The organism is Paenibacillus germinis (assembly GCF_013141785.1).
In the GTDB taxonomy this organism is placed as follows: Bacteria; Bacillota; Bacilli; order Paenibacillales; family NBRC-103111; genus Paenibacillus_E; species Paenibacillus_E phytorum.
The window spans coordinates 1-57,671 of sequence record NZ_WHOC01000164.1; the positions used below are offsets into that span (position 1 = coordinate 1).

The window sequence follows — 57,671 nt, forward strand, 5'->3', positions numbered from 1 at the left end:
TGAAAGTTTTTTTGTTATAAAAACTTATAACCAACGGGGCGACTAATGAATCATGACATGACTCTATGTAGCTTCGCGTCTATCACCTTGGCTACATGAGTTAGTATACGTGACTGTTTGCATAATTTCATTGATAAGTATTTTCCAATTCAATTAATCTCTACTAGTAAAGACACTATCACCTCTTGAACACATTTTGCCTACTTGATAAACTTACTTTTTAATTGTGAAGTAAATAAGTAGTGAAGCTGAACACTAGCTAAAAATTAGCTTAAAATGACCTGAACAGTTTTCCTCTTAAATTCCATCACCATAATAAAAATAAAAGACTGCATCCGATAAATCGGACACAGTCTTTATTTCATTACTATTTATTTAGGAATCTTCTTTTGCTGTTTAAGCACTCGAATCACAATTGCAGCAGCTTGCGCTCTAGTCAGATTACCTTTCGGATCGAAGCTAAATGTAGGTTTCTTTTGCCCTTCTACAAGAGCATTCTCGATACCGTCAATAAAACCTGCCTTCATAACAGCCTCTACTGAAGGTTGTGCGTAGACACTAATATTACCTGCATCTGTAAACTCTTTTTTCAACGTCAGCAAACTTTTTGCAGGGTCTGAGTTAACTTTCATATTGGCAGCTCGTTCGATCATGACAGAGGCATCTTCGCGGCTAATAGAATTACCAGGAGCGAACAGTCCGGCCGAGTTCCCTCTGACGATACCTGCTCTGGCTCCTGCCTCAATATGCATAAAGTCATATAAGCTGCTGCTGTTGGATAATCCTAAGCCTCTTCTAACATCCGCGAATGTACCTTGGAAATTAGGATCTGTTGGATCATTGGTGTGATGCGTTGTATCTTCATTAATTAAAGGAATTTCAAAGATTTTTACTAGTAGGGTAACGAATTCACCACGAGTGATTGCATCATTCGGTAAAAATTGCCCAGCAGACTTATTATTCATAATACCTTTGGAATAAAGGATATCTAAATAATCTCGTGCCCAATCATGTAGGGTAACATCGTTAAAGCTGTTATCCATGTACATGACTTGGAAATATCCAAAAGTATCTACTGGCACTTCAATAGTATGTGTCTTAGGATCTACAACGCCGCCGATGTTTTTCCAACCAACAAACTGGTTACCAGTTCCACTAGGATCAAGGAAAGTTCCGAATTGGTAAACAGATAGATATTTCCATGAGTCATTGCGAATTTCTGCATCGTATTTCATTGTCAGTGTTCCACGTTGAGTTGGAACAACTAAACTTTTGATATTACGTGTATAGAATGCTGTTTCTCCTGGTCCTAGCAAGGTTGGAGACGGCAGATTACCACTTCCTTGTAGTGCAGCTTTCAGAGAGTCTGGTGTACTCGCCGCGCTCATGTCTATCGTACCTGCATCTACCCAGAAACGTTTACTTGCTGGTCTGAAACGTCCAGTAGGCTCAATCAAGAATCGAGTTCCCGCAGGAGTTTCGGATGCCTTTTCTACTCGACCATCGTCCTGATTCGCGATCCCGAATACAATTTTACGATCGACTGTGATAAATTGCTCCGACTGTGTTCGGTCATTTCTCATTAGTTTCGTATCTTTAGGGAAGTTTAATAGGAAGTCTCCATTAAAAATACTCATTTTCGAAGCAAGTGTCGTTTTGTACTGTGCTCCCTCAATTGGAGTGTTTACGTTGAATAGAACAAAGGACCCATTTGATTTCGTCTTTCCACGATTTACTGTGAAGGTGACTGTGTTCTTTCCAGCCTTAAGGGTCGTAACTTCATAACGGAAAACACCAGGAGTTGTTTGTGTAGCTTCACTTTTACCGAATAAAACACTATCCGCACCATCTGCTTGTATGACGATTGTCTCTGAGTTGGTATTCACATTAGCTTGGTCTACTTTATCCACATTCTTCACAAAGTTTGTCGGTTGAAGCAATACGTATGTAACTGGTTGTTTGGTGATGGTAATCATTTTGCTAGTGGTACGACCTGATGCATTGGTAGCGACCAATTCGAAAATATAATCACCGTACGCATCCATATTAAGCACACTGCTTAAATTGAAAGTCGTTGTTGAACGTTTATTATCTAGAGGATCAATTACTGCACTGATTGGATTCAAAGTAAGTGGGCCAACCGGAACGGCTGAACCTACAGGAGGCTTTCGTAAGTAAAGTATAGCCTGCGTGTTTAAAGTCGCATTCAGCACCGTACCTGTAAGTTGTATCTTATTAGAGGTCGTTTGATAAACACCCGGCAAAGTACCGACCGTATATGGTGTTACAGCAACATCTGGAATCAAGCTTTCAACTAGGGGTGCATAATCACTGAGCACGAATACTTCATAGTTCGTTTGTGTGACAAGCACTTTCGGTTGCGCAGGATTAGGTTTTAAATATAACGAGAAACGAATTGCTTTTTTACCGTCAGAGTCAAACAGCCCACTGAATGTAGTACCGGAGCCGCCGGTCACAGCATTTAAGCTAGCTTCATTAATTATGAACTCTCCAGTGGTCGAATTAATAACGGAAGCAAGACCATTTGTTAGCGGTACATTGTTATCATTTATTGATAATTCAACAAGCGGATAGTTGGCAGCTGGCAAATTAACAATCTTACCGGCAATACAAGGCGCACCAACTGCCCCGCAAGTAAACTGAGCTTTGCTGGTAACCACTTTACCGTTGTATAAGTTAGTTACAATTACATATGGTGCGCTTGAAATATTTAAGTTATAAACCTTTTTGCCAGCAGGGTTTGAAGTTACAGGAGCACCACCCGATGGTGTAACTGTTAAGGTTGTTGGTCCATCTGGGATGTCATGTAAGGAAACCGTTGCTTTTCTTAATGCACCCGCTGCCACAGTAGGGTATGAACCATTTCCTGCAAATCCAGGAATGAATACATCCACTGAAGTAGTCAAAGCATTCGTATATATATCAATTGCCGCAGGGAAATCATTGATTTGATTAGACCCTTGCTCAGTCAACACAATTGGAGAACCCCCTAGATCTTGTGCAACATGATCTAAATAAGGCAAGGTTGGGTTGGTAAAATTAAACGTGTATCTGGTAGGCTGTGTAGCAGCCCCTAGTGAGCTCGAAAGTGTGACATCAATTTCTTGCGCAGTTGTTGTAGCACTCAAAGGTAAGCTAGCGCTAATATTATGCGTTTGATACTTGGTGCCCACACCAATAGCAGCAGGTGTAATAGTAGGAGTACCTATAAGCGTTGGCGATCCTCCACCCCATAGTGTTCCAGTCACATTGCTAATTGATTGGTTCGCGAAGGTATAGCGAAAACCAGCTCCGCTACCTACTACTTTAATGTCTGCATACACATAGTCTGCAACACCAGGTGTGATGTTTCCGATACTATTTTTAATGTCAGTGGTGAAGATCACATCTTTAGAAGTACCGCTAGATAAAGTAGGTACAGTAACGAGAGGGTAAACAGGTTGCGCAGTGGCTTCCTTCATGGAGATGGTACCATTGTAACCAAAACCTAAGCCGTTGTCGTATTTGAATGTTCTAGTAGTCGTATAATAGTTCGTCGGATTCTTGGCGATAAATTGAATTTTATTATCCCCAGGATTCAAAACGATATCTGAGACTCGACCTGTATTCGTCAAGAACGTAAATACACCGCCAGCGAAGTTGGATGCTTCAAACGTAGTCCCATTCACAATAGCATCCACTTTCAATGCATTATTGGCAGAACCTGTGATCGTCGCATTCGAAAAAGGGCCTTGGGATGGCAGCATTGCGCCGTCAGCAAAAGCATCATCATTAAACATTAATCCTGTAATATTCGAAACAGGCGTAAAATAAGCCCAACCCGGTATGGAATCCACGTTGGATGTACTGTTGAACTTAACAGTAAACCGATTAAGCCCTTCAGTTAATTGGACATTTTCAAAAGTAATCTGATTCGTACTATTTGCAACTCTTGTAGGACGATTTGTTTTATTCGTAGAGGAGAGTCCCGTATTGACGTTATAAATCTCATAGTAAATGTCGGTTATTTGCTCTTCAGCAATACCACCGATATCTACGCTAACTGTAATCGGGTTTGCTGTAAACCGTTGAATAGAAGCGTCAACTAATGGGTCCGCAGCCGTAGGTATCGTGTGTACATATAAATTAGTAATATTCAAAACCGGCGCAGCCGAAGCTGTCATTGGGGGCAGCAGAGCGAGTAGCATAGTGATCAACAGGCTTATGCTAATCCACTTATTTCTTAATTGCTTGGTTTTCAAAACTAGTTCCTCCTTATGTAATCTAAATGTTATTATTTTCGCCATGGTATAAGTATTATCTTAATTTCATATGCTAGATTTCGACAATCCCTCCCATATTCTTCTATCATTCCACATGATTAGACGCGGCTAATAGACAAAAGTTCTCGTACTTTACTTATCGGTCGAAACAAAGGAAATGTTTAGAGAAAGAAAAAAAATCCTTAAATGCAAAAAAAATCCAACCCGAAGATTGGATTCCGATTTTATAGCTTATTTGCCCATACGGTCGCTCTGAACTTGCTTGCCTACAAGCCTCTGAAGGAAGTTCAGCACCGGCTTACGACTCTTACTGATGATACCAATAGCTTCTGCTCCGACTAGCATAACTAGGAAGAGGGCTACGATGATCATGATAAGACCCCAAGTGGAATCTTGGGAGATAAAGACTGAGCAAATGACCGCGCTGCCGCCGAAAATGGAGGCAATTCCGTAGATGATCAGTACGCTTGTACGATGACTGAATCCGAGTTGCAGCAAACAATGGTGCAGATGGCTTTTGTCCGGTGCAGAGATTGGTAATTTATTAACGTAGCGACGCATGATCGCAAAGAAGGTATCAGATAAGGGCACGCCTAGAATCATAATAGGAATTAAAAGTGAAACAACAGCTGCTTGCTTAAAGCCAAGAATCGATAGTGTTGCTAGAGCAAAGCCTAGGAACAAGGCGCCGGAGTCGCCCATGAAGATTTTGGCCGGATGGAAGTTATAGAACATGAAGCCTATGATACTACCTAGTAAAATGACGCAAAGTAAAATAACGGTAACATTACCCATCATAAGAGCAAGAATTAGAATAGTAGTTGTAGCAATACCCGACACGCCCGCTGACAAGCCGTCTAGGCCGTCAATCAAGTTAATCGCATTGGAAACACCGACGATCCATAATATTGTAATCGGAATACTTAACCAGCCAATTGGCAGGTTGGTCGTTCCGAAAGGAATGTTAACGAGGTCGATCTTAAGACCAAAGGAGACAACGATGCAAGCGGCAATCAGTTGCCCGAGCAGTTTCCATTTGGGAGATAGTTGAAAACGATCATCCAAGGCACCCGTGACGACAATCACAAAGCCTCCGATTAGCAACCCAAATGCAGCATTGGAGTTAACGGCATCAAGTGCTGGAGAGACGACAAAATAAGCTCCGACGAATGCAAGGAATATCGCTAATCCTCCGAGACGCGGCATTATTCGGGTATGTACCTTACGATGGTTAGGGGCATCAACGGCTCCAACCCAGAAGGCAAATTTTTTGACTAGGGGTGTCAGCAGCAGCGCCATTAAGCACGCAGCGATAAACCCAATCGCATATAATCCATACATGTCTTCTTCACAGCTCCTCTTGTCTTGGGTGGCAAGTATTCCGCCGAAATGAATTATACTCCCATTTGCCCACAAATACCACTGCTAAATTCATCTGAAATGACCGTTTTCAGCCAATTTTCATAAATATTCTCATGGTTTGGTGACTTTCTCTTTATCACGCATTACTTTCAATGCAAATTGTGGGAGTAGAAGCATTCGTTTGTAACGCCAAGGCTCCTGCATCAGGCGGTAGAACCATTCAAGACGTAGTTTTTGAAATAAAACGGGTGCTCGTTTTAGCTTGCCCGAAAGAACATCAAAACTTCCCCCAACACCCATCATGACGGGGACACCAATTTGTTGTTTGTATTTCCCAATCCAAGGCTCTTGATTCGCAGCAGATCTTCCTACGAGAAGAATATCCGGAGCTGCATCCACGATATCTTGAATCACTTCAGCATCCTGCTCGTCTTTAAAATATCCATCACGTACGCCTACAAGCTTTATACTCGGATAGGCAGTACGAAGCTTCTCAGCTGCAGCATGGATAACCTCATTGGAAGCTCCAAGTAAGTATACTTTCCAGCTTTTCGACTCTCCAACTTTCATCAGCTCATGGATCAAATCATAGCCGGGAACCCGCTCTACAACAGGCTCACCTACATATTTAGCTGCCCAGACGACACCTGTTCCATCAGGAACGATGAGTTCAGCGCATTGCATCATGCTCAGATAAGCAGGATCATCTTGCGCGGCCATGACCATAATGGGATTTGCGGTAATGACTTGATGGGGTTGTCTTTGTTCAATAGCGTTCGTAAGGTAAGCTACGGTTTGGTCCATACTCATTTTGGAGATGGGCACTCCGTAGATGCGAACTTTTGGTATTGCATTCGCAGATGCGACCTTAGACTGGATCGTTGTTGATGTTGAACTCATAGATATCTCTTCCTTTAATTGACGTTGGAAATCGGATTTTGGTTGCTTTTTTTACCACATAAGAAAGTATAAGTTTTCGGTACCCGAAAACCGCTTTCTTATTGGCGATAAAACCTACATCTAAACGCGGTCGCTCATCTTTGATTGGCCTCGAAAGAGGTTTTCTCATTATTCCCTATTTGTTAGTTCTTTGTTTGTAAAAAGAAATGATGCGCTGCGCAGGAAGCTGCGCCTGCGCTTTGAGCTCTTCGATGGCGGCGCGGCTGGACGCCACCCAAGCCTCTCGGCCGCCGAGCAGGCGCTGCGCCTCGGCCGCAAAGGCATCCACATCGAAGCGAGCAGTCGATGCGGCGGCTTTCATGCCAAGCCTATGGAGGAACTGGTCGATCTTCGGATCGTACGAGATACCTACCATAGGCACGAACTGCGAGGCTGCATAAATCAAAGAATGCAGCCTCATCCCGATCAGCAGGTCGCATTCCGCGACCTGCGCGAGCATATCCTGCGGATGGGTGATGCCTCGCACCATCTCTACCCTAGACCCGTGATCGCCGAGACGGTCGATCACGAACTGCGATGCCACCTCGTCCGAGGGGAGGTGGAAGGGCAAGAACCGCAGCCGCACGTTCGCATCGGCTGCGAGTAGCACTTGCAGGGACCGCGAGAGAGCTTCCAGCTCCGAGCGGTCCTCATTCCAGATGCGGACGGACACGCCGACCGTCCGCACTAAACCATCCGGCGCGAGGTCCGACGCGCCGCCAACAGAACCGCGCATCGGCAGCCCCATGACCGGGTCAGGCACTACCGTGATGCGCTCCCGCGGGAGCCGCATCTTCCCTAGCAGCTCCGCGGACTCCGTATCGCGGACCGACACATACGCGCAGCGCTGGAACACGCTGCGGATCCAGCCATAAAACATAGGGCGGCTAACCGGCCCGATGCCTTGCGAGTAAATAAAAGTGGGCTTGCCCAGCCACTGCGCTATTTTCAAAACAGCCAAATAATACGGGATCGTCTTCGAGCTTGTAGCATCCTGCAATAAACTGCCACCGCCACTAATCAAACCATCGGCTTCACGCAATGCTCGGAACAGTGAACCAGGTTTCATTCGATGATAAGCCTTCACACCGTACATAGCTGACGTTTTCTCCGGATTAGCAGAAAGAACGATAGGCTCAATTTGTAATCCTTGCTCTCGACCTTGCTCCTGCAAAGCAAACAAAATCGACTGCAGCACAGCTTCATCTCCGCTATTATCGAAGCCATAGTAGCCGGATAGCGCTATTTTGACAACTGTGGCACCCATCGTTTCCAACTCCTAATGATTATTTCCCAAGCTGCAATCAGAACGAGGCCAATCAAAGCGCCAAACACAAGGCCGTAGCTTATACGGATCAGAGATATATGAAGCGGCGTATGCAAGTGAGCGAATGTATCTACAATAGAAAGCTGCCCAATTACACCGATGAAAATCAAATAGACAGCATGTCTATAACGAACGGACAAATATGCACCTAGCAGGAATAACGGATGTGCGAACAAAAATTCTTTGGTACGAGGGCGCACGCCCAATGTATTTTCCAAGAAGGAACGGAATAATTTCTCCAAGGTAGAAGCCTGTCCTTCATTTCCTGTACGTGACAAGTAATAATAAACGGCGGCTAGAGCTACGCCAGCGACTACAATCCATAGCACACTAATAAAGGAAGAAAGGATACTGCGAATATTCGCAATCTTATCTCTGTACGTGTTGTTTTCGCTAAAGAATAGTAAATACACACCTGCGATAGCAATAGGAAGCAAATGCAGCACGCCAACGCCGCGGAACTGCTGAAGCACAAGTAAATACGTAACGTGATTGAGAAGTGCCACTTCGTAAACGACACCAATCAGCGAAATCGCTGATGTTTTGATTAGTGTCCATAAGGCGTAAGCAAGACCTGACTTCCATTTCGCTGCGGCTCCTGAACGAACGGAACGAATAGCCAGCATGATCGCAATGCTCGGTGCACTAATGGCTGTACTTAAGGCAAGACCTTGCGCGTATAGATTAGCCGAAAGTGTATGCAAAGCAGCAAGACCAAGTATCCCTAAGACAAAGAGGAGCAGCGTGGCTTCCGGTACGAAGAAGGACACCATCAGCACGATTAAACTAACACCGCCAAGCAGTATGAAGATACGGGCGATTTTCTGCCATCCTGTCGTTTTGACATCAAATGGCTCTGCTGGTCCAAGCTTAAACCCGACTTCTTGGATGCGTGGAATAGCGCCGTCTTTTCCTTGCAAACTTTCATAGTAAGCTGCTAGCGGATCGACTAATTTTCCTTTATCCAAGCTTTTTACTGGCCTTGCATTCAAGAAAACCATGCGGATATTGCGGTCTTTCACTGCAAGGACTAAACGATCCGCAACGCCTTGAATACGATCCTGCAGTTCCGATTTTTTGAGTGGCTCTGTTAACTTTTCCCCGTCTTTCTCTGTGAACGAATGCAATCGAACGACGTTATAATTCGTTTGCTTCGATAACGTACTAAACCCTTTTTGCGGCTCTTTTAATAACTCAATAGCAGCTAGGCCAATGCCGTTTTTATTAAGAAGATCTGCCATTTTATTTAGGTTAATTTCCGTATTTTCTTCTGTGTAACCCGGAACTTCATTGCCATCGACAATGATGCGCTTCACGCCGATATCATGGAGCTGTTTCAACAAGCGATCCATTTCATTGGTTACAAAGGGTCTACGATTCGATAGACGAACCACGATTTGGAAACCTTGATCTTTGAGCATTTGTAATGTCATCGGGTCTGGGTCCATACCCTTGATCGATGCATCGTCCATGCTCATTTGGATGATGAGTCCGTTTCTATTTTTGAAACTCCACGGCTTCGTGCCAACCTTCAGATCTGCGAACGTTTTTTGAATTAAAGGCTCCAGCTTCTGCTGTGTGGCACTATCGGCGAACAGCACGTAAGTAAAATTCTCATTAGGATCACCCAAGGTCTGGGTAAGTGCGGCAGCGTCTCGAGAGTTATATACCTCGATGCGTCGGCTCTCTTTAAGCTCCGCTAGTGTACTCTCATACACGGCCATTGAGCTAATGCCCGCTGCTTTCATATTCTTCAGCTGCTCAGCGACAAAAGTCCGCGGATTCGTCTGAATATCCGAAATATCCAACAAATCACGATAATCGAAAACAAATTCGACTTGATTGGCCGAAGTTTCCGTTTGGTGACGCGTGTAGGCAAGCGGCAGGGAGACTACCATTCCAATAATGACGAGCCACCATAGGATATTTTTGAGAGGTTTATTCCATGTTTGATACCATTGTGCCAAGTTGTCCACTCCTTAGAGCTTTCCGATAGAAAGCTTTCTTCGTAAAGCATGTACTTACATTGGAAAACCCCTTCAGGTCCTACCTCGGGTAATAGGCCAAATGAATGCGGATTTAATTTCCATCTATTAAACTTATCGCAGTGCGATAGTTCAACCGTGGCTTTGCCACGTTAATTGTACCATCTCAATAATAATTTACTCTCACTAAAGCATGTGATAAGTTTAATTTACTGAGAAGCGAGGTGAGTATTATGCAGATAACCATAACCGCTAAAATACAGATTAAGCCTACAGAAGAACAGATTGCTTTGTTGAATGAAACCGTATCCGCCTATAAGCAGGGAAGCAATCATGTGTCTGGTATTGTATTTGAAACTAAAAATTTAAATCAAATTTCTTTACATAAGCTGACTTATGAAAATTTGCGAACGCAATATGACTTGCGTTCGCAAATGGCACAGTCTGTGATGAAAACGGTCATAGCTAAATATAAAACTAATAAAAGTAATGGACACGATTGGTCGCTTGTAACGTTTAAGAAGCCCGAATATGACTTAGTTTGGAATCGTGACTATTCATTAAGCAAAGGCTTGTTCTCTTTAAACACGCTGAAAGGTCGTGTGAAAGTTCCATTCGAAACAAAAGGCATGGAACCATATTTTGATGGCGGTTGGTCTTTTGGTACGGCGAAACTTGTAAATAAACATGGTAAGTGGTTTTTACATATCCCTGTGACCAAAGAAGTGGAAGTTACTTCTGACCTCGATTTCAAGCAAGTTGTCGGTATTGACTTGGGTATTAATTTTGTCGCCACGACCTACGATTCACAGGGACATACAACTTTTTTTAACGGTAGGCCGATTAAACACAGACGTGCTAAGTACAAGCATCTTCGGAAGCAACTACAGATGAAACAAACACCTTCTTCACGCAAGCGCCTCAAGGCAGTCGGAAGTCGAGAAAACCGTTGGATGACTGACGTAAACCATACGATCAGCAAGGCACTCGTAAACCGATACGGAAGTCGAACGTTGTTTGTAGTTGAAGATTTGACAGGTATTCGAAATGCCACTGAAAAAGTAAAAGTGAATGATCGTTACGTATCTGTATCTTGGTCTTTCTTGCAGTTTCGTCAAATGCTTGCGTACAAGGCTGTTATGAATGGTGCTAAAATCGTGGCTGTAAGTCCCAAATACACCTCTCAAACTTGCCCTAAGTGTGGTCACACTGAAAAGACAAATCGCAATAAGAAAAAACACATCTTTTGCTGTAAAACATGTACATACACATCGAACGATGATCGTATAGGTGCAATGAATCTTCAACGAAAAGGAATTGAGTACATCGTTGAAGTAACCAAAGGAGCATGACTCCTTTGGTTGGGTAGCTGTCAACCTGCCCTAATGTAACACCATTACTTAAGGAAGGAGGTTCGCAAGAACCGTTTGTACTTCTGGGTAGTTACAAGCTCGTGACTTCAGTCATGAGTTGTTGACTAGACGACCTATCCCGTCATTATCCGTCTACACGGTTAAGCACATATTGAATGATGCCATCCAATTGCTGTGCGGCTGCTGGACCTGTAGATCCTTGTACCGCAAAATAGAACTTAATTTTCGGTTCCGTTCCAGAAGGACGCAAGCAGAACCATGAACCATCCTCTAGCTTAAATTTCAGCACATTTTCACGAGGAAGTCCATTTATGCCTTCTGCATAATCTTCCACTTGGCTTACACGAGTGCCACTGATCTCGGTTGGCGGATTCGTTCTCCAAGCTTCCATGATGCGCCCAATTTGTTCTACGCCGTCTTTCCCTTTCAGCGTCCTTGATTCAAGCTTTTCCAAAAAGTAGCCAAAGGATTCGTATAGTTCCTGAAGGACTTCATATAAAGTCTTGCCTTGCTTCTTATAATAGGCTGCCGCTTCAGCGATCAGCATCGCTGCAATAACTGCATCCTTATCTCGGGCATAGTCACCGGCCAAGTAGCCATAGCTTTCTTCGTATCCAAATAAGAACGTATACTCACCATTTTGTTCGAACTGGGACATTTTCTCCCCGATATATTTAAAGCCGGTTAATGTATTTAATGTAGGAACACCATAATGATTGGCGATAACTGCGCCCATTTCACTTGTAACGATCGTTTTGACGACAACGCCGTTCGCAGGCAGTGTTCCGCGCTCTTTCAAGCTTGATAATAAATAATTTACAATGATGGCACCAGACTGATTACCTGATAAAACGACATACTCGCCGTTTGGATCCTTCACAACTGCCCCCATGCGATCAGCATCAGGGTCGGTTCCGATGATGATATCGGCATCCCAATCTTTCGCTTGTGCAATGGCGAGTGTAAATGCTTCCCGCTCCTCCGGATTTGGAGACTTAACTGTCGAGAACTGTGCATCCGGCAGCTCTTGCTCGGCTACAACACGTACTTGTCCGAAGCCAACTGCTTTCAGCACTTCGCGTACCGGCACATTACCCGCTCCATGCAAAGGAGTGAAGATAATGCGGAAATCGCCTTCAATCTGCTTAATCACATCTGGATTCTGGCTAATCGCAGTTACTGCTTCGATGTACGCTTGATCAACCTCTTCACCTAACCAAGAAAGCAGCCCTTGTGCTTCCGCTTCTTGCTGGGTTATTTTCTTGACCTTGTTGAAGGAATCGATGCTCTGTACTTGTGCAATGACTTGCTCCGCAAACTCAGGAACGAGCTGTCCCCCGTCTGCTCCATATACTTTATATCCATTATATTCAGGTGGGTTGTGACTAGCTGTAACGACAACCCCTGCGGACGCGCCTAAGTATCTCACAGCAAAAGATAGCTGTGGAGTCGCGTGCAGTGTTTTAAAGAGATAAGCCTTAATTCCATTCCCTGCGAACACGAGAGCAGATTCTAAAGCGAACTCGGGCGACATATGACGTGAATCATAAGCTAGAACAATGGAAGGACTTGTAGCGCCTGTCCCATTCACATATTGTGCCAAGCCTTGGCTTGCGCGTCCAACGGTATACACGTTGATTCGATTCGTTCCAGCGCCAATCACGCCGCGAAGTCCTCCTGTGCCAAATTCAAGATCTTTATAAAAGCGATCCTCAATTTCTCTTTCATCTTCCCGAATAGCACGCAGTTCTTTCTTCGTTTCGGCATCCACTGCTGGATCCTCTAACCATAATTGATACTCTGTTTGTACACGCGTCATAGTAGTCAGGTTCATCTCCTTTTTATCTATGGGTTATTTATTAGCAAGGGCGAACATAAGCTCGCCTTCGACTACCACTTTGTCGCCTACCTTAGCCACAGCTTGGCCTTTGACAATGGTTCCTTTTACACGTGTAATTGTCATTTCTAAAGTAAGTGTATCACCAGGTACAACCTGCTGGCGCCAACGAATACCATCTGCGCCAGCAAATAAACCAATTTTACCTTTGTATTCAGGCATCGACAGAACAGCCACAGCACCTACTTGTGCCAAAGCTTCCACAATCAGCACACCGGGCATAACCGGATAGCCAGGAAAGTGTCCTGCGAAGAACGGTTCATTGATCGTAACATTCTTTATACCTACAGCTCTAACACCTTCTTCGACCTCCAAAATACGGTCAACAAGCAAGAAGGGAGGGCGATGAGGAATGATCTCTTGAATCTGGTTAATATCTAGCATAGCGGTTTAAAAACTCCTTTCAAAATGCTTGTATAAAATACAAGGTAATCACTTACAATAGGGATGTCCCTTCATTAACTGCAGAAGTGAAGGTTCATATAGGGGAGCTTATGTACAGGGCTGTGTTGCAGTCTTATACATAGGCTCTTTTTTCGTAGTATACATTATTTCAATTTGGCTCCTCGATTTAATACTAGGAACTGAATAATATAAATGAAGGAAGTTAAGAATGAGACCCCAATTACAAACCATAAATAGGTAATGGCAAAGTTTAAATGAAAAACGATGAAGAGGATAGCAAAATAGTACAGAACCGTCGTTAACTTGCCCATCACATTGGCGGGAACCGTTAACTTGCCCCTGAAGTGAAAGAAAGCAGATCCCATAATCATACCTAAATCACGAATGAACATCGCCGCAGCCGCCTGCCAAGGAATCAACCCCGAAATGAGCAGGGATAAGATCACCGCAATCATCATACTCTTATCAGCGAGTGGGTCCAGCATGACACCAACGGGTGTGATAAGCCCGCGAGTTCTTGCGATATAGCCATCTAGGATATCCGTAAGTCCGGCTGCCAGTAAAATAAAAAAGGCAACTTGGATATGGCCATTAAAAAAAATCACGAGGTACACAGGGATTAGAACAAACCTGCTGATGGTGAGCATGTTCGGTATATTCAAAGTACCCCTCCTGCGCGTTAGTATCCGATACTGGTACATTTAACCTTCATTCATTATACCGCTGCTTACACAAAAATAAAACTCCCATGCGGGAGTTAGAGTTAATTCGCAAATACCAGATCGTATAAATGCCGCCAAGTACTCATATGAAAGATTTCCCCCGCTGGCTGATGACCAAGCTTGGTGTAACCTACCCATAGGCCGATAAAAACAGCCAGCACGCATAGCACAGGAATACGAATGATTTTGAAAATAAGCCATATTATATTCAGCCATTTCGGCCTTGGTTTCTTCTTTGGTGGAGCAGGCTTGTCTGACATCGAGCCCTATCCCTCCCTTTCTAAGATCAGGCGCGCAAATTATTAGCGATATTCATCATCTGATCCGAAGATGTAATAGCTCGGGAATTGAGTTGAAGCGCTCTTTGCACGATAACCAGATCTGTCATTTCATCCGAAAGCGTAACGTTAGATTGCTCCAGAAAACCCTGCATAAGACTAACACGGTTAGCTGGGTTATCAACTAAGGGGTTCACATCTTGTAAGATATTCGCCTTCTCAGCAGCCGTTATGCCATTAGGAATAGCATAAAGGTTATCTCCAACGTCTTGGAGCAGCTGTGGACGTACAACGCGAACTAGCTTGATCTGTCCCAAATTAATGGGTGCTGCACTTGGGTCCTGTTCATTGTATCCTTTGATCGTACCGTTCGGTTCAACGACAGGTCGGAAACCAGCCGGCACACGAATCGGGTTGCCATCCACACCAGTGATGAAATGACCTTCTTTGGTCGTAAGTACAGTTCCGCCAGTCGCATCCGGACTTAAACTGAAAGCACCATTACGAGTCCAAGCAGGCTGGAACACGGGGTTGCCGTTCTCATCAGCCTTACTAACGGATACTTCAAATAATCCGTCACCTTGAATAGCAAAATCCGTCACATTCCCCGTGGACTGAATCGGTCCTTGGGTCAAATTCGTCTGGATTTGCACCAGCTTGGAGCCCCATCCTTGGTTAAAACCAAGAGGTGAGAAGCGACCTTGCTGACGGAATCCTTCTGGCTGCGATTTGACGTTAGTCAAAACGTCCTCGAAGGAGGCTTCCTTCTTTTTAAAACCGTTCGTATTCACATTCGCGATATTATTGGAGAGAATATCCAGCTTTTGCTGTAAGCTATGCATGGATACCGATGAGTTAATCATGGAATTGTTCATGGTCCTGCCCCTTCGCAAGCTAGATTAGACGCGCCCAACTTCATTCGCGGCTTTTTCCATACTTTTATCATAAGATTGGATGACTTTTTGGTTTGCTTCATAAGCGCGAAGCGCTGACATCATATCGACCATCGATTGCGCAGAATCAACATTAGAGCGTTCTATGAAACCTTGACGAACCTCTACTTGGTCACCTACAGCAACCTGCGTTATAGTCGCTTCGTCGCCTGGATTAATGCGCAGCAGACCGTTACCTTCACGCAGTAATAGATTCGGATTCTCTGCACGCGAGAGCATCAATCCTACGGGTTGGCCAGTCGGCCCCAGAAGGGGAAGACCATTCCCATCAAGGAACTCACCCTTGTCTGTCACCTTGAAGGAATGAATTGGTTGACCCGCTCCATCAATCAACAACATGGGTTGTCCATCTCGACCTAGCACAAGGTTCCCGTTGGCATTAACTAGCTGGCCTGCAGTATCAACGGTGAACTTCCCGTTCAAGGAATACCGCTGCTCACCATCAGCGTTCAACACCGTAAACAGGGCCTGTGGCTGAAACGTGCGTTCTCCGTCCGCATTCACGAACTTACCTGAAGCATCAAAGTTCATACCAGGCACTTGTATTTTCGAAACAAGAGCAAAATCGAAAGGGTTTTGCGTTTCCTGCAAATCACCCTGTGCATGAATGGAGATACTCTCCTCGGAGAATACGCCTAAACTCATCTTCCCAAGGGGAGCTGTCGAGGCACCTTGTCCACCGCGAATCGTCGATATCAGCATCTCCGGGAACGATCGAGACAAAGCATTGCCTTGTTTAAATCCAGGGGAATTAATGTTGGCAATATTATTCGTAATGGTGTCGTGTCTGCGCTGTTCGGAGATCATGCCTGCCGCCGCGGTATACAGTCCTCTTAACATCTCTTCACCTCTTGGGTAGTATGTCTAATTAAAATTTACGTTTGGTAACCTTATCTAAGTTATCGAGCATAATGCCTGTTCCTTTAACGACACAGGACATTGGATCTTCCGCAATTAATACAGGTACTTTCAGTTCGTCCGCCAGCAGTTGATCGAGCCCATGCAGCAATGCTCCGCCACCTGTCAAAATAACACCGCGGTCAATAATGTCTGCCGATAGCTCTGGAGGTGTTCGCTCCAATACACTCTTCGCCGCAGTCACGATGGAGGATACTGGATCCCACAGCGCTTCCTGAACTTCACTGGAGTGAATCGTGATCGTAAGTGGTAAACCGGATACCATATCTCTACCGCGAATATCCATCTCTTGATCTCTACCGTGTGGATATACCGTTCCGATTTTCAGCTTAATATCTTCGCTCGTCCGTTCACCAATCAGCAGCTTGTACTTATTTTTGATATATTTCGTGATGGCAATATCGAATTTGTCGCCAGCAATCTTAATGGAGGAGGAGGTGACGATGTCACCCATGGATAACACGGCCACATCCGTCGTCCCTCCACCGATATCTACAACCATATTGCCGCTAGGCTGGAAGATGTCCATACCGGCACCAATTGCTGCTGCCTTCGGTTCTTCTTCCATGAATACCTCTCGGGCACCGCTGCGCTCAGCTGCTTCGCGGATCGCCTTCTGCTCAACCGAGGTGATGTTGGTAGGGGCGCAGATCAGTATTCTCGGATGAGAATACCAATTCTTGCCCCCTACTTTTGCGATAAAATGCTTCAACATCATTTCCGTAATATCAAAGTCCGCAATAACGCCATCTTTCAATGGACGAATCGCGATAATGTTGCCTGGAGTTCTACCCACCATGCGGAAAGCTTCTTCTCCTACAGCCAGCACGCGTTTCGTATCGCTTTCAATCGCTACTACGGAAGGCTCATCGAGCACGACACCGCGTCCTTTTACATGAATAAGCACATTCGCCGTGCCGAGATCTATTCCAATATCCTTGCTTAACATTTCTAGTTAATCCTCCCTAAACCTACCGTCCATCCCGTGAAGAATCGGCGCTCTTATATATAGTTCTAATTATAAGCTAAATTCGCTATAAATGCATTAATTCCTCTTTTTGCGTGAAATTTCGACACGGGAAGTATGAAGGAAACCTTTCGGGATGAAGGATACTTTTAGGACTTGACCGTGACCAGGTTTTCGGAAAGCTTCGGATTTCGAGTTTTTCGGTACTTAATTTTCGTCGCTTCTCCTCCTCTTAGGTGCCTGATGGACTTGTGATACTCCAGAATGTGCTTCACCTGATTGGCCAGGTCCGGGTTGATTTCCGGTAGTCTTTCCGTCAAATCCTTGTGCACCGTGCTTTTGGAAACGCCGAATTCCTTAGCAATGGTGCGAACCGTATTCTTGGTCTCGACGATACAGGTACCAATCTTAATGGTTCGCTCTTTGATGTAATCGTGCACTCCCCTCGCCTCCCTACTCGAGATAGTTTGGTAAAGTATATGAGGGGCATGACTAGATATTCTACGTAGCCAAGCCTGACAAGCCCATTTCCCATATTTATTTTCAAAATAATCAAGAATAATCGATTCTGGCGTCCTTCGGACAAGCATTTTTGGTAAAAGTGAAACGAAGCAAAGTAAAAACTACTCCTTGTATCCATGCAAAAAAGCAGCAGGATGTACCCGCTGCCCTTATTTTATGTAGGCGGTAGCCTATACGTGGAAACTGATTACTGCTTAGCGTTTAAAAGCGTTTCTGGATTAACCGCTGCATTATCACTAACTTGGCGGACTTCAAAGTGCAGATGCACGCCGTCCTCTTTTTCGAACTCGTTGCGTCCTGCTTTGGCAATGATGTCGCCTTTTTTCACTTCAGCGCCTTTGGCTACTTTCACCTCAGACAAGCTTTGGTAAACACTGATCAAGCCGTTGCTGTGTGTAATTTCGACGAGACTGCCAACAACCGGATTCTGTTCAACCGCAGTCACCTTGCCACTCAGAGCAGCTAATACTTCGAAGGCTGCGCCATCTTTGGCTTTCAAGTCAATAGCAGTATGAGGCGTCAATTGATCGTTATATTGGATCATTGCCGTCTGCTTCACTTCATTCGTTGCATTCGTGTCATAGAAGGGGATGGAGACATCGACCAGTGTTCTGTCTTTAACAGGCCACTGTATCGTTTCGGTTTGCGCGTTGACCGCGACCGCCCCGTCCGGTGCTTTGGTAGTATCTGTCGCTTTGTCGCTGCTGCTAACCTTAATGCCCAGATCTGCTTCGCTGACTGTCTTCTTCCCGGCGTCCTGGTACACCCACATTAAGGTTAAGATAATTGCTGCTGCTGCCATATACGTTGCTGGGAATACCCACTTCTTAGCAAGCAACTTCTTCCATGTGGATGTCGTACTTTGCGCTCCTTGTGCAGTTTTAGGAGCTTCTTCTTTTTGAAAACCTTTGTTTTGATCATTCATGGTTATCACCTCATCAACCATTCTTGACACATTTAAAGGTTTTATACTTGAAGAAAGATATTTTTATAGAAACGTTAAAGGATTACGATTTTTGGATAAAAGGTGTCGCTTTTTCGATAGAGATGCCTGTGTAATAGTAGGTTACGATTTGCTCCGCGGTTTTACCTTCCTTCGCCATTCCATTGGCGCCCCATTGACTTAAGCCAACACCGTGGCCATATCCGTAGGTGGTAATCGTGATTTTGGAGCCTGACCATTTCCATGTAAATTGAGAGGATGCTAGTCCTAGCTTCTCTCGTACTTCACGACCTGAAAATATTTTACCGCCAATGGTTATGGATTTAATCCGGTGACCGGTCGACCATGCTAGTACTTTCATATTTTTGGCGCTTGTACCTGTTGTTGCTATACTCGTAACGCCTAGCTTCTGAAGCATACTCTTGTAACTGAGATCAACGGTTTCTTGATAGCGAGATGATAGCTTTATATCCCAGGGGCTTGGCACACTGCGCAGGTAGGGACTCTTGAATGGCCAGTAATCTTCTGAGTTTTCGGTGTATCCATTACTTGTCGAGAAAAAGGTGGCGTTGATAGGTTTATGCTCATAAGTGAGGATTAGATCTTTGGTTTCATTCACGGCTCTATCGATTTTGGCCATATTCGACTCGTAACGCTTGTCCCATCTGTCTCTTAGCTCTTGTTCCGTGATATAAGCTTGATGCGCAGTTGTGTCTGTCACAAGTGCATCGCTAACCGGCATATTGCTGTAATCCTTCTCTAGCACTCTACGCACGACATAAGTCCTAGCCGCCATAGCCTGCGCTTTAAGCGCCTCCAGTTCGAATTCGACCGGCATTTCGGCGGCGAGCACACCTTTCACATACTGTTCCAGCGGTACCGTCTCAATCGACGCTTTCTTGGTCAGATACACGGGAATCATTAGGCCTTGTTCGGTGATTGTTTCCTCGGTCAATCCGTTTTTCGCAATTTGGATGGGAGGTGGCGCGCCGCCATCCGGAATCTTTTTAACTAGCAAACCTGGAACGATAATAGTCACACATAGCATGGAAGATAAGCAAACAGCCATCCAAAGGATGACCCTGTGGTTAATCACGCGTTTCTTCTTCAACATCATCTAAGCAGCCTCCATAAGCGCGTTTACTAGTAGGTAGTTGATATGACTTAGCTTATGAGAGGGATTGCTAGAATAGAACAATGGACTATCTTGTAAAATGCGTGAGATTACGGATGCTAGAGCATCCGGGGAACTTCAACTGTTGCTTGTAAGTGTGGAGCCACCTGCTTTTCCCATCCCTACGAGATGCTTTTGAGCAGGGTTGTATTTCGTCAACGTTGTTAGACAACATTCCAATCTCCCCAAGGAAACCGCCCTAATGTTCACAAAATAGAGCGCCGATTCATTCATCCAATCTAGTTCTACATGGAGGTATTTTAAAACAGAATCCATGACCATATATGCTCTCTTAAGGTTGCTGGATGAATGAATTTATATGCTCGGTTGAATGATGTTGTACAAAGTGCAACAATTACTGCCTAGATCCCGCCTCACACCCTTCGTTGTTGCATAATGTACAACATTTGGACGCTACACAGGCCATTTCGTAACAAATAGGTTCGAATTGTTGTACAAACTACAACATCAACTTGCAAAATAGCCTTTTGGCATGTGACTTGTTGTAGATAGTACAACATTGGTAACCACTATATCCCATCTACCTTCATGAAGCTGCTCTAAGACTCTAAAATCGTAATTTTGAGTTTTGCCTACCAGTTGTGAGGAGGCATAAACAGCATAGCGTGTTGATGGGCATCCACTAGATATGCAACAATCTGCATATTCTCCGCCTGCTCTAAAGCAAAAAAAGAACCATCGGAGTAACCCCCCGATGGTTCTTCAAACACAATTCTAAGCAAGCGTCGGCTGGATGTTGAAAAAACCCAACTCCGCAGCTTCCTGCTCCACTTCTTGCGGCACCGATCTGTGAATATCGGCACCTAGCTCACGCAGTACGTCAGTAATATCGACATACCCGCGATCAATATGGTGAACGCCGGTAATCTCGGTTTCACCTTCTGCAGCTAGCGCCGCTAGAATGAGGGCCGCCCCTGCCCGCAGGTCTGTTGCGCATACTTTCGCGCCCTGCAGCTTGGCATTGCCGCTCACGATAGCTGTACGGCCATCGACTTTGATATGAGCGTTCATGTTCGAGAACTCCTCGACATGCATGAACCGATTCTCGAACACGGTCTCGGTCACGAGGCTCGTGCCGTCCGCCACCATCAGCAGCGCCATCATTTGCGACTGCATATCGGTTGGGAAGCCCGGATACGGCAGCGTCTTCACATCAACCGCACGAAGCGGCCCCGAAGCGCGGACACGAATACCGTTCTCATCTTCTTCGATGATAACGCCCATTTCTTGCATTTTAGAAATAACAGGTCGGAGATGGTCACCAATGGCGCCCTCCATATACAGTTCACTACCAGTAATAGCTGCGGCAATCATATATGTACCCGCTTCTACGCGATCCGGAATAACCGTATGTACAACTCCACGAAGTTTCTCTACGCCTTCTATGCGAATAACACCTGTTCCTGCCCCGCGAATCGTCGCGCCCATGGCATTCAAGTAATTCGCCAAATCGACAATTTCCGGCTCTTTAGCAGCATTCTCAATGATGGTCGTACCCTCAGCGAGCGTAGCTGCCATCATGATGTTCTCGGTTGCGCCTACACTGGCTACATCGAGATAAATTTTGGCACCCTTCAGGCGCCCTTTCACTTTGGCTTCGATATACCCTTGACCCAGTTCAATATCGGCACCCATCGCTTCAAAGCCTTTGAGATGCTGATCAATTGGCCTTGTGCCAATCGCACAGCCGCCTGGGAGCGAAATTCTCGCTTGACCAAGCCTTGCTAACAAAGGACCCATCACTAGGAAAGAGGCTCTCATTTTACGGACTAGATCATACGATGCTTCACATGTGTTAATGTTATGAGCACGAACACGAATAACCTGACGGTTATATTCCACTTCAATACCTAAGCTTTGCAATACTTTATTAATGACTAGTACATCGTCAAGGGGAGGCGCATCATGGATGACGCTTTCACCTTCCGAACCCAGAATGGAAGCTGCAATAATCGGTAGAACCGCATTCTTTGCTCCGTTGATTTTCACATTGCCAGCTAACTTTCGGCCACCGCGGACGATAATTTTGCTCATCATGGTCCCTCCGCGCACTTATTTTAAATTACAAGGTTTTGCACATTTCCTAAGTTTATCATTTCAACCCGTACAGTTACAACTGTGTTCTTTTGGTATTCCGACTGACCTACATAGAGTTCGGAGAAGGTTTCATTTTTCGATCCGTTCTATTATCCATTGTTGACAACAAACTTGCGCATTATTCGAAAAATATGATTAAAACATCTTACCGAAGCCCATGGAAAGGCCTAAATACTGGATAAAAAAACTAGCAACCAAGTGTCCGAGGGCAATAGAAAGCAAAATTTGCAGCATAATCGCTTGAGCAGCTTTAGGCCTTTTGAGCAGGACATCGAAGCGGAACGCTTGCAGCGCCCACCACGATAGGCCAATACACATGATGTAGACAGCAATATCCACCATATTCATCATCGAAGCATATTTCGCCGCTTCATTCCATTTGTCTGTATCTGCCATAAGTCACTCCTCTTCGGTTTTACCGATTCATTACTTTAGCGAGCAGTGTTACGAATTCAGCTCGTGTTGCTTGCTCATCAGGCCGGAAGGTGCCGTCCGAATAGCCGCTTATCCAACCATCCGCCGACATTTGTTTCAGGATTCCCACACCCCAATACGTATCATTCACATCGCTAAAAGGGGAGCTGCCCCGTTTTTTCCCTGTCATATTCATGCTGCGGGCAAGCATCTGTGTCATCTCCATACGTGTAAGCGTACGATCAGGCCCGAATGTTCCATCCGGGTAACCGTCCACAATATTTGCTTGAACCGCTTTGGCTACGTAATCGTAAGCCCAATGCGAAGCATCCATATCGTTGAAACGCAGCTCCTGACGTTTAGACAGTTTCAAAGCTCGCGTCAATACCGTTGCTGCCTCTGCACGCGTAATGGGCTGATTGGGAGCAAAACGGTAGTTTCCGTAACCACTGATCACACCTTGTTCCGTAAGTTGGCTAATGGCATCCTTTGCCCAGTGTCCATCAATATCAGCAAATCCGCTCACCAGCGCGTAGCTGCCAACTTTTAACCGATACATTTGACTCATAAACCATTGGTTGGCTTGAAGCTTGATATAATAGGTGCCTGCAGGCAGGGTTTTCTCGATAAAGAATTGATCCGTACCATAATCATTTCGATATATGCCTTGTTCCTTCAAAGAACTATCATATAGCGTTGCATATAAAATGCGTGATGTCGGTATGTTCGTTAACCGCACTTGGGCGAGACCGTCCTTGCTCATGCGGAATTCGAACCAATCCACATCATCACTTTTGTTAAATACACCCTCATACACGGAATTCATCGCAGCAAAAGTAGCTTGATACGATTTATCATTCGGCTCATTCGGATCGATCAGCTTCGGCGTGTATTCAATTTCTAACGTATACTCACCTGTAATCGGTTCTGAGTAATCCTTCATATTACTGACACGAATGTAATACTGACCAGGGAGCAGATCCATTTGGGAGCTGACCTCAATGCCTCCATCTCCGGCTTGGTCGATCGTAATCGACTTCTCCCCTTCCTTTTGAAAAAGGATCATCGGATCTATGCGTCCTGTATCTACGGATAGCCTGATTCGCATTGTACCTGAGTTTTTTAGGGATATTGCAAACCAATCCAGATCTCCTTTTTGATGAAAAGTACCTCGGATAGATTGACTCCGATCAGGTAAAACGAATGCTTTATACTGCTTATCATTATCCTCAAATGGATCCTTATAAATAACAAAATCCGTCCGCATCGAGTAATTCAACGCCGTCTTGCGGGAACGATCAACCGTCTGCAGCTGTACATACGTGCGCCCTTTGGTCACAGGAACCGTGAAAGGCTGACTTCCGTCCGATGTACTATTCGCGATAAATGTTTCTCCAGAGTCGAAACGCACTCGGACACCCGAGCTATCTGCGCTATTCAGCCATAATTTAATAAACCCATCATAGGCCGCATCAATGGCGTACCAATCTTGGTCTTGCGCCGAGCTAAGTACAGCTTTAACAGCCGTATGAACCGGCAATATGGCAGCCTGATTCATATTTTCGTTAGGCTCAAAGTAATCCTCACTATACGGCTTCGTCAGTGCCAAATCCGCTCTTAACAACCCATAGCCCGTTCTGGAATCCCATCCCCCTGACGACAAGTCTTCTGCCGTCTGCTCGAGCTGTGCGCGAACTTGATACACGTTCATACTCGGGTATTTGCCCCATACCAAAGCTGCAGCTGCAGCAACCTGGGGTGCAGACATGGAACTTCCATCTTGATACTGATAGCCGCCACCCAGTGCTGTTGTGTATACATCCCAGGGCGCCACAAGATCCAGCTCCGGCCCAAAGTTCGAACGAGGGTCAGCAAGCCTTTCCGAGTTAACGCCCCCTACAGCTAGAACAGTTGGATATGCCGCGGGGTATTTCACACTTGTACTTTCATTACCAACAGCGGCAACGAGCAGTACATTACGCTCCTCTGCATACTGCACAATGCCTTCCATATAATCGGAATATTTGTTCAGCCCTAGGGAAAGCACAACGATTTTCGCGCCGTGATCCACTGCGTACTTAATGCCTTCGCCAAGCTTTGCTTCGCCGCCTGTACCGTCGGCCTCCAATGCTTTGATTGGCATAATTTTGGCATTAGGAGCTATGCCTGCAATCCCTTTATCGTTATTGAACGTGGCCGCAATGATACCTGCTACGTTCGTTCCATGTCCATTATCATCTTGAGGCTTTTTCGAAGGCTGAAGCAGATTCACACCATCTACTAAATTACCTACTAAATCAGGATGTACAAGATCAACGCCAGTATCGACGACCGCTACGACAATGGGTGTACGGGAATCTCCTGCCGCAGCCCATGCTTGATCGATGTGGATCATGTCCAAATAGGTTTGTTTCACCCTCATAGGATCCGTTGACACCGGGTAGGCTGCTTCTACTTTCGTTATCATCCCTGTAAGTCCCACAACAAGCATCATTAGTATAATGAGCCAAAGGTGTCGAGCACGTTTCATGAAATCACAAGTCCTTTTTGTTGTATGATCTTTTTTCCTTCTCTATCTATACCACATTACCCGTCTTCTCGATATATATAACGGTTTTTCGTCGCAAAAAGTTCAGAACTTGAGCAAATATTTTTGCATGTATGTATGGGATGGCAGTCAATCATTCTCCTGTATATTGTACATCGAAATGACAGGTCGTGAAGCGTTTGGAATAATTTGCTGTAAAAGCGATAAATGATAACACAAAAAAGCCTTCCCCCACATCTTAAGCAGGGAAAGGCTTATTCATAAATTTACATAATCAGAAAATCCTTCGTCAAGGTGAAAATGGCTTCGATGCCTTTCAGCACAAGGTGTGGAACAACGCCCAACGCCACGCTGATGAGAGCACATGACCAAACCGTTATCCCTAACGGAATCGACACCTTAATCTCGACAGGCTCGTAATCGCTGCGCATAAACATTTGGCGTACGATGCCGAAATAGTAGTAGAAGGATACGACGCTAGTAGCGATCATCAGTGACCCTAGCCAATAGTGCTGGGTCTGCATCGTTCCCAGGATGATGTAGAGCTTCCCGAAAAACCCGCCAGACAAAGGAATACCGGCCAATGAAAGCACGATGAGCACCATGGCTACGGCTGTTATTGGGGCCCTGTAATAGAGACCAGCGAAACCTTTCGCCTCGGTATGGCCTTCTGCCTGCTCAATAATCATCAGCACAGCGAAAGCTCCGATGTTCATAAACAAGTACGCGATCAGATAGAAAATAAATTCAGAGAAGTTCGCGTAATGGGTACCGGAAAAGTAAGTTCCGATCGGAACGAGCAAGTAACCTGCATTGGCAATACCTGAGTAGGCCAAAAGCCTTTTCATATTCGTTTGCTTCAGCGCAATAAAATTACCGGTTACCATCGCGATGGCAGCCATCACCGATATGGCCAGGAACACGTCCGATTGAAAACTGCTGTCTTCAAAGCTGCTAAATCCAAACAGCACGTAGAATACGCGGAATAGGATGGCAAAGCCGGCTCCCTTGGACACGACAGCCAAAAATGCCGTCACAGGCGTCGGTGCGCCTTGGTACACATCCGGTGCCCAGCTGTGGAACGGGGCAGCAGCGATTTTGAAACCGAAGCCAGCTAACAGCATGAAGAATGCTACATAAAGCAGAGGCTCGTAAGCAGTTACGAGTGATGGAAGAGCAGCGCCAATCTGCGATAAATTGCTGGAACCGACCATCCCGTATAGGAAAGACATGCCATACAAGATGATTGCGGATGAAATACCGCCCATGACCAAATACTTGAAGGCACCCTCGTTAGATTTGTTATCTTTCTTCTTCATAGCAACGAGCAAGTACGAAGTAATACTCAACAGCTCCAACCCAACGTACAACGTGATAAGGTCACCCGAGGATGACATAATCATGGCGCCGAGCGCGGCAGGCAGATAGAAGTAGTAATACTCCCCGACATGTGGAATGGCATCTTCTTTGATGAAGCCTAAGCTCATTAAGACAACGAAGCCCGTACCTGCTAAAGTGAACAATTTGAGTAGATTCGAGAAGTCATCCACTCTGTAGCTATTATTGAGCAGCCCAATAGCCTCTTCTGGATTCAACTGCAGAACAACGAATATCGCAGAAATAGCAATGCCAACCAACGTCAGCCATCCAATTATCGAGCGACTAAGCCTATTAGGGAGGACCAAATCCAAGAGAGATAGGATGATCGCGGTGGCAACCAGCGAAAGCTCAGGGAGCAGATGCACTAAATCAGCGACATGGAGTCTTATCTGTTCCACCGGTCTAACCTCCTATCTTCCCGGCTACGCTGTGGATCAATTGATCCAAGCTGCCTATCGTTTGCTGAAGCGGCTGACTCAGCACGCTTGGGTATACACCGAGCAAGAGAATGAACGCCACCAATGTAATCATCGGCACGGCCTCGATTAATCTGGCGTCGCGCATGCCTTGCAGCTGTAGGTTCGGCTGTTTAGGGCCGAACGTGATGTTCAGAACCCCGCGCAGCACGTAAACCGCGGTGAAAATGATCCCAAGTGTACCAACAATCGCGTACACTCGGTGCGTTTCGAAGAGTCCGAGAAACGCAAGGAATTCACTGATGAAGCCGGATAAGCCCGGCAATCCGAGCGATGCCATACCAGCGACCAGCAGAATGCCGCTGATGAAAGGTATGGACGACGCGAGACCACCTAATTGGTCGAGCTGCGTCGTTTGGGTCCGCTCGTAGATACTGCCTACGAGCAAGAACATCAGGGCCGAGATGAGGCCGTGTGAGATCAGTTGGAACACGGCGCCCTGCAGGCCCGACACGTTGAACGCGGCGAGACCGAGCAGGACGATGCCCATGTGGCTAATACTCGAGTAGGCCAGCACGAGCTTGAAGTCCTTTTGTACCATGGCGAGAATCGCGCCGTACACGATGTTGATGACGCCGAGGAGCGCCAGCATCCAGGCCCACTGCTTGGCTTCCCCCGGGAAGAACAGAATGCCGAATCGGATGAGGCCGTAGGCCCCCATTTTCAGCAAAATCCCGGAGTGAATCATAACAACAGCAGGCGGAGCCTCTGTATGTACTTTGAGCATCCATGTATGGAACGGGAAGATCGGCAGCTTAATGCCGAAAGCGACCAGCAGCATAATGAACACGGTCCACTTCATGGCCTTGCTAAGGAAGAACGGCGTTCCTTCTTGATTGACATAAGCGGCGGGATCTTGCAGCAAATTATGTGCAATCGTATGAATGTCACCGCTGTAGTAAATGACAGCTTCTGTCTGCGAAGGCACCTGGTTGAATCCAGCCGTACTGACTAGAATTAAGAACGCGATCAACATGATCGCCGAGCCAAGTCCATTGTAAAGCAGGAAGCGATTGGCAGCTTGCTCCCGATTCATATACCCCCAAATACCAATTAAGAAGAACATCGGTACGAGTGTAATTTCGAAGAACAAGAAGAACAAGAATAGATCCTGTGATAAGAAAACTCCGAACATGCCGGTTTCGAGCAGCAAGAAAAGAATGTAGTACGTTTTCCAGCGTTTCTTAATATACACCGAGGCTAAAGCAGCCATTGACGATACAAGTGCGGTTAGAAACACGAGCGGCAAGGAGATGCCGTCAACCGCCAACGAATACTTAAACTCGAAGAAATACGAAGTAATTTGCTGAATTCCCTCATGGTTAAGCGGAACTTTGATCCAATCCAGCTGTTCTTTATACTGTATCGGATCACCCTGATAATTGTAATCACTATACAACCACGCCGCCAAAATAAGCGGGATCAGTGTCGTGACAATACCAATTGTTTTAATCAAACGGCCTTGATCACCACGGATGAAGAGCAAGACCAGAACGCCAAGCAGAGGCGAGAAGGCAATCATACTTAGGATGGGTATACTAGCCAGCATGGATGAACCTCCTTCCTGCGATGGCGAGTACCAGAATCAGCATCCCCAAAATCATGATGACACCATAGGTTTGTAGTTGACCATTTTGGAGACGAGAGCCTAATCGCCCTAGTCCGACCACAGTAAAGGCGACCAAACGCACAATACCGTCAACGATATACACATCAAACAGTTCGAGTATCCAGCCTAAACCGCGAAGCGGTTTTACAATGACACCCTCATAAATTTCATCAATGAAATATTTACGATTCAGCAGCGTATACAGCCAAGGCATTTTACTGGAAACCACATCGCGCGGAATCGTACGTTTAAGGTAGATCAAGTAACCGAGCCCAATTCCCAGCACACCAGCCAGTGTGGACAAAATAATGACAGTCCAATTGGCTTTCTCATCATGATCATGTCCTGTCAACCACTGACTGAGCCATTCGTTAAACGGCGTATTCACAAAGCCCGCAACAACCGCAAGCACAGCAAGAATAATCAATGGCGTGGTCATTGTTGCCGGAGATTCATGGGGTTCATGAGCGGTATGCGCTGCATGACCATGATCGTCGTGATTGTCATCAGTTGTCTTTGCTTTGCCTCTAGGCGATCCCATAAACACGAGGAAGAACAAACGCGACATATAGAACGCGGTGAAGAAGGCAGCAATGACACCGACCCAGAACAAGAGCTGGTTATGCTCGTATGCTTCCGTCAGGATCATATCCTTCGACCAGAACCCCGCGAAAGGGAAAATACCTGACAGTGCCAGCGTGCCTATCGCGAATGTCCAGGTCGTGATTTTCATTTTGCGGGATAAACCGCCCATTTCGTTAATGTCTTGCGTATGTACAGCGTGAATCACACTGCCTGCGCCTAAGAAGAGCAGCGCTTTGAAGAAGGCGTGCGTGAACAAATGGAACATACCAGACGTGTAGGAAACACCAATCCCGAGCGCCATCATCATATAGCCGAGTTGACTCACGGTCGAGTAGGCGAGAATGCGTTTGATATCGTTCTGAGCAATACCAATCGTTGCCGCAAAGATCGCTGTGAAACCACCCACATAAGCTACAACAAGCAAAGCATCCGGTGATGCGTGGAAAATATCAAAGGTACGCGCAACTAGGTACACCCCAGCGGCAACCATCGTTGCAGCGTGGATTAGCGCACTGATCGGCGTCGGACCTTCCATGGCATCTGGCAGCCACGTATGCAGCGGAAATTGACCAGACTTGCCCATCGCGCCGATGAAGATCAGAATAGCAATCCATGTGATGATCGTTGGGTCGATTTTGCCCGTAGTAAAAGCATTATGAATAGATGTGAAGTCAAGTGCATGCCCTGGCATATACCAGAACAGCAGCAGAATGGCAATAAACAGGCCCACGTCCCCTATGCGGGTAACGATGAATGCCTTTTTCGCAGCAGCCTTCGCCTCTGGCTTGAAGTACCAGAATCCGACGAGCAGGAAGGAACATACTCCTACAAGCTCCCAGAAGATGTACAGCTCCAGCATATTTTCTGAGATGACAAGGCCAAGCATGGAGAAGGAGAACAAAGCGATGTAGCCAAAAAACACATGAATTCGCTCGTCGCCTTTCATATAACCTTTGGAATAAATGTTCACCAGCAAAGACACCAGTGTTACAATCACGAGCATCAAGGCGTTCAGATTGTTAACCTCAAAGCCCATATTCAGCGTGAAATCGCCAACTTGCAGCCAATGCAGCTTATTCCACGTGTAATCTTCCACTTTGCCGCCAATTCGCTCAACGAAAATCAGCAAAGCCACGATAAATGATGCCAACATCGCGAAAATACTGATGTAAATACCTAAATCTTTTAATTGACGTCCCATAGCCGTAAGCGCTAGAAAAGCAAGCAGCGGAAACAACGGAATGAGCCAGGCGTACTGTGAATAGTCCGATACCATATCCTTGTTAGCCTCCTAGCGCTTCATAGAATCCAAATCCGTAACTTCTACTGTCCCTTTATTTCTGTAAATGGTAATTAGGATCGCGATACCGACAGCCGCCTCAGCAGCTGCTATGGTGATGTTGAAAAGCGAGAAAATCTGTCCGGTAAGAGCCGGATGGTCACCAAGCTTCGAAAAGGCAATCAAATTCAAGTTTACCGCATTCAGCATAAGCTCAATCGAAAGCAGGACGATAACCCCGTTCTTCTTCGTTAACGCACCATATAAACCGATGCAGAACAGGATTGCCGCCAGCGTGAGATAGGGAGTAATAATATTGCCCACAGCTAATCCTCCTCTCTCTTCGCGACCACGATGGCACCGATAAAGGCTACCGTCAGCAGCACCGACATAATTTCGAAAGGAATAACGTGCTCGTTATAGAGCAGCTTTCCGATTTCTAGTGTGTTATCCTTGCCAGCATCCAGGGTACCCGAAGCGACGAAGGTCGTTTTTTGAATAGCATAAAATAACACTCCGAACAATCCCAAAGCACCAATAATCGCTAGGCCTTCATGCCAAGGACGCTTGGGCTCCTCTTCTTCCCCTTGTCTGTGCCTCGTCATCATAATACCGAAAATCATCAGAATCGAGATTGCTCCTGCGTAGATCAAGACCTGCACGAAAGCTACAAACTCAGCCTCCAAAATGACATATAGCCCCGCCAAACTAATGAATGTAAGAGCAACGGCAACGACCATGTGAACGACTTTGGTAAAAGAAATCATGAAGATGGCTCCGCCAATTGCAAGAAGAGCGAAGACGAAGAAAGCCCAGCTTGAACCGTTGGATAAGAAATCACCAATTCCGCTAAACATCTTTCTTGGCCCCCCCTTTTGGCAAGGCTGAGTTGTTCTCTTGACGGATATTTTGCGTGTTCTCGCTTAACCACTGCATATTTTTGAACAGATCATCACGACTGTAGGTACTCAGCTCAAAATTGTTCGTCATGACGATTGCTTCTGTCGGACAAACCTCAGTGCAGAGATCACAAAGAATACAAATCTCGAAGTTAATATCGTACGTATCGATAACCTTACCCTTTTTCTCCGGGTCTGGATTCGCTTTACCTGTTAGGGTGATACACTCCGTCGGACAAACGCGTGCACATTGATTACACACAATGCATTTCTCTGGATCAAAATATTGAATACCGCGAAAGCGGTCCGGCATTTTAATCGGGACGTCAGGGTATGCGTACGTTATTTTTTTCTGCGTCATACTTTTAAACGTTACGCCTAAACCTTTCATTATGCCCTTCATTCGTTTCCCTCCTTAGAGTTTCCGTAGGAAACTTGCATCGTAAGCTTGCTTTAATGTTGCTATGTGATGGTCATTATGATCGCCGTAATCAGCATATTAGCCAGTGCCAGTGGAAGCAGCACTTTCCAACCGAATCCCATGAGTTGGTCTACCCGTACCCGAGGCAGCGTCGCGCGCAGCCAGAATAGGAAGAACACAACCGAAGAGAATTTCAACAGGAACCAGATAATACCCGGAATGAAATCAAGGAATGGGAACGGCGAGTGCCATCCACCCAGGAAAATCAAGCTCGTAAGGGAAGCAATGACGAACACGTAAACATACTCCGATAGCATGAAAAAAGCGAAGCGGAAACCACTATATTCCACATGATAACCAGCAACTAGCTCAGACTCCGCTTCCGGCAAGTCAAACGGCGTTCGATTGAGCTCCGAGACACCGGCTATAACGAAAATGATAAAGCCTAGAATCTGGGGAATAAAATTCCAATGCCAGAAACCACCTGTCTGATGATCAACAATCGTATGTAGATTTAGACTACCTGTCATCATGATGACACCGATAACTGAAATGACGAGCGGTACCTCATAACTAATCATTTGAGCCGCGGAACGCATACCGCCTAGCAGCGCATATTTGTTATTCGATGCCCAACCGCCGAGGATAATACCAATCGTAGAAATCCCCGTTAAGGCTACATAAAAGAGCAGACCGACATTCAAATTGGCATTAAACAACCGATCCGAAAATGGAATCGTCGCAATAATCGTGAACGAAGGGATAAATGTAATGATAGGCGCCAGAATGAAAAGCTCGCGCTCTGCTTTTTTAGGAATCGTATCCTCTTTGATTAGAAGCTTGAAGACGTCCGCAACACTTTGCAGAAGCCCGAAAGGCCCCGTTCGGTTTGGACCGATCCGCATCTGCATCCAGCCGATAACTTTACGCTCGAAGTAGATCGCATAGGTTACGAAGCCCAGAACGAGCATCAGCATGACGACACCCCAGAAAAAGAAAACGAAGAAGTTCGTCCAAGTTAGACTCTCCTCCAGTAAATTCACCATTAGGCATCCACCTCCCCAACGACAATATCGATGCCGCCTAGAATCGTAATCAAGTTGGTCATCGACTCACCGACCAGCAGCTTGGGCAAAATTTGCAGATTCACGAAGGAGGGTCTGCGGAATTTCAGACGGAAAGGCTCTGCTTTGCCCCTCGATATAATATAGCAGCCAATTTCCCCGCGCGGAGACTCAATAGCCGAATAAACTTCCCCTTCTGGAGGACGAATGACTCTAGGCACTTTGCCCATGGTTTCGCCTTGCTCAGGAAACTGTTCCACGGCTTGCTCTAGGATACGTAGCGATTGCTTGACTTCCTCCATACGAAGCAAGTAACGATCATAGCAGTCACCGCCGGTGCGAACAGGTACGTCGAACTGGAAGCGGCTGTACAGGCTGTACGGCTGCGTTTTGCGGATATCCCAGTCTACACCCGTACATCTTAAGTTAGCTCCGCTAAGGCCATACGCAATGGCTGTCTCTGCATCATACTTGCCTACACCCTTGATACGGGATAGAAAGATTTCATTCCCCGTTACTAACGTGTGATACTCTTCCAATTTACCGTACATATAAGGAATAAATTTCTTAACTTTATCGATCCAACCCTCTGGAGCGTCCCACTTCACCCCGCCTACACGCATGTAGTTGTAGGTTAGACGAGCGCCGCATAATTCATTGAACAGATCAATGATAATTTCCCGATCACGGAACGCATATAAGAACGGGCTCATGGCACCAATGTCCAGCAAATAGGTTCCCCACCACACCATGTGAGAGGCGATACGTTGAAGCTCCATTACGATTAAGCGAAGGAACTCCGCTCGTTCTGGTACTTCAAGCTGCATCATTTTCTCTACGGCATTCACAAGCACGTAGTTGGTTGTCATCGCCGATACGTAATCCATACGGTCTGTGTAAGGAATAATTTGTGTATAGCTAAGGTTCTCAGCTAATTTCTCTGTTCCTCTATGTAGATAGCCCATCACGGGTATTGCTTCTTTAATAACTTCTCCATCCAGCTTCACGATCACGCGGAAAACCCCGTGCGTACTAGGATGCTGAGGACCAACGTTTAACAGGAGTTCTTCTGTCCGTAACACGAGCTACACCTCCGGGTCAAGCGGTTCGTAATCTTTGCGCAGTGGATGGCCGACCCAATCGTCAGGCATCATGATTCTTACTAAGTTAGGGTGACCTGGGAAATCGATACCCAGTAGGTCATACACTTCCCGCTCATTCCAATCCGCGGTAGCCCATACTGGAGCCACAGAAGGAATGCTTGGCTGCTCTCGATCTGTTTTCACTTTCACACAATACTCATTCTTATGTGTTAGGGATAGCAGATGATACGCCACCTCTAGGTGCGTCTCTTGGTCCACGCCCGAGAGATTGCGCAAGTAGTTGCAGCGAAGCTCCTCATGATCTCTGAGCGTCAGCGCGGCCTGCAGCCAGCGTGAGCTGTGTATGACCACGTAAGGGCGATGCGCGTCCCTTTCGTTGATGAATGCGTCGACGACGGCGTCTTCGCCAACGTCGGCTTTCAAGATCGCGACCAGCCGATCAAGCAGCGGCTGGTTCGGTGAAGGCTCCTTCGGCGCTTCAGGCTCCGCCGACTCGGTCTTCGCCCCGCGTGCGCTTGCTCGCGCAGCGCGAGCTTCTGCGGCGGCCTGAGCTTTGGCCGCCTTCTCTTCGTCCCCAGCGTCCGCAGACGCTGATGACGCTGCTGCAGCCGACGTGGGCTCGCCCGTCGGCTCAGCGGCCGCCCGCGCAGCTTGGCGGGCAGCTCTCGCCGCGGCACGCTCCGCTGCCGCGTCACTCGCAGCTGGCGCGTTAGCGCTCACAGCTGCATCGCTGCCCTTTGCTGCGCCCGCGTCGCCGCTGCCTGCAGCTCGCTCCGCAAGCTCAGCCGCAGGCGCGTCGCTCGGCTCGCTCGTCGTCTGCGCAGCAGGGTCAGCGGCCTGCTTCTCCGCCGCGCGATCAACCGCAGCTTGCACGTCCGCACTAAGCGGTGTCTTACTAGCGCGCGCCTCTGGCGTAAGCTCGCCAACTTCAGCGATGGCTTCCTCCAACGGCGATTCATTCACTATCTTACCATCAGCAGTTGGAGACGGGACTACCTTCTCCTCCGGCTTCTTCTCATCACTCATCGATTGGTCACCTGCTTCCCAGTCTTCGCTTCATAGCGAATCTTCTCCTGAAGCTTGTTTATCCCATAAATGAGTGCAGCCGGGTTCGGCGGACAACCCGGAATATAAACATCAACCGGAACAATTTGGTCAACTCCCTTAACAACGGAGTACGACTTCACATAAGGTCCACCTGCCGTAGCGCAGGACCCCATCGCAATGACCCATTTTGGTTCAGGCATTTGTTCGTAAAGACGGCGCAGCAAAGGAGCCATTTTCTTCGTTACTGTCCCCGCCACAATCATGACATCAGATTGTCTTGGAGACGTACGGAAGATGACTCCGAAACGGTCTAAATCATAGTGAGATCCGCCGGTACCCATCATTTCGATGGCACAACAAGCCAGACCAAAAGTTAACGGCCAAAGCGAATTACTGCGAGCCCAAGCTTTCACTTGCTCCAGTGTCGTCATAAAGACATTACGGTTTAATTCTTCCCGCTCTTCGGGAGATATCGACTCTAGACTGAAGTCCATTGCAGCACCTTCTTCTTCCAAGCGTATATTAATCCAATGGCAAGCAAGGCTATAAAAATACACATTTCCACTAAGGCAAAAAGTCCGAGCTGATTAAAAGCAACAGCCCACGGATACAGGAACACGGTTTCCACATCAAAGATGACAAACATCAAAGCAAATAAATAATAACGAATGTTAAACCGGATTTGTCCCTCACCAACTGGCTCATTACCACTCTCATACGTCGTATACTTCTCATCGACGGGTTTACTCGGTCTTAACCATTTGCCTACCGTTAGCGCTACCATAGGGAGAAGAATACCTAACCCTAGAAAAATCGCTACGATTACATAGTTATTTGTATACATCATGTGAATGTAACCGCCTCCATTCGTATTTGCTTTTCTTATGCGTGCTACTAGTTTTGGTAATATTCACCTACAATATTATAACAAAAAGCCTTTTGGGCGTCGATGACTAATTCCAAACCACACTTTTCATTCCTAGTGAGTAGATTTTCCATATTTATCTTTTATTAATCTTCCTATTCGAAAAAAAGCGGAGGAACCAAAGTTCCCCCGCTTTTCATCAAACATCTATTATTTCCCGGACACACTGATACGATTTAATGCTCTTTGAAGAGCGGCTTCCGCACGTTTGAAGTCAACGTTATCTTGCTTTGTTTCAACAAGACGTTTCTCCGCACGTTCTTTCGCTGCTTTCGCACGATCAATATCAATTTGTTCAGGTAGCTCGGCGCTTTCCGCCAAAATAACCACCTTATCCTTGCGCACTTCCATGAAACCGCCGTTCACTGCGATGACTTCGTCTTTAGAGCCCGTTTTCTTCACAGTAATCGGTGCAATTCTAAGTGGAGTGACCAATGGAATGTGATTAGGCAGAATTCCAAGCTCCCCTTCAGCACCCTTCACGCTAACCATGTTCACTTGTTCAGCGTACACTTTGCGCTCCGGTGTAACAATTTCCAGTAGGAATGTACTCACTTGGATTCTCCTTCCTTAGAGTTTAGCAAAAACCGTCCTTGGCAGATGCCAAGCTTACAGTGTTTTTGCTTTCTCGATAGCGTCCTCGATCGTTCCCACGTTGTGGAAAGCTACTTCAGGAAGGTTGTCGTGCTTACCTTCAAGGATTTCTTTGAAGCTACGCACAGTTTCTTTCAATGGTACATAAAGACCTGGGAAACCGTTGAACGGCTCAGCTACGTGAAGCGGCTGAGACAAGAACAAGCGGAGACGACGCGCACGTTGTACAGTCAATTTATCCTCATCGGATAACTCATCCATACCCAAGATTGCGATAATATCCAGAAGCTCTTTGTAACGTTGAAGAATTCGTTTAACACCTTGTGCTGTTTTATAGTGATCTTCGCCAAGTATTTCTGGCGTCAAGATACGGGAAGAGGAAGCAAGTGGATCTACCGCAGGGAAAATACCTGCTGCAGCAATACTACGCTCCAAGTTCGTTGTTGCGTCCAAGTGAGCGAAAGCCGTTGCTGGAGCCGGATCCGTATAGTCATCGGCAGGAACGTAAATCGCTTGAATGGAAGTAACGGAACCTTTTTTCGTGGACGTAATACGCTCTTGCAGTTGACCCATCTCTGTTGCCAGAGTTGGTTGATAACCTACTGCTGATGGCATACGGCCCAGCAATGCGGAAACCTCAGAACCTGCTTGAGTAAAGCGGAAAATGTTATCGATGAAAAGAAGAACGTCTTTGCCTTCTTCATCACGGAAATACTCAGCCATTGTCAAACCGGACAAAGCTACGCGAAGACGCGCGCCTGGAGGCTCGTTCATTTGACCGAATACCATCGCTGTTTTTGCGATAACGCCGGAGTCTTTCATCTCGTGGTAAAGGTCATTACCTTCACGAGTACGCTCTCCAACGCCTGCGAAAACGGAGATACCGCCATGCTCTTGTGCAATGTTGTGGATCAACTCTTGCATCGTTACGGTTTTACCTACACCCGCGCCGCCGAAGAGACCGATTTTACCACCCTTAACATAAGGAGCCATAAGGTCGATAACTTTAATTCCTGTTTCAAGAATCTCTGCTTTTGTTGACAAGTTCTCGAAAGCTGGAGCTTCTTTGTGAATGCCGCTTGTAAATGTACGGTCAACGCCTTCGATACCATCGATTGGCTCTCCCAATACGTTAAATACGCGACCTAGTGTTGCTGCTCCAACCGGAACGGTAATTGCAGCTTTTGTATCTTCAGCTGCTGCTCCACGAACAAGTCCGTCAGTTGAGGACATTGCAATACAACGAACCAGGTTATCACCAAGGTGAACAGCTGCTTCGACTGTCATTGTGGATAGTACGCCATTATCATTTCTTTCAATCTTGATTGCATTCAAAATTTCAGGGAGTTGTCCGCGTTCGAACTCAATGTCGACGACTGGCCCTGTAATTGTTACAACGCGCCCTTTGCTCATGGTTTCCCTCCTAAGAAAAGCTTTGCTTCCGTAGAAGCTTTAATATCATGCGTTCGCGTTCGCTCCAGCAACGATTTCCGATATTTCCTGGGTAATCGAAGCTTGACGCGCACGGTTGTAGGCTAATGTGTAGCCGCTGATCATTTTCGTTGCGTTCTTCGTAGCGGAGTTCATCGCTGTCATTCTCGCACCAAACTCACTTGCTTTACCTTCCAATACAGCACTGTAAATAAGCGTTTCAGCATATTTAGGCAGCAATACTTCCAGAACGCCTTCTGGTGATGGCTCATACTCATAACTTGCAGCAGCCACGCCAGTTACTTCTTCCATAGGAAGCAGGCGGATCATGGTTGGAATTTGGGTAATCGCATTTTTGAATTGGTTGTATACCAAGAACAACTGGTCATACGTTCCGTTTTCGAAGTTCTTCACTGCTGCAGTAGCTACAGATTTAATATCCGCGAATTTCGGTGAATCCGGAACGCCTGTTACTTCTTCTACAATTGGCATGTTGCGTTTGTGAAAGAAGTTGCTGCCTTTACGTCCGATTACAAAAATCGAATATTCAGCTGTTGATTTATGGTTTTCACGAATCTCGGTCATGACCTTCCGCAACACGTTAGCGTTGTAGCCTCCAGCCAATCCACGATCCGAGGTGATTACTAAATAGCCTGTCTTCTTCACTTCGCGTGACTGTAACATCGGGTGTTTGATCCCTTTGCTTCCAGCTGCGATGCTTTGAACGACTTCTTTCAACTTATCGGAGTAAGGACGTGCTGCTTCCGCAGAACGTTGTGCTCGTCTCAAATTCGCTGCAGAGACCATTTCCATCGCTCTCGTAATTTGTTTCGTGTTTTGTGTGGACTTGATTTGGCGCTTAATCTCGCGCATTCCTTTTGCCATACCTGCTCACCTCTCTTTTGAGGCTTAGAAAAGCCTTCATTCGAAGACCTGAATTCAGGCGATCAGCCTGCCCAGGATTAACATGGTAGGCAAAGCTCCACTTCAACATGAAGCTCTGCCATCATGATTTATTCAGAAGCTGCGAAACTCTTTTTGAATTGAACAATTGCTTCTACTAGCGCTTTATCGTTATCCGGAGTGATGTCCTTCGTATCACGAATGCTGTGTAGAATTTCTGGACGGTTCGATTCCAAGTAAGCCAAGAATTGACCTTCAAAACGCGTTACGTCTTGAACAGGAAGATCATCCACATGCCCTTTAACAACCGTGTAAAGGGAAGCAACTTGCTTTTCCAAAGACATCGGTTGGTGAACACCTTGTTTCAAAATTTCAAGCGTACGAACACCACGGTCCAAACGCGATTGAGTAGCTTTATCCAAGTCAGATCCGAATGCAGCAAATGCAGCAAGCTCACGATATTGTGCCAAGTCAACACGAAGTGTACCGGCAACTTTTTTCATCGCTTTCGTTTGTGCAGAGCCCCCTACACGGGATACAGAGTTACCAACGTTAACCGCTGGACGCTGACCTGAGTAGAACAAGTCGGATTCTAAGAAGATTTGTCCGTCCGTAATCGAAATTACGTTCGTAGGAATGTAGGCCGAGATATCGCCTGCTTGTGTCTCAATGAAAGGAAGTGCCGTCATGGAACCGCCACCTAGCTCATCATTCAGTTTCGCAGCACGCTCTAGAAGACGGGAGTGCAAGTAGAAAACATCCCCTGGATAAGCTTCACGACCCGGTGGACGACGAAGCAAGAGGGACAACTCACGGTAAGCAGCTGCTTGTTTGGACAAGTCATCATAGACGATCAACACGTGCTCGCCTTTGTACATGAAGTACTCACCCATTGCGCAACCTGCGTATGGAGCCAACCAAAGCATTGGTGAAGGCTCAGAAGCAGAAGCTGTTACAACGATTGTGTAGTCTAAAGCGCCAGCGTGACGAAGTGTTTCAACAACACCTACGACAGTGGATTGCTTTTGACCGATAGCAACGTAGATACATTTAACGCCGTTGCCTTTTTGGTTGATGATTGCATCGATTGCAATCGCTGTTTTACCTGTTTGACGGTCACCGATGATCAACTCACGTTGTCCACGGCCAACCGGTACCATCGCGTCAATCGCTTTGATCCCTGTTTGCATTGGCTCATGTACCGATTTACGGGCCATAACGCCTGGAGCTGGGGATTCGATTGGACGGAATCCAGTTGTTTCGATAGGACCTCTACCATCGACTGGTTGACCCAATGGGTTAACAACACGGCCTAGTAGTGCATCACCTACAGGGATTTCCATGATACGGCCAGTACGTTTAACTTGGTCGCCTTCACGAATATCTTTGTAAGGTCCGAGAATAACGATACCTACGTTGCTTTCTTCCAAGTTAAACGCGTAACCTAGAACGCCACTTGGAAACTCAAGCAGCTCGCCTGCCATTACGCTTTCCAAGCCGTGAGCACGAGCGATACCATCACCAACTTGAATGACTGTACCTACATCAACCACTTGGATATCGGAATTATAGTTTGCTATCTGTTGTTTAATCAATGAGCTGATTTCTTCAGGTTTGATACTCAACGAACTTCACCCCTATTCTTACAGTGCTTGTGTTAAACCAATGCTTTGGACAAGCGATCTAGCTTGCCTGCCAAGCTTCCATCATATAAACGATCACCGATACGTACTTGTACGCCGCCGAGCAGCTTAGGCTCAACCACGGACGAAACACGAATCGTTTTACCTGTTACTTTGCTAAAATGTGAGGCAATTTCCGTTTGCTGTGCATCCGACAATACGAATGCCGAGTAAACGATTGCGCTCGCTTGCCCGAGTGCTTCATTCGCAACCTTGACATAATCACTCACCAAAGCGGAAAGAATGGATTGTCTACCTTTATCGATCAAGACCAACAGCGTGTTCCACACCGGTTCGGAAACATTGCCCTCGAAAATCTGCTTCAGCAGGTCCGTTTTGACGGTCGTCCCGATATTCGGATGGTTCAGGAACTTCTGCAAGTCTGCATTATCCCTAATCGCACTAGCTACAGATTTAAGCTCTTCTTCAACTTGGGAAATGATATTCTTTTCCTTCGCTACTTCGAATAAAGCTTTGGCATAACGCTTCGCTACGACGATGTCACTCATACGTTGCCTCCTACCTCTTTGAGGTAATGCTCAACAAGTTCTTCTTGTGACTTTTCGTCGATTTGTTTCTCAATAATTTTGGATGCGATCAGAACGGACATCGCGCCAACTTGGCTGCGAAGAGCGGCAACCGCTTTGTTCTTCTCATTTTCGATATCTTTAAGCGCTTCGTCTTTCAGACGAGTTGCTTCTGCACTAGCTGCGTGAATAATATCATCAGCTTGCTTGGAGCCTGTGTGCTTCGCTTGCTCAATGATGTCGTAAGCTTCCTTGCGAGTTTGTTGCAGCGCTTGCTTTTGTTCCTCCAACAGTTGCTCAGCCTGCTTGCGGCTAGTTTCAGCTGTTTGAATTTGGTCTTTCACCAATTGTCTGCGTTTCTCCATCATGCCGAACAGAGGACCGAACGCAAATTTAGAAAGCAACAAATATAAAATTAAGAACGCGATAAGTTGTATCCAAAATGTGGACCATTCAATATGCAAGTAACGTCACTCCCTTCTGATAACATGGGCAAAACGAAGGCGTGGTGGCGACTACGGCCATCAACGCCAAGCGGTTTCTTAAGCTTTTCCCATAAAGATGAACGCAAGAACCAATGCAACGACCGGCATTGCCTCAACTAGACCTACCCCGATAAACATTGTTGTTTGAAGCGTACCACGAAGTTCTGGTTGACGGGAAATACCTTCCAAAGCGCGACCTACGATCAAACCGTTACCAATACCTGCACCTAGTGCTCCCAAACCGAATACGATACCTGCTGCTACTAATGCTATTGCTCCCATTGATAAAATCCTCCCTTAAACTCTTAGGTTTTTGTTGTTTTATAAGTGACTCGAGACTTCCCGAGGTAAGTCTAGTGCTTTAGTGCTTTTCTTCGTGAATCAATGTTTGCGAGATATAAACCATGGTTAACATCGTGAATACGAAGGCTTGAATCGCACCAACGAACACACTGAAGCCCTGCCATACGAAGAGAGGCGCAATTCCAAACCAACCTGCTCCAACAATGACAGATATCATGATTTCACCTGCATAAATGTTACCGTAAAGACGGAACGCAAGCGTAAGTGGCTTGGATACAACTTCAATTAAATGAAGGATCAACATTGCCCCTTTGAATTCAAAATAATGCGCGAAGTAATGCTTTGTGTTACGTGTTATCCCTAAGAAGTGACTTAGTACGATAACGATAACGGTTAACGCTCCTGTTACTGCGATATCAGCTGTTGGTGATTTCCACCAAGATACATGATCTTCTGTCACGATCGAGAAAGGTAGGCCAAGCATGTTGCCGATAAAGATGTACATAATGAGCGTAAGACCAAGTGCAATAAACCCTTTGCCATGCTTGGAACCGATCGTGCTTCCAATGATGCCTTCTACAAACTCAATGGTCCATTCCATGAAGTTTTGCAATTTCGAAGGATTTGTTACGGATGCTCGGCTCGCTCCTGCAATTGCAAGAATTAGCACAATAACTGTGGTAATCCCGATCATCATCAGTGCTGATGCATCGAAATGAAAGCCTAACCACTCAAACTCTGGTACCTTATGTTCCATATTTTCCATTTTCACCCCTTTCATCCATTGAAGTTACATCGTGGAATTACTTCTTAGACTTCTTAATAGAAAGAATACCCAGTACGAGTGTTGCCAATTGAGCAAAAAAGTATCCAACAATCGTCGTGGTTAGTGCAACATGTTCGGGATACCTGACGGCAACCAAACCGACAAACCCAGCGATTGCTGCCCTTGTCAGAAAGCCAAGGGTTACCTTGCGCCCTGACTGCTCTATCGCAGCTGCTGCCAGCTTGTTAATCTTCCAGGCCAAAAACCTTGCATTAATCATACTTGCAATGGAACCAAGCATAATGCCGGCAAAGTAAATGCGGTAATCGACAAGAAGCGCCCATGCAGCCAAACAAAAGGATAAAAAGAAAAGAAATACATTTTGAACCGTTTTCAGAGTGGCTGAAAAGTCGTCCATCATAGCCCTCCGTACTGCTTTATCATGAAGTAAATGCTAATGATGCCGGTTACAAGCCCCAGTAAAAATCCACCTAGCAACCAGAACTGTCCACCTAGTGTGCCACTTAACCAATCACCGAAGAAATATCCGGCTGCCAAACATACGGCAAGGTCTATGCCAATTGCACTAGTTAACGCTACTGCCCGCCAAGGATTATCATTGGAATTTGGCCGTTTCATCGCATCCTCCTGGGTGTTTTCCACATGGGAAAACGCGTCTCGTAGCAATACCACTACGAATCCTCATTCATTGTATCGAAGCCATGCAAGGTTTGTCAATTGAAGGAACTTCATTTGTGACTTCTTACAAAACCCCTCAGAGCCTTGCGGCTCTAGGGTTTGCGAGTTTCCAAACCAAACAGTCGAACTGTACGCTGTAGCGTTTGTCATGATTTTGTCACGGTTAGAATGCTTCCGGACGCTCAGAGGTCTTGCCGAAGTGATAAAGTATCGCTTGCACGATGCGTTCAGACGATTTTCCATCCCCATAAGGGTTGGCGGCTTGACTCATTTTGTTGTATAAATCTGGATCTGTTAGAAGCGCTCGAGCACGCTCATAGACCACTTCCTCATCCGTTCCAACGAGTTCAAGCGTACCTGCCTGGATACCTTCAGGACGTTCTGTCGTATCGCGCAGAACTAGAACCGGCACACCAAAAGACGGCGCTTCTTCTTGAAGACCACCAGAGTCTGTCAGGATCATATGGGCGTGCGGATAGAAGTTGTGGAACTCGAATACATCAAATGGGTCTACCAGCTTGATGCGTGGATGATTGCCCAGGATCTCATGTGCAGGTTCCTTGACTGCAGGACTTAGATGCACGGGATAAACGATCGCAATATCTTCGAACTCATCGGCAATACGTTTCACAGCACGGAAGATTTGACGGTGAGGCTCTCCTTGCGATTCACGACGATGAGCCGTCATCAAGATCAGCTTACGGCCTGCTGCCCATTCCAATACAGGGTGTTCAAATTTCTCTTGTACCGTGTATTTAAACACATCCGTAACCGTATTCCCCGTCACATAAATCTGGGATTCAGATTTATTTTCTTTGCGCAGATTGTCAGCCGATTGCTGCGTTGGAGCAAAGTGCAGATCCGCTATTACACCTGTTAATTGACGATTCATTTCCTCCGGGTAAGGGGACATTTTGTTCCACGTACGAAGACCTGCCTCGACATGTCCCACTTGAATTTGCTGCATGAATGCCGCATAGCTTGCAAGGAATGTTGTCAATGTGTCGCCGTGGACGAGAATCAGGTCAGGCTTAGCTTCTTGGAAGACAGGCTCCAAACCTTGCAGTACACGCATCGTAATTTCATTCAGCGTTTGACGGTCTTTCATGACGTTCAAGTCGAAATCAGGTTTAATTTTGAAAATATCGAGCACCTGATCCAGCATTTGTCGATGCTGCGCTGTCACACAGACGAGGGACTCAATATGCTCAGGATGCTTTTCCAGCTCCAAAATAAGCGGAGCCATCTTAATCGCTTCGGGTCTTGTTCCGAAGATCGTAATGACTTTTAAACGTTTCATCGGTTTCTTCTCCCCTTAGAGCTTTGCGTAGCAAAGCTGACTTCGTAAGCAAATTATTTAGTGCCGAACAGACGATCTCCCGCATCACCTAGTCCCGGTACGATATAGCCATGATCGTTCAGGTAGTCATCAACGGCAGCTACGTAAATATCAACATCAGGATGCTCTTGTTGAACTGCTTTGATCCCTTCTGGTGCTGCAATTAAGCACATCAGCTTCATTTGCGTACAGCCTCTGCGTTTCAGCACTTCAATCGCCATATTTGCGGATCCGCCTGTAGCCAGCATCGGGTCAATAACAATTAACTCCCGCTCCAGGACATCTGTCGGCAGCTTCACATAATATTCGACAGGCTGAAGCGTGTCAGGATCACGGTACAAGCCAACATGTCCAACTTTTGCAGCCGGAATCAGCTTAAGTATCCCATCTACCATGCCCAGACCTGCACGCAGGATCGGAATGAGTCCCAGCATTCTGCCAGAAATAATACGGCAATCTGCTGTAGTCACAGGTGTTTTCACCTGAACATGCTCAAGCGGAATATCTCTCGTAATCTCATAGGCCATTAAAGTCGCAACCTCGTCTACGAGATCTCGAAAATCCTTCGTTTTCGTATTCTCATCCCGAATATAAGTGAGCTTATGTTGAATTAGCGGATGATCACAAATAAATAACTTCCCCATAATTTCCTCCTAAAAAACTGCATTTTATATGTATTTCACAAAAAAAATATCGTCATGGTACGACAAACCTCGTCCATTATATCATATGTTATCCAACTTATCCTCTGTAAAACCAAAGCTTCCGTGAATATCCATTTTACACGAAAAAACCACTAGGAATATTCATCCGAGTGGCTTTGGTATAACATGATGAGCTCAATCTACGATTTCGGGGCAGAACCAGATACTCTTGAAGTCGAACCAACCGAGCGTATTGAAAGAAATACCTTGAAGGTGTGGGCTATACACTAATTGTTGGGTCGTATGAAGAAGAAATAAGACCGATTGGTTTTGCGATAATAATCCTTGCATAGAGTGGATTCGTTGTAAACGTACCTGACTGTCAGGCTCTGCTTCGATTGAGGCAATTGTTTCATCGAACGTTCTGCGCTGCTCATCGGTCGCGTATACGCGCAGTGCCAAGTTACCTATCTTATACATCTCAATCAGACAACGGGCCTCATCGTCATCTGCGACAACCCCGCCGACAATGATATCTGCACATTGCATCCTATGCACCTTGGACATTTCCTCAAAAGAATATTCCTGTAGAGCTACCTGAATTCCGATTTCGAGGCAGCGAGCATGAACCCATTCAGCTAGGGCACGATTTTTTGGGGTAAAAATCATCGTAATCGGCTGGCCTTCATATCCACATTGACTTAGTAATTCTCTAGCTCGTTCAGGCTGGTCATCGTCTGGCAGTTCGACTGGCGAATCGGTCGGCAAGAAATCCGCGGCAGGTATCGCATTATATAGTCCCAGTTCCTTAATCATGCCGCTACGATTTAGTACTAGCTGAAGCGATTGACGAAAATGGATATCCTGCTGAGGCCCTTCCTTTCGTAAATTAAAGACTAACATGCTAGAACCCAGCATCATGATTTCTTTTTTACACCAATGCGCCGGTGCCGGCTGTTTAGAATGACTGAGCTTGCCCATTTGGAAGTTCAGCTGCTGCCACCTTCGCTCACTCACCATCTCCGGAACGCAAAGCAGTTCGATACGATCTAGGTGGGCGGATTCCCGGTAATAATCCTCGAACGCTTCGAATGTTACGCCTCCTTCGTCATACCTCGTAATCCGGAACGGACCCGTCCCGACGGGCAGCATGCCTGGATCGCTCACTTTCTGAGCGCTGTACACATCAGCCGGTACGATCGCAGCCTGATAGGAACTTACGTAGTGAGGAAACATATAATTCGGCGCATTCAACTCGACTCTAACGGTCAGCCGATCCACTGCGCGGATGTCTCTAACGGATTCCAGCAGCCAGCGGTTTGGAGAATCTTCCGTGCCTAGTGTACGCACCCGATTAAGCGAAAAGACCGCATCTGCCGATGTCATCTCACGACCATGATGGAATCGCACCCGCTTACGCAAATAAAACGTCCAGATCGTTGCATTCTCGTTACATTCCCAGTCATGCGCCAAACCTGGCTCTAAGCTGCCGCAAGCAGGATCAAAATAGAGCAGCGTATCGAAAGCCTGCTTCACGAGATGGAGATCGCCAGAGAAGAGCACATCCACAGGGTCTAGGGTCAAAACTCTCATCTGCATCGGCAATCGAAGGGTTTCAGGATCGCCGGACTCAAGGGTCCCTCTATACCCAAAGTAACTTCCTAACCAAGCTAAGAATCGATCCATGACTCCTGGATCCAATCCTTCTATTTGAAACAAACTCATCGCACTGTTCAAATTCCCCTGTTCAACATGCAATTTTGCTTCAGTAAACAAAAGATCTTCGACGGAAGCCAGAAACCGGATCATAGAACGGTTACCGCGCCCGCGACCCGGTGTCCAGGAAATCCATGCCATCTCAATCATCTTGCGAATCAATATTTTCACATTGCGTTCCGTACAATACAGGTAACCGGCTATTTCTTCAACGGAGACGGGCACATCCATATCGGTTTGTTGAAAATTGTGAACCCGCATTAAAGTTGTTTTCAACTGCACGTACTGTAAAACAAGCTGCATGGATGCAACCTCCTTTTACACGAATTACCAAGAAGTATAGGTCTGCCCCCATACTTTCGTCAACAGCCTCTGGACGGATAAAAGGGTAAAAAAAAGCCGACTCCAGAGAGCCGACCTGAACATATTTTTAAATTAGAATTAATAAGTTAAACCTGGGTAAAGCGGATACTGCGCTGTAAGGTCTTTCACTAAACCGCGTGCTTTCTCCAAAACAGCTTCGTCTTTCGGGTTTTTCAGGGTAAGTCCAATCACTTTCGCGATTGTTTTCATTGCTTCTTCATTCATACCACGGGATGTTACAGCCGGTGTACCTAGGCGGATACCGCTAGTGATGAACGGACTTGTTGGGTCAAACGGAATCGCGTTTTTGTTTGCTGTAATACCAATTTCGTCTAGAACGTGTTCAGCGTCTTTACCCGAAATGTTCAAGTTGCGCAAATCGATCAGCATCAAGTGGTTATCCGTACCGCCAGAAACAAGGTTAATGCCTTCAGCTGTTAAAGCAGTCGCCAATGCTTGCGCATTGTTGATCACGTTTTGTCCGTATGTTTTGAAATCTGGTTGCAGAGCTTCACCGAAGGAAACAGCTTTTGCTGCAATTGTGTGCATCAAAGGACCACCTTGGGTACCAGGGAAAACGGCTTTATCGATCGCTGCTGCCCAAGCTTTGCGTGTAAGAATCATACCGCCGCGAGGACCGCGAAGCGTTTTGTGCGTTGTTGTCGTTACGAAATGTGCGTGCGGCACTGGGTTCGGATGCAAACCAGCAGCAACAAGACCCGCGATATGAGCCATATCGACGAAGAACAGTGCGCCTACATCATTTGCAATGGAAGCCAATGCTTCGAAATCAATCGTGCGCGGGTAAGCACTTGCGCCAGCTACGAGCATGCGAGGCTTATGTTTGAATGCAGCTTTACGAACATCGTCGTAATCAATGCGGAAATCTTTCTCGCTTACACCGTAAGCTACGAAGTTGTAGAGAATACCGGATGCATTCACTGGGCTACCGTGTGTTAAGTGACCACCATGTGCCAGGTTCATACCTAGTACTGTATCACCAGGGTTTAGGGCTGCCAAGTAAACAGCCATGTTAGCTTGTGCGCCGGAATGCGGTTGAACGTTCGCGTGCTCAGCACCGAAAAGCTCTTTTGCACGATCGCGAGCGATATCTTCTACGATGTCTACGTGCTCGCAGCCGCCATAGTATCTTTTGCCTGGGTAGCCTTCTGCATATTTGTTCGTTAACACTGTACCCATAGCTTCAAGAACAGCTTGGCTAACGATGTTTTCGGATGCAATAAGCTCAATTTTGTCACGTTGGCGGGCAAGCTCAAGGTTCATGGCTGCTACAATTTTAGGATCTTGTTTGCTCAAAAAGTTTGTCATATTAAATTCCTCCTACAGAGTAGTTTTATCTGTTAAGTCTTAATTCCTTTTGATAGTTAAAAAGTTTAACAATCTGCATCGAGTGCGGCTGTTTGATAGAGTTGTTCCGCTTCATCGGGTAGGTAGACAGCTCTTGTACCGCCAATCAGCTTAGGCCGGGTAAAAGCCATTGTGACATAGGCATGGCCAATGTTGCGCACTGGCGGTCTTGCTGGCACAGCAACTGGGCGCAGATGCATCCCGATGAGCGTGCTGCCAATATCGATTCCGGCATGTGCCTGAATCGTCTCGACAACAACTGGCTTCGCGAAATGGCGATACGCATAGGAGGCCATCGAACCTCCGGCCCTTGGCACCGGAATGACAGAGACTGGCACAAGCTGAGGCGCATGCGATAGCAGCTCTTCCTCAATAACGATTGCACGGTTCAAATGCTCGCAGCATTGAAAGGCTAAGTGCAGCCCGAACTCGTGGCTTATGCGCTGCGCCGTTTCAAAGATCGGCTTAGCTGCATCCAGCGTACCCGATGTACCGATCCTATGCCCGAGAATTTCACTCGTGCTCGTTCCGATAATCAGAATGTGACCTGATCTTAGATTGCCGACTTTGACCAATTCCCGAAGATTCGTTTCCAAAGCCTCGGCAATATTAGAAAGAATGGAATCTGTCATCGTGATCCCTCGCTTCTGGAATTTTCCGTTAGGAGATATTCTATGGATGCAATGTGAAACGGTCTTCGATACTTTGCACTTTGTTAATGCGATTCTGGTGGCGAACACCTTGGGAAAACTCGGTTTCGAGCCAAATTTTCACGATTTCCTCAGCTACACCCGGGCCAATAACACGTTCCCCTAAGGCAAGTACGTTCGTATCATTGTGCTCCCGCGTCGCTTTCGCTGAAAAAAGATCATGTACAAGTGCACAGCGGATGCCCGGAACCTTATTCGCGGCAATTGACATCCCGATACCGGTTCCGCAAATCAGAATACCTTTGTCAGCTTCACCTGAAACTACTTGCTCACAAACTTTAAGCGCATAGTCGGGATAATCGACCGAATCTGCACAGCTGCAGCCGTAATCGACGACTTGGTGACCTAATGACTCAATAAAAGGAATGATAACATCTTTCAAACGATAGCCTGCATGATCCGCACCTAAAGCAATTTTCATGAATAGAACGCTCCTTTGCTTGTTCGAAATTCGACCATCCTATTATATCCCAAAGCTCACCAGAAAACGAAAAAAAGAGCGGACACGCTAGAAAACGCGCGTTGCTCTTTTGCCCAGGCGACCGGCCGTATAGCTCAATGCTCCATTGTGGTTACTCCCACTCGTCGCCAGTTACATTGAGTCTTGATTGATACCTCTATTTTATCGCATTCTACCCCATGTGTAAAGATGTATCCGCAATTCATATATCTAGAACCTGAGTTATTTGGAACCTTCGTTTCGTGCACGTATTTTATGAACCAATTTATCTAAACTCCCGCTGATTTCCTCAGCCGTTTGTCGGTAAATCTCTATGGAGCCTCCGAACGGGTCAGAAATGTCAAAGTCAGGAATCGCATGTTCAAGTTTAAAAATCCGGCTTCTTTCTTCTATAGACACTGCTTGCGAAAGAGCTTGCTTGAGCTGAAGCTCCGTAACGAGCTGCTCCCTTTCCTCAATCGCCTGTAAAATATGAGCGTCATCCTCGACGTACTCTTTGAGCGTAAATGTTTTCTCAATCGCACCCGGAAACCGCTGGATGACCGTACGCTTATGACCCATCGTCATGGTCAAAATGAGATCAGCCCAATTCACTTCAGACTCTTGGATCGCCAAAGAACTAATGGAATCCTTGAAACCCGCTTCCTGTAAAAGCGATGCACTATTTCGGGAGATTGGACCGCCCGTCACCGCGGACACCCCTGCTGAACGAACCTCCGCCGCAAGCCCTTCTTGGTGCACCCTGATACGCAGCAAACCTTCTGCTAATGGACTGCGGCACGTATTTCCTGTACAGACAAATAGAATTCGCAACATGATTCCCTCCTAAGAGCTTTCCGTAGGAAAGCTAACTTCGTAAGCATAAACTGAGTTTTGCATAGCAAAACTTTCTTCGTAAGCATAATCTAAGACGAATACTTTTCTATACCCCTATTGTATCATAGTAAAAATTTGATCCCAAACGTGAGCAAAATAAGCCCGCCAAACGCCTCGCCATACTCGCCTACCCAGCCGCTTACCCGCCTACCCACCATTAAACCGGCGATGGAAAGCAAACCCCCAAACAGACCAAATATCAGCACCGTCAACAAAATATCCGTAGCAAACATACCAAGAGATACACCCACAGAGAATGAATCAATACTAACACTAAGTGAGAAGATCGTCAGGCCCAAAATTGACCTATGATCAAAAGAAGTCGCTTCTTCTCCACGAATCGAACTATACACCATATGCGAACCCAGCAGAATGAGCAAACATCCCCCAGCGGCTGTAGCGACATTACCAAGCAGCGAAGAAACATATTGCCCCATAAACATACCCATTAAAGGCATGAGGACGTGGAAAACAGCAATTACGACGCTTATTTTCATAATATCAATTAAACGAATACCCTTCATCCCTATGCCAATCCCTAAGGAAAAAGCATCCAGGCCCAAAGCAATCGCCATAATAATAATTGTTACCAGCTGCCCAAATTCTACCCCAGATGCGAGCATAGTGCTATCCCCCTTGTCCACGTTTCTCTCTCAAGATATGCGGACAAACAGGGAATCATGCTAGCTAAACACGTACAAGCCGATGACCGGCTGCTTTACGAAGTCGATTCATAATCGCACGGCCAATCCCCGTTTCTGGACAGCCCTCTGCAGCAATATATTGAACGCCTTCTTGATCAAATTGCCTTAACGCAGCATAAAGATCCTGAGCGATTGTTTCCGGTTGCGATAACGATCCACAGGCAATAACCAAATCAGCATGGTAACGAGAAGCTCTCTCCTCAAATGTAAGAATACCCGTTGACTCACCTCGTGCCTTGGCGGCATCAATATCTTTTTGGATCCATTCAGTAACAGTTTCTAGATCTCCACCTTGAACGATATGCATAAATCCTTTTGGTGCGTAATGTGTGTACTTCATCCCTGGAGCACGCGGTGTTTCGGAATCTTGTACCTCTTCCCGCTCTGGCTCATGAATCCGTATGGCAGGCAGTGCCGATTGCAGCTGCTCTGCCGTAACGCCGCCAGGGCGCAAAATGTAAAGCTCACCGGCTACAAGCTCGATCACAGTCGACTCGACACCAACCCCAGTTGCACCACCATCCACAATCCCGCCAATAAGACCATCTAAATCATCTCTGACATGAGATGCGAGTGTTGGACTAGGTCTGCCTGAGCTATTGGCACTCGGCGCGGCTATGGGAAGTCCCGCTTCACGAAGAAGCTGCAAAGCCACAGGATGATCCGGAATTCGCACACCCACAGTCTTAAGACCAGCGGTTACTAACGGCGAAATGCCACCTGTTTTCACAGGCAGCACAATGGTAAGAGGACCTGGCCAGAAAACCCCCATAAGCTGGCGATGATCCTCTGTTACACGATTAGATAGAATTAAACATGAGAGCTGTTCGACATCAGCAATGTGAACAATCAGCGGGTTATCTGAAGGCCGACCTTTCGCAGAGAAAATCCTTTCGACAGCTGCCGTATTCGTAGCGTCTGCCCCAAGACCATATACAGTCTCTGTAGGAAAGGCTACTGTTTCACCACTTCGGAGAAGCAGGGCAGCTTCAGCTAAATCCCCACCTATCTCGGTCCCAATACCCTGATCCACTTTCCAGTATTTTGTCACGATCATCTATCATCCTAACTTCAAAATAAAATTCTGATCCTAATGGCAACTGGTGACTTTTCTTAGCTGAACCACGATACGATCTTCTTCACCATTTCCCAGATAAAAAACTTAACTTGTGGCTGCTTAGCATCAACGGATTCCGTTTTTTCTTCTACTTGTGCATCTTTAACATCTTTAACGGCAGGCTTAGATTTGTCGGGTTTAACCGTTGGAGCAACTTTACTGTCTTTCGTTGCAGGTGTAGGAGAGGATTGTACCTTCCCATCACCCTCTGTTTTCGCTACAACAGCAGCCGATGCTACCGCTTCTCCGGATAAGGAATCCACGAAACATAATGGCGGAAACAACACACACCACCAGTTCTGACCTTCCCCCGTTCCAATCGTCACGCGCAGCGCTTCATATTCTCCTGCTGGGTACACTTCATTTCCGTACATTTTCGTTGGAAAAGGAACTTTACCGAGCTCAACTGTATGTGAATAGCTATACCCACGTGCTTTAATCATTTGTCCAACTAGTATATCAAACTCGGGTAAGTGGGCTTTTACTACTTCTCTTGCGTCATCCAGCGTTTGGGGTCCAATGACCCACTCCTGCATACGAGCAATAATAGCATCACGAATCTCGCGTTTCAACGCTTGATCCTGCGCCGAATCGGAGTTTGCTAGAATACGTAAGCGAATAGATTCTTCCGGTATCGTAGGCGAAATAACCGCCGCATTTGTACGATTCGATTCCCAACAAGTTATCATAACAATAAGTGCAAAAGCTACTAATAATAAAGATTTATAAGAATGCCGATTAGATCTCTTAACCATGAGGAAAAGCCCCTTTCCCTTCGCTTCTACTAGCCAGTATGGGCAATAAGAGGAGGAGCTAAACCTAGTAATCTATTTAATTTTGTGAAAAATGATAGAGTTGGGTGGGATGGGTTCGTTGGTGATGGTAAGAGGTGGGATTAACAGTGAAAAACATCGCTATCAGGCCCGTGATTACTCGGAACCCACTGGTAAGGATGAAAAACGCCCTTATCTGACACCAATTCCTCCGAATCAACCTGATAGCTTGTCTGTAAGAGTGAAAAACATCGCTAAAGTGGCACATCGACTCATTAAAGCAACTTTAACGATGAAAAACACTCTTATCAGCCCATGAATACCTCGGAACTGCCAGATAGCCCGTCTGTAAGAGTGAAAAACATCACTAAAGTGACTCTTCTGCTCATATAAGCTGCTTTAACGATGAAAAACACTCTTAGCAGCCCATGAATACCTCGGAACTGCCAGGTAGCCCGTCTGTAAGAGCGAAATACATCTCTAAAGTGACTCTTCTGCTCATATAAGCAGCTTTAGCGATGAAAAACATTCTTAGCAGCCCATGAATACCTCGGAACTGAAAAGTAGCCCGTCTGTAAGAGTGAAAAACATCGCTAAAGAGACTCTTCTACTCATATAAGCAGCTTTAGCGATGAAAAACATTCTTATCAGGCCCTGATTACCTCGAAACCACCATAAGCTTGTCTGTAAGAGAGAAATACATCTCTAAAGTGACTCTTCAGCTAATATAAGTGACTTTTGCGATGAAAAACACTCTTATCTGCCCCCCATACCTCGGTGCTATCCAAAAATATCGTGTTCGTTCCCAATTCTACGAGTCTCGCGATCGGATCGCGATCACATGGCGATCAATGCCCTGGAGATCCTGCACGAATCGGATCTCGTCCCAGTCAGCGGCGGCGCGCAGCATCGCCGCCACAGCCTCCGCCTGCCGAATGCCCACCTCGAACCCGACCATAGTCGGGATTCGCGGCAGCTGCGGCAGCTGCGAGATCATCCGGCGGTAAAGGTCGAGTCCCTCGACACCGCCGAACAAAGCCGTGTGCGGCTCGAACAGCCGCACCTCCGGCTGAAGCGCCGGCAGGTCGCCATCAGGGATATACGGTGGGTTAGACACCAGTATATCCGGCGCGATCCGGCGCGCAATAAAGGGCTCGAGAAGATCGCCCTCGAGCCACTCCACCCGCGCAGCCACGCCGTGGCGCTGCGCATTCACGCGAGCCATCTCCAGCGCTGCCGCGGAGATGTCGCTGGCCGCCACGCGCCACGCAGGGCGCGCGTGTGCCACAGTCACCGGGATCGCTCCGCTCCCGGTGCCCACATCCGCAAGCAGCGGAGCGCCTTGCGGGAACAGACGCGAGCCCTCATGGAGCAAAGCTTCCACGAGCAGCTCCGTCTCCGGCCGCGGAATTAACACGGCCGGGCTAACCACAAAAGGAAGGCCGAAGAAATCCTGCTCGCCGATAATATACTGCACCGGCTCACCCGCGGCCTTCCGCTCCACTAGCTGGCGCCACGTTTCCGCCAGCTCCACAGGAAACTGTTCCGGAAAACGGAACAGCAGCTCCGTCCGACTGCAGCTGAGCAAGTGCTGCAGCAGCAATTCCACACAGGAAGCAGCCTCGGCCACACCGAGCTTCCCTAAAAAAGAAGAAGCCTCAACAAAGGCTTCTCTTAAACTCTTAGCAGCAGTCGACATCACATTGCCTGCTCCCCGTTATCCAAAGCATCGGACTGCGCTGCAATCGTGAGCGCCGAAACGATCTCTGCCATGTCACCATTAAGCACAGTTTCTAAGCGATGCAAAGTCAAACCAATACGATGATCGGTTATCCGGCTTTGCGGGAAGTTATACGTACGAATACGTTCGGAACGGTCACCCGTACCTACCTTGCTTTTACGCTCGCCCGCATATTTCGCTTCCTCTTCCTCACGCATTTTATCGGAAATACGTGTACGAAGCACGCGCAGCGCTGACTCTTTATTCGAGTTCTGCGATTTACCATCCTGACAAGTCGCTACGATACCCGTAGGTACATGCGTCACACGTACAGCGGATTTCGTCGTATTAACTGACTGACCGCCCGCTCCACTTGAACAGAACGTATCAACGCGAATATCCGCATCATGGATGACAATCTCAACATCTTCCGCTTCCGGCATAACCACTACCGTCGACGTTGAGGTATGGATACGTCCACTTGATTCCGTTACAGGAATTCGTTGTACACGGTGCGCCCCACTCTCATACTTCAACTTACTATAAGCGCCTTTACCAGTGATCATGAAAATAATCTCTTTAAACCCGCCCAAATCGTTCACAGAAGCATCGAGAATCTCCGTTCTCCATCCTTGCGCGTCCGCATAGCGCGTATACATCCGATACAAATCGCCCGCGAACAAAGCAGCTTCGTCGCCGCCTGCCGCACCGCGAATTTCGACGATTACGTTCTTATCATCATTAGGGTCTTTAGGCATCATGAGCATTCTAAGTTGTTCTTCCAACTTGGCAGATTGCTCGCTAAGCTCATCGATCTCCATTTTGACCATTTCACGCATTTCATCGTCCAGCTTTTCGTTTTGCATCACTTTGGCATCGGCCAGCTGTTCGCTCACACTCTTATATTCGTTATAAGCATCATATGCTTCTTGAAGATCAGATTGCTCTTTAGAGTATTCTCTAAGCTTCTTCGTGTCACTCGTTACATCCGGGTCACACAACAATTCGCTTAATTTATCATAGCGGTCCACAATGGACTGAAGTCGATCCAACATATAGGATCACTCCTTTCTTTACTTTTTTTATTAATTACACATTAAATCTGAAATGCATGACGTCCCCGTCATTCACCACATACTCTTTACCTTCGAGACGCACTTGGCCTTTTTCTTTCGCACCATTCATCGACCCTGCAGCTGCCAAATCATTATAAGAGACGACTTCAGCACGAATAAAACCACGTTCGAAATCGGTATGAATAACACCAGCCGCTTGAGGAGCTTTCGTTCCCTTGCGGATTGTCCATGCTCTTACTTCCTGCACCCCAGCTGTGAAATACGTGTACAAGCCAAGTTTTCTATAAGCTGCTTTAATCAATCTATTCAAGCCGGACTCTTGAAGTCCCAACTCTTCGAGGAACATCGCTTTTTCTTCATCTTCCAACTCGGCGATTTCGGATTCAACCTTCGCACTGATCGACACCACTTCGTTGTTTTCGCTCTCAGCAAATTCTTTCACAATTTTCACAAAAGGATTTTCATCTGCTGTTGCTACTTCATCTTCACTTACGTTTGCCGCATAAAGCACGGGTTTCATGGTCAATAAATGAAGGTCGCGCACGAGAAGTTTCTCATCTTCGCTGAGATCCAGACTGCGTGCCGGTTTATCTGCATAAAGCGCTTCTTTAATACGCTCTAAACACTCCACTTCAGCAACAACCTTTTTGTCGCCGCCCTTGAGGTTTTTGCGTGAACGCTCGATCTTCTTCTCTACCGACTCAATATCTGCCAAAATCAATTCAAGATTAATCGTTTCGATATCGCCGATCGGGTCAACTTTACCGGAAACGTGAGTAATATTATCATCTTCAAAACAACGAACAACATGCACAATGGCATCCACTTCACGAATGTGTGCCAAAAATTTATTTCCAAGCCCTTCGCCTTTGCTCGCACCCTTTACTAAACCCGCAATATCAACGAATTCAAAGGCTGTCGGGACAATGCTCTTAGGCACAACGATCTCTACCAGCTTCTGCAATCTCTCGTCTGGTACTTCAACTACCCCAACATTCGGATCGATCGTACAAAACGGATAATTCGCAGATTCTGCCCCCGCCTGTGTAATTGCATTAAACAATGTCGATTTTCCTACGTTCGGTAGACCGACGATACCTGCTTTCAAAGCCATTGTAGTTACAACTCCTTAATTTTCGAAAATCATCCTTCTTATTATATAGCACTTGGAACTCAAAAAAAAGCCTGAAGGCTATTGATTCGCCGCAGACTTTTTTTCCGTTGCTTTTTTAAATTGCGCTTCCCGCTTCTGTACGAAGTAAGTTTCGATCTGATTCGTAAGGATAAAACCCCTTAGCGCATTGGTTTTTTCCTGCGGAATGTCGATATAACTAGCCCCATAATAGAAATCATTTTCAACCTTTTCTTTTCTTACAATTTCCATCGAACAAGTCATCGTAAAGCCCAAATCCAGCTCAACTTCGAGGTGGGAATGCTTTTGAACGATCTTATCAACCATAGAATTATCATTAATGGTAAATCCTAAGCCGTTAATGGAT

The 57,671-nt window shown here is 46.4% G+C and carries 55 protein-coding genes and 1 riboswitch (1 of these 56 running past the window's edge); of the genes, 2 read left to right on the forward strand and 53 right to left on the reverse strand.

The features are described 5' to 3' along the window. Window positions 1–371: 371 nt before the first annotated feature. The 5 genes from GC102_RS31755 to GC102_RS31775 all read right to left on the reverse strand — a co-directional run bounded on the left by GC102_RS31755 (window position 372) and on the right by GC102_RS31775 (window position 9,878). Window positions 372–4,262, reverse strand: a complete 3,891-nt coding sequence (locus GC102_RS31755) for an S-layer homology domain-containing protein (protein ID WP_171693056.1) — start codon at window positions 4,260–4,262, stop codon at window positions 372–374. A 252-nt stretch (window positions 4,263–4,514) separates the two neighbouring features. Further along, on the reverse strand, window positions 4,515–5,624 hold the full coding sequence (locus GC102_RS31760; RefSeq protein WP_057303754.1) for a glycosyltransferase family 4 protein: 1,110 nt from the start codon (window positions 5,622–5,624) through the stop codon (window positions 4,515–4,517). Between the two features lie 132 nt (window positions 5,625–5,756). Then, complete coding sequence (locus GC102_RS31765; RefSeq protein WP_171693057.1) at window positions 5,757–6,545, reverse strand: WecB/TagA/CpsF family glycosyltransferase; 789 nt, start codon at window positions 6,543–6,545, stop codon at window positions 5,757–5,759. Window positions 6,546–6,720: 175 nt separating this feature from the next. After that, window positions 6,721–7,851 (reverse strand): polysaccharide pyruvyl transferase CsaB, encoded by a 1,131-nt coding sequence (gene csaB, locus GC102_RS31770; protein ID WP_171693058.1) that lies wholly within the window; start codon window positions 7,849–7,851, stop codon window positions 6,721–6,723. Continuing rightward, window positions 7,827–9,878: a DUF5693 family protein gene (locus GC102_RS31775; RefSeq protein WP_171693059.1), complete on the reverse strand. Its 2,052-nt coding sequence runs from the start codon at window positions 9,876–9,878 to the stop codon at window positions 7,827–7,829. The genes csaB and GC102_RS31775 overlap by 25 nt, the downstream gene beginning before the upstream one ends. Before the next feature lie 251 nt (window positions 9,879–10,129). On the opposite strand from GC102_RS31775, the gene GC102_RS31780 reads away from it, so the two are divergent. Continuing rightward, entirely contained in the window at window positions 10,130–11,248 is a 1,119-nt protein-coding gene (locus GC102_RS31780; protein ID WP_171693060.1) for an RNA-guided endonuclease InsQ/TnpB family protein, read from the forward strand. A gap of 145 nt (window positions 11,249–11,393) precedes the next feature. Here the strand turns inward: GC102_RS31780 and GC102_RS31785 are convergent, their stop codons facing one another. From GC102_RS31785 to spoIIR, 44 genes are all read right to left on the reverse strand, one after another. Further along, window positions 11,394–13,097, reverse strand: a complete 1,704-nt coding sequence (locus GC102_RS31785; protein ID WP_376769426.1) for a phospho-sugar mutase — start codon at window positions 13,095–13,097, stop codon at window positions 11,394–11,396. A gap of 24 nt (window positions 13,098–13,121) precedes the next feature. Next, window positions 13,122–13,550, reverse strand: coding sequence for a 3-hydroxyacyl-ACP dehydratase FabZ (gene fabZ, locus GC102_RS31790; RefSeq protein WP_029195635.1), 429 nt, complete (start codon window positions 13,548–13,550; stop codon window positions 13,122–13,124). A gap of 164 nt (window positions 13,551–13,714) precedes the next feature. Beyond that, window positions 13,715–14,233, reverse strand: coding sequence for a CDP-alcohol phosphatidyltransferase family protein (locus GC102_RS31795; RefSeq protein ID WP_246321230.1), 519 nt, complete (start codon window positions 14,231–14,233; stop codon window positions 13,715–13,717). A 101-nt stretch (window positions 14,234–14,334) separates the two neighbouring features. Next, window positions 14,335–14,553, reverse strand: coding sequence for a DNA-directed RNA polymerase subunit beta (locus tag GC102_RS31800; RefSeq protein ID WP_171693063.1), 219 nt, complete (start codon window positions 14,551–14,553; stop codon window positions 14,335–14,337). Window positions 14,554–14,579: 26 nt separating this feature from the next. Beyond that, on the reverse strand, window positions 14,580–15,446 hold the full coding sequence (locus tag GC102_RS31805) for a flagellar hook-basal body protein (RefSeq protein WP_171693064.1): 867 nt from the start codon (window positions 15,444–15,446) through the stop codon (window positions 14,580–14,582). 24 nt (window positions 15,447–15,470) lie between these two features. Beyond that, the gene (locus tag GC102_RS31810; protein WP_171693065.1) at window positions 15,471–16,364 is read right to left on the reverse strand and encodes a flagellar hook-basal body protein; all 894 of its coding nucleotides are present in this window, start codon (window positions 16,362–16,364) and stop codon (window positions 15,471–15,473) included. A gap of 28 nt (window positions 16,365–16,392) precedes the next feature. Beyond that, window positions 16,393–17,391 carry a rod shape-determining protein gene (locus GC102_RS31815; RefSeq protein WP_029195639.1) on the reverse strand — a complete coding sequence of 333 codons (999 nt, stop codon included), beginning with the start codon at window positions 17,389–17,391 and terminating at the stop codon, window positions 16,393–16,395. 167 nt (window positions 17,392–17,558) lie between these two features. Then, window positions 17,559–17,849, reverse strand: coding sequence for a sporulation transcriptional regulator SpoIIID (spoIIID, locus tag GC102_RS31820; RefSeq protein ID WP_047682268.1), 291 nt, complete (start codon window positions 17,847–17,849; stop codon window positions 17,559–17,561). A gap of 269 nt (window positions 17,850–18,118) precedes the next feature. Beyond that, complete coding sequence (locus GC102_RS31825; RefSeq protein ID WP_171693066.1) at window positions 18,119–18,856, reverse strand: M23 family metallopeptidase; 738 nt, start codon at window positions 18,854–18,856, stop codon at window positions 18,119–18,121. Between the two features lie 82 nt (window positions 18,857–18,938). Further along, on the reverse strand, window positions 18,939–19,991 hold the full coding sequence (spoIID, locus tag GC102_RS31830; protein ID WP_171693067.1) for a stage II sporulation protein D: 1,053 nt from the start codon (window positions 19,989–19,991) through the stop codon (window positions 18,939–18,941). A 792-nt stretch (window positions 19,992–20,783) separates the two neighbouring features. Continuing rightward, on the reverse strand, window positions 20,784–22,103 hold the full coding sequence (gene murA / locus GC102_RS31835; protein ID WP_171693102.1) for a UDP-N-acetylglucosamine 1-carboxyvinyltransferase: 1,320 nt from the start codon (window positions 22,101–22,103) through the stop codon (window positions 20,784–20,786). A 198-nt stretch (window positions 22,104–22,301) separates the two neighbouring features. Then, window positions 22,302–22,562, reverse strand: a complete 261-nt coding sequence (locus tag GC102_RS31840) for a DUF1146 family protein (protein ID WP_246321231.1) — start codon at window positions 22,560–22,562, stop codon at window positions 22,302–22,304. Between the two features lie 19 nt (window positions 22,563–22,581). Then, window positions 22,582–25,110 (reverse strand): S8 family peptidase, encoded by a 2,529-nt coding sequence (locus GC102_RS31845; RefSeq protein WP_171693068.1) that lies wholly within the window; start codon window positions 25,108–25,110, stop codon window positions 22,582–22,584. Window positions 25,111–25,394: 284 nt separating this feature from the next. Next, window positions 25,395–26,906, reverse strand: coding sequence for an NADH-quinone oxidoreductase subunit N (locus GC102_RS31850; protein WP_171693069.1), 1,512 nt, complete (start codon window positions 26,904–26,906; stop codon window positions 25,395–25,397). 4 nt (window positions 26,907–26,910) lie between these two features. After that, window positions 26,911–28,533 (reverse strand): complex I subunit 4 family protein, encoded by a 1,623-nt coding sequence (locus GC102_RS31855; RefSeq protein ID WP_171693070.1) that lies wholly within the window; start codon window positions 28,531–28,533, stop codon window positions 26,911–26,913. Continuing rightward, entirely contained in the window at window positions 28,523–30,454 is a 1,932-nt protein-coding gene (gene nuoL / locus GC102_RS31860) for an NADH-quinone oxidoreductase subunit L (protein WP_171693071.1), read from the reverse strand. Before nuoL ends, GC102_RS31855 begins: the two co-directional genes overlap by 11 nt. Before the next feature lie 15 nt (window positions 30,455–30,469). Beyond that, complete coding sequence (gene nuoK / locus GC102_RS31865; protein WP_029195649.1) at window positions 30,470–30,781, reverse strand: NADH-quinone oxidoreductase subunit NuoK; 312 nt, start codon at window positions 30,779–30,781, stop codon at window positions 30,470–30,472. A gap of 2 nt (window positions 30,782–30,783) precedes the next feature. Then, window positions 30,784–31,314, reverse strand: coding sequence for an NADH-quinone oxidoreductase subunit J (locus GC102_RS31870; RefSeq protein ID WP_029195650.1), 531 nt, complete (start codon window positions 31,312–31,314; stop codon window positions 30,784–30,786). Beyond that, complete coding sequence (nuoI, locus tag GC102_RS31875) at window positions 31,307–31,759, reverse strand: NADH-quinone oxidoreductase subunit NuoI (protein ID WP_029195651.1); 453 nt, start codon at window positions 31,757–31,759, stop codon at window positions 31,307–31,309. Before nuoI ends, GC102_RS31870 begins: the two co-directional genes overlap by 8 nt. 59 nt (window positions 31,760–31,818) lie before the next feature. Continuing rightward, window positions 31,819–32,823: an NADH-quinone oxidoreductase subunit NuoH gene (gene nuoH / locus GC102_RS31880; protein WP_171693072.1), complete on the reverse strand. Its 1,005-nt coding sequence runs from the start codon at window positions 32,821–32,823 to the stop codon at window positions 31,819–31,821. After that, on the reverse strand, window positions 32,823–33,923 hold the full coding sequence (locus GC102_RS31885; protein WP_171693073.1) for an NADH-quinone oxidoreductase subunit D: 1,101 nt from the start codon (window positions 33,921–33,923) through the stop codon (window positions 32,823–32,825). The genes nuoH and GC102_RS31885 overlap by 1 nt, the downstream gene beginning before the upstream one ends. A gap of 3 nt (window positions 33,924–33,926) precedes the next feature. Then, window positions 33,927–34,970 carry an NADH-quinone oxidoreductase subunit C gene (locus tag GC102_RS31890; protein ID WP_171693074.1) on the reverse strand — a complete coding sequence of 348 codons (1,044 nt, stop codon included), beginning with the start codon at window positions 34,968–34,970 and terminating at the stop codon, window positions 33,927–33,929. Next, complete coding sequence (locus tag GC102_RS31895) at window positions 34,967–35,485, reverse strand: NuoB/complex I 20 kDa subunit family protein (protein ID WP_029195655.1); 519 nt, start codon at window positions 35,483–35,485, stop codon at window positions 34,967–34,969. Before GC102_RS31895 ends, GC102_RS31890 begins: the two co-directional genes overlap by 4 nt. Beyond that, window positions 35,470–35,835, reverse strand: coding sequence for an NADH-quinone oxidoreductase subunit A (locus GC102_RS31900; RefSeq protein WP_171693103.1), 366 nt, complete (start codon window positions 35,833–35,835; stop codon window positions 35,470–35,472). Before GC102_RS31900 ends, GC102_RS31895 begins: the two co-directional genes overlap by 16 nt. A 231-nt stretch (window positions 35,836–36,066) precedes the next feature. After that, window positions 36,067–36,471: a F0F1 ATP synthase subunit epsilon gene (locus GC102_RS31905; RefSeq protein WP_171693075.1), complete on the reverse strand. Its 405-nt coding sequence runs from the start codon at window positions 36,469–36,471 to the stop codon at window positions 36,067–36,069. A 54-nt stretch (window positions 36,472–36,525) separates the two neighbouring features. Next, window positions 36,526–37,923 carry a F0F1 ATP synthase subunit beta gene (gene atpD / locus GC102_RS31910; protein WP_171693076.1) on the reverse strand — a complete coding sequence of 466 codons (1,398 nt, stop codon included), beginning with the start codon at window positions 37,921–37,923 and terminating at the stop codon, window positions 36,526–36,528. A gap of 45 nt (window positions 37,924–37,968) precedes the next feature. Beyond that, window positions 37,969–38,826, reverse strand: coding sequence for an ATP synthase F1 subunit gamma (atpG, locus tag GC102_RS31915; RefSeq protein ID WP_171693077.1), 858 nt, complete (start codon window positions 38,824–38,826; stop codon window positions 37,969–37,971). Window positions 38,827–38,954: 128 nt separating this feature from the next. Continuing rightward, entirely contained in the window at window positions 38,955–40,469 is a 1,515-nt protein-coding gene (atpA, locus tag GC102_RS31920; protein WP_171693078.1) for a F0F1 ATP synthase subunit alpha, read from the reverse strand. 32 nt (window positions 40,470–40,501) lie between these two features. Then, on the reverse strand, window positions 40,502–41,035 hold the full coding sequence (locus GC102_RS31925) for a F0F1 ATP synthase subunit delta (RefSeq protein ID WP_171693079.1): 534 nt from the start codon (window positions 41,033–41,035) through the stop codon (window positions 40,502–40,504). After that, window positions 41,032–41,517, reverse strand: coding sequence for a F0F1 ATP synthase subunit B (atpF, locus tag GC102_RS31930; protein ID WP_171693080.1), 486 nt, complete (start codon window positions 41,515–41,517; stop codon window positions 41,032–41,034). The genes GC102_RS31925 and atpF overlap by 4 nt, the downstream gene beginning before the upstream one ends. A 78-nt stretch (window positions 41,518–41,595) precedes the next feature. Beyond that, window positions 41,596–41,820, reverse strand: coding sequence for a F0F1 ATP synthase subunit C (atpE, locus tag GC102_RS31935; protein WP_028556930.1), 225 nt, complete (start codon window positions 41,818–41,820; stop codon window positions 41,596–41,598). A gap of 79 nt (window positions 41,821–41,899) precedes the next feature. After that, window positions 41,900–42,598: a F0F1 ATP synthase subunit A gene (gene atpB, locus GC102_RS31940; RefSeq protein ID WP_171642834.1), complete on the reverse strand. Its 699-nt coding sequence runs from the start codon at window positions 42,596–42,598 to the stop codon at window positions 41,900–41,902. A gap of 46 nt (window positions 42,599–42,644) precedes the next feature. After that, window positions 42,645–43,025 carry an ATP synthase subunit I gene (locus GC102_RS31945; protein WP_171642835.1) on the reverse strand — a complete coding sequence of 127 codons (381 nt, stop codon included), beginning with the start codon at window positions 43,023–43,025 and terminating at the stop codon, window positions 42,645–42,647. Further along, window positions 43,025–43,246 (reverse strand): AtpZ/AtpI family protein, encoded by a 222-nt coding sequence (locus GC102_RS31950; protein ID WP_171693081.1) that lies wholly within the window; start codon window positions 43,244–43,246, stop codon window positions 43,025–43,027. The genes GC102_RS31945 and GC102_RS31950 overlap by 1 nt, the downstream gene beginning before the upstream one ends. 223 nt (window positions 43,247–43,469) lie before the next feature. Next, a complete protein-coding gene (wecB, locus tag GC102_RS31955; RefSeq protein ID WP_171642837.1) occupies window positions 43,470–44,606 on the reverse strand; it encodes a non-hydrolyzing UDP-N-acetylglucosamine 2-epimerase in 1,137 nt (378 codons plus the stop codon). Window positions 44,607–44,659: 53 nt separating this feature from the next. Then, window positions 44,660–45,289, reverse strand: a complete 630-nt coding sequence (gene upp, locus GC102_RS31960) for a uracil phosphoribosyltransferase (RefSeq protein ID WP_029195667.1) — start codon at window positions 45,287–45,289, stop codon at window positions 44,660–44,662. 195 nt (window positions 45,290–45,484) lie between these two features. Beyond that, window positions 45,485–47,308: an ABC transporter substrate-binding protein gene (locus tag GC102_RS31965; RefSeq protein WP_171693082.1), complete on the reverse strand. Its 1,824-nt coding sequence runs from the start codon at window positions 47,306–47,308 to the stop codon at window positions 45,485–45,487. A 138-nt stretch (window positions 47,309–47,446) separates the two neighbouring features. Next, entirely contained in the window at window positions 47,447–48,697 is a 1,251-nt protein-coding gene (gene glyA, locus GC102_RS31970; RefSeq protein WP_171642839.1) for a serine hydroxymethyltransferase, read from the reverse strand. 65 nt (window positions 48,698–48,762) lie between these two features. Further along, window positions 48,763–49,368 carry a TIGR01440 family protein gene (locus tag GC102_RS31975; protein WP_171693083.1) on the reverse strand — a complete coding sequence of 202 codons (606 nt, stop codon included), beginning with the start codon at window positions 49,366–49,368 and terminating at the stop codon, window positions 48,763–48,765. A 40-nt stretch (window positions 49,369–49,408) separates the two neighbouring features. After that, entirely contained in the window at window positions 49,409–49,867 is a 459-nt protein-coding gene (gene rpiB / locus GC102_RS31980) for a ribose 5-phosphate isomerase B (protein WP_057303723.1), read from the reverse strand. A gap of 104 nt (window positions 49,868–49,971) precedes the next feature. Continuing rightward, window positions 49,972–50,052: riboswitch (ZMP/ZTP riboswitch) on the reverse strand. A 76-nt stretch (window positions 50,053–50,128) separates the two neighbouring features. Then, entirely contained in the window at window positions 50,129–50,722 is a 594-nt protein-coding gene (locus GC102_RS31985) for a low molecular weight protein arginine phosphatase (protein WP_171693084.1), read from the reverse strand. 122 nt (window positions 50,723–50,844) lie between these two features. Beyond that, complete coding sequence (locus tag GC102_RS31990) at window positions 50,845–51,405, reverse strand: manganese efflux pump MntP (RefSeq protein ID WP_171693085.1); 561 nt, start codon at window positions 51,403–51,405, stop codon at window positions 50,845–50,847. A 64-nt stretch (window positions 51,406–51,469) separates the two neighbouring features. Continuing rightward, entirely contained in the window at window positions 51,470–52,543 is a 1,074-nt protein-coding gene (locus GC102_RS31995; protein ID WP_171693086.1) for an L-threonylcarbamoyladenylate synthase, read from the reverse strand. A 56-nt stretch (window positions 52,544–52,599) separates the two neighbouring features. Continuing rightward, window positions 52,600–53,358 (reverse strand): stage II sporulation protein R, encoded by a 759-nt coding sequence (spoIIR, locus tag GC102_RS32000; RefSeq protein ID WP_171693087.1) that lies wholly within the window; start codon window positions 53,356–53,358, stop codon window positions 52,600–52,602. 109 nt (window positions 53,359–53,467) lie between these two features. Between spoIIR and GC102_RS32005 the strand changes: the two genes are divergently transcribed. Further along, a complete protein-coding gene (locus GC102_RS32005; RefSeq protein ID WP_171693088.1) occupies window positions 53,468–53,695 on the forward strand; it encodes a hypothetical protein in 228 nt (75 codons plus the stop codon). A 492-nt stretch (window positions 53,696–54,187) separates the two neighbouring features. Here GC102_RS32005 and prmC read toward each other — a convergent pair whose 3' ends face one another. The 4 genes from prmC to GC102_RS32025 all read right to left on the reverse strand — a co-directional run. Further along, a complete protein-coding gene (prmC, locus tag GC102_RS32010) occupies window positions 54,188–55,075 on the reverse strand; it encodes a peptide chain release factor N(5)-glutamine methyltransferase (RefSeq protein WP_171693089.1) in 888 nt (295 codons plus the stop codon). Beyond that, the gene (gene prfA / locus GC102_RS32015) at window positions 55,075–56,151 is read right to left on the reverse strand and encodes a peptide chain release factor 1 (protein WP_171693090.1); all 1,077 of its coding nucleotides are present in this window, start codon (window positions 56,149–56,151) and stop codon (window positions 55,075–55,077) included. The genes prmC and prfA overlap by 1 nt, the downstream gene beginning before the upstream one ends. 34 nt (window positions 56,152–56,185) lie before the next feature. Next, window positions 56,186–57,286, reverse strand: a complete 1,101-nt coding sequence (gene ychF / locus GC102_RS32020; RefSeq protein WP_057303716.1) for a redox-regulated ATPase YchF — start codon at window positions 57,284–57,286, stop codon at window positions 56,186–56,188. Between the two features lie 78 nt (window positions 57,287–57,364). After that, a protein-coding gene (locus GC102_RS32025; RefSeq protein WP_171693091.1) for a PilZ domain-containing protein crosses the window boundary here: on the reverse strand, window positions 57,365–57,671 show its final stretch. 428 nt of this gene lie beyond the right edge of the window; only the last 307 of its 735 coding nucleotides appear in the window; its start codon lies beyond the right edge, outside the window; its stop codon occupies window positions 57,365–57,367.

What these genes read in the sequence shown, in the direction of transcription:
- GC102_RS31760 (WP_057303754.1), bottom strand. Translation starts at nt 5,624, where the DNA reads ATGTATGGATTATATGCGATTGGGTTTATCGCTGCGTGCTTAATGGCG.
- GC102_RS31765 (WP_171693057.1), bottom strand. Translation starts at nt 6,545, where the DNA reads ATGAGTTCAACATCAACAACGATCCAGTCTAAGGTCGCATCTGCGAAT.
- csaB (WP_171693058.1), bottom strand. Translation starts at nt 7,851, where the DNA reads ATGGGTGCCACAGTTGTCAAAATAGCGCTATCCGGCTACTATGGCTTC.
- GC102_RS31780 (WP_171693060.1), top strand. Translation starts at nt 10,130, where the DNA reads ATGCAGATAACCATAACCGCTAAAATACAGATTAAGCCTACAGAAGAA.
- fabZ (WP_029195635.1), bottom strand. Translation starts at nt 13,550, where the DNA reads ATGCTAGATATTAACCAGATTCAAGAGATCATTCCTCATCGCCCTCCC.
- GC102_RS31800 (WP_171693063.1), bottom strand. Translation starts at nt 14,553, where the DNA reads ATGTCAGACAAGCCTGCTCCACCAAAGAAGAAACCAAGGCCGAAATGG.
- GC102_RS31805 (WP_171693064.1), bottom strand. Translation starts at nt 15,446, where the DNA reads ATGAACAATTCCATGATTAACTCATCGGTATCCATGCATAGCTTACAG.
- GC102_RS31810 (WP_171693065.1), bottom strand. Translation starts at nt 16,364, where the DNA reads ATGTTAAGAGGACTGTATACCGCGGCGGCAGGCATGATCTCCGAACAG.
- GC102_RS31815 (WP_029195639.1), bottom strand. Translation starts at nt 17,391, where the DNA reads ATGTTAAGCAAGGATATTGGAATAGATCTCGGCACGGCGAATGTGCTT.
- GC102_RS31825 (WP_171693066.1), bottom strand. Translation starts at nt 18,856, where the DNA reads ATGAATGATCAAAACAAAGGTTTTCAAAAAGAAGAAGCTCCTAAAACT.
- spoIID (WP_171693067.1), bottom strand. Translation starts at nt 19,991, where the DNA reads ATGATGTTGAAGAAGAAACGCGTGATTAACCACAGGGTCATCCTTTGG.
- murA (WP_171693102.1), bottom strand. Translation starts at nt 22,103, where the DNA reads ATGAGCAAAATTATCGTCCGCGGTGGCCGAAAGTTAGCTGGCAATGTG.
- GC102_RS31840 (WP_246321231.1), bottom strand. Translation starts at nt 22,562, where the DNA reads ATGGCAGATACAGACAAATGGAATGAAGCGGCGAAATATGCTTCGATG.
- GC102_RS31845 (WP_171693068.1), bottom strand. Translation starts at nt 25,110, where the DNA reads ATGAAACGTGCTCGACACCTTTGGCTCATTATACTAATGATGCTTGTT.
- GC102_RS31855 (WP_171693070.1), bottom strand. Translation starts at nt 28,533, where the DNA reads ATGCTGGCTAGTATACCCATCCTAAGTATGATTGCCTTCTCGCCTCTG.
- nuoL (WP_171693071.1), bottom strand. Translation starts at nt 30,454, where the DNA reads ATGGTATCGGACTATTCACAGTACGCCTGGCTCATTCCGTTGTTTCCG.
- GC102_RS31870 (WP_029195650.1), bottom strand. Translation starts at nt 31,314, where the DNA reads ATGTTTAGCGGAATTGGTGATTTCTTATCCAACGGTTCAAGCTGGGCT.
- nuoI (WP_029195651.1), bottom strand. Translation starts at nt 31,759, where the DNA reads ATGAAGGGCATAATGAAAGGTTTAGGCGTAACGTTTAAAAGTATGACG.
- nuoH (WP_171693072.1), bottom strand. Translation starts at nt 32,823, where the DNA reads ATGGTGAATTTACTGGAGGAGAGTCTAACTTGGACGAACTTCTTCGTT.
- GC102_RS31890 (WP_171693074.1), bottom strand. Translation starts at nt 34,970, where the DNA reads ATGAGTGATGAGAAGAAGCCGGAGGAGAAGGTAGTCCCGTCTCCAACT.
- GC102_RS31895 (WP_029195655.1), bottom strand. Translation starts at nt 35,485, where the DNA reads ATGGACTTCAGTCTAGAGTCGATATCTCCCGAAGAGCGGGAAGAATTA.
- GC102_RS31900 (WP_171693103.1), bottom strand. Translation starts at nt 35,835, where the DNA reads ATGTATACAAATAACTATGTAATCGTAGCGATTTTTCTAGGGTTAGGT.
- atpD (WP_171693076.1), bottom strand. Translation starts at nt 37,923, where the DNA reads ATGAGCAAAGGGCGCGTTGTAACAATTACAGGGCCAGTCGTCGACATT.
- atpG (WP_171693077.1), bottom strand. Translation starts at nt 38,826, where the DNA reads ATGGCAAAAGGAATGCGCGAGATTAAGCGCCAAATCAAGTCCACACAA.
- GC102_RS31925 (WP_171693079.1), bottom strand. Translation starts at nt 41,035, where the DNA reads ATGAGTGACATCGTCGTAGCGAAGCGTTATGCCAAAGCTTTATTCGAA.
- atpE (WP_028556930.1), bottom strand. Translation starts at nt 41,820, where the DNA reads ATGGGAGCAATAGCATTAGTAGCAGCAGGTATCGTATTCGGTTTGGGA.
- atpB (WP_171642834.1), bottom strand. Translation starts at nt 42,598, where the DNA reads ATGGAACATAAGGTACCAGAGTTTGAGTGGTTAGGCTTTCATTTCGAT.
- GC102_RS31945 (WP_171642835.1), bottom strand. Translation starts at nt 43,025, where the DNA reads ATGGACGACTTTTCAGCCACTCTGAAAACGGTTCAAAATGTATTTCTT.
- GC102_RS31950 (WP_171693081.1), bottom strand. Translation starts at nt 43,246, where the DNA reads ATGAAACGGCCAAATTCCAATGATAATCCTTGGCGGGCAGTAGCGTTA.
- wecB (WP_171642837.1), bottom strand. Translation starts at nt 44,606, where the DNA reads ATGAAACGTTTAAAAGTCATTACGATCTTCGGAACAAGACCCGAAGCG.
- upp (WP_029195667.1), bottom strand. Translation starts at nt 45,289, where the DNA reads ATGGGGAAGTTATTTATTTGTGATCATCCGCTAATTCAACATAAGCTC.
- GC102_RS31965 (WP_171693082.1), bottom strand. Translation starts at nt 47,308, where the DNA reads ATGCAGCTTGTTTTACAGTACGTGCAGTTGAAAACAACTTTAATGCGG.
- glyA (WP_171642839.1), bottom strand. Translation starts at nt 48,697, where the DNA reads ATGACAAACTTTTTGAGCAAACAAGATCCTAAAATTGTAGCAGCCATG.
- GC102_RS31975 (WP_171693083.1), bottom strand. Translation starts at nt 49,368, where the DNA reads ATGACAGATTCCATTCTTTCTAATATTGCCGAGGCTTTGGAAACGAAT.
- rpiB (WP_057303723.1), bottom strand. Translation starts at nt 49,867, where the DNA reads ATGAAAATTGCTTTAGGTGCGGATCATGCAGGCTATCGTTTGAAAGAT.
- GC102_RS31985 (WP_171693084.1), bottom strand. Translation starts at nt 50,722, where the DNA reads ATGTTGCGAATTCTATTTGTCTGTACAGGAAATACGTGCCGCAGTCCA.
- GC102_RS31990 (WP_171693085.1), bottom strand. Translation starts at nt 51,405, where the DNA reads ATGCTCGCATCTGGGGTAGAATTTGGGCAGCTGGTAACAATTATTATT.
- GC102_RS31995 (WP_171693086.1), bottom strand. Translation starts at nt 52,543, where the DNA reads ATGATCGTGACAAAATACTGGAAAGTGGATCAGGGTATTGGGACCGAG.
- spoIIR (WP_171693087.1), bottom strand. Translation starts at nt 53,358, where the DNA reads ATGGTTAAGAGATCTAATCGGCATTCTTATAAATCTTTATTATTAGTA.
- GC102_RS32005 (WP_171693088.1), top strand. Translation starts at nt 53,468, where the DNA reads ATGGGTTCGTTGGTGATGGTAAGAGGTGGGATTAACAGTGAAAAACAT.
- prmC (WP_171693089.1), bottom strand. Translation starts at nt 55,075, where the DNA reads ATGTCGACTGCTGCTAAGAGTTTAAGAGAAGCCTTTGTTGAGGCTTCT.
- prfA (WP_171693090.1), bottom strand. Translation starts at nt 56,151, where the DNA reads ATGTTGGATCGACTTCAGTCCATTGTGGACCGCTATGATAAATTAAGC.
- ychF (WP_057303716.1), bottom strand. Translation starts at nt 57,286, where the DNA reads ATGGCTTTGAAAGCAGGTATCGTCGGTCTACCGAACGTAGGAAAATCG.